The sequence below is a fragment of the Bradyrhizobium sp. USDA 3262 genome (assembly GCF_054060035.1).
Genome location: NZ_JBSSCT010000001.1, coordinates 8656733 through 8714403, shown reverse-complemented (window position 1 = coordinate 8714403; position 57671 = coordinate 8656733). Strand labels below are relative to the sequence as shown.

Below are 57671 nucleotides of genomic sequence, written 5' to 3'. Positions count from 1 at the left end.
TTCCTCTGCCAGTGCGTCCACCGTAGTCGCCGTTTCATCCATGACACGCATCATGACAACTGGCGTGCGCGACGATAACGCGGCACGTGGCCCATGCTGCAGCTCGGCGGCGCTCAGTCCGATGGAGGGCAGGCGCATGATTTCCGAAAGCTTGAGCGCGATCTCCCTCGCCGAGCCCAGGCCCAGGCCCCGAGCCGCCACAAACACAGCTGACGCCTTGACGAGATCATCGGCAATTTCCGACCAGTCGAGCGCCAGCGCGCGGTGCAGGCGCTCGGGTAGCCGGTCGAGGGCTGACCGTAGCGCACGATCTTGCGCCAGCTCGGCAACCAGTCCGGCGCTGGCGGCCATCGAGCCGATTACGGTCTTCGTCGCCGCTACGGAGTGCTCTTGGCCGGCTTCGATCGGAACGACGAACTCCGCTTCGTCAGCCACCGGCGACGACGTCGCATTGACGATGGCAATCGTGCGTGCGCCCGTGGCTCGTGCCGACCTGGTCGCTGCGACAAGATCCGGGCTGCGCCCGGATTGCGAGATCACGATGAACAGCGCATCGCGCAGCATCAAGGGTGTGCGAAATGCGGTGATCACCGAGGGAGCACTTGCTGAAACGGGAAGGCGAAGCCGCGTCTCGACAAGATATCTCAAGAAAACCCCGGCATGCCCGGAGCTTCCCCGACCACACACGACGCACAAAGGGGCGGAGTCAATCCCAATCCGCTGTGCGATGTCGCGCGTGGCGGGTCGGCTGCGAACAATGTTGGCGACAACATCCGCGCTTTCCCCGATTTCGCTCGCCATCGCGGATGTCGTCACGGCTCAACCACTCCGCCTCGGCCGCGTCCCGCCGCTCCCTTTGGGAGTCGGTCACGATGCGAGTCACGATTCTTGGCAAGCTCGACAAACACTTGCCGAAGGTTGCCGTCACAGTTCTCCAGAACGGTCTCCGCATCAACCCTGTCGACACCGAGCGCCAGAAGGACTGCAATCTTGATGTCTCCCTCGGCCTGCTCGAGCGAGCGTGCCGCGTGCGACGGATTACAGCGCGCGATTTGCGCCACCATGGCCTCGGCGCGCCGCTTTAGCTTGGCATTGGTCGGCGGCATGTTCACCATCATGCCGCGATATACCCGGCCAAGGCGCAGCATGATCCCTGAGGAGATCAGGTTGAGCACGACCTTCTGCGCGGTGCCCGCCTTCATCCGCGTGGAGCCGGCGATCAGCTCTCGGCCGGTCTCGACCAGGATCGGAAACGTTGCCAATGCCAGCAGTGCGGTGCCGGGATTGTTGGCGACACCAATCGTTACTGCATCGAAAGACCCTGCCTGCTGCAGCGCCGCGACCGTGAACGGCGTGGTGCCGCTGGCGGCTACCGCAATCACCACGTCGTGCGGCGTGAGCCGTGCGGCGCTGATCTGCGTGACTGCATCATCGACATCGTCCTCCGCGCCCTCGATGCTTGTGACGAACGCGCTGTCACCGCCGGCAACGACGAAGCGGACGCGCTCGCGGGGCCAGGCGAAGGTCGGCGTCAGCTCGGCGCCGTCCTGGACCGCCACGCGGCCTGACGTGCCAGCGCCGACATATACAATGCGACCGCGGTCGCCCAGCACCGTCTTGGCCGCTTCGGCTGCCGCAGTGATCGCGGGAAGGGCATGGCCGATCGCGGCGACCGCCGCAAGCTGGCCCTCCCACATCGCTTCCATCGCTGACGTCAGCGACCATGCATCAAGGTCGGCAAATCTGGGATCGACTTCTTCGGTGGCCATATCCGTGATCCAAGCACCATCAAACGCGGAACTTCGAAGTCTGTTCATGGTCAGTTTCTCTCTTGGGCGGGTCCAGCTTGCGCAGGTCGAGCCGCCCTCGCGCCACAAGCAGCGCGCCGGCCGCTGCGTCGGCGTCAGGACGCCTCAGGCGGGCGCGCAGGTCAGGCGTTAGCCAGGGCGTAATCGCATCCGCGAGCCCGCCCACCAGCGCGAGCCGGTCAATTCCTTTAGCCAGGAACAGATCAAGCAGATCGCCAATGGCATCGGCCGCGCGTTCGACAATGCGGCGGCCGACCGGATCGCCCTGATTGGCGTGCCGCATCACGGTCGGCGCGAACGCAGCGTAGTCGGTGGCCCTGGCTTCTTCGGACCACGCCACGGCCTGATAAGGATCTTGATCGAATGCGCCCAGCACCTCTGCGAGCAATGGTGTCAGCTCGCCGCGGCGATCCGCGGCCCGCAGCGCCAGTCGAACGACCTGCAGGCCAATGTCGGCGCCGCTGCCTTCGTCCGAGACGGGGAAGCCGTAACCGGCGATACGGATCTCGCGGCCACCGATCAGGCCGACACCCACGGAGCCCGTGCCGGTGACCACAATGGCCCCGTCGGCGCCGCTATGGGCGCCGAGACAGGCAGCCAGGCCATCGCTGATGAAGATAACGGAGGCAAAGGGATGCGGGATCTCTTTGAGCGCCGCTTCCGCACCCCGGCGACCAATGCCGGCGAGGCCAATTCCGGCGTGCATCCGCGTGAAATCCTCGTGCGTCAGTTCGGACTGTGCGGCCGCCGCTTCGGTGGCCTCCATGATGGACCGCCAGGCCCGGTCGAAGCCAATCCGGGTCGTGGCAGGCCCCGAGCTCGCTTCACCGAGTACCCTGCCATTTTCGTCCTCGATCCGGGCGCGGCAGCGGGTTCCGCCCCCATCGATGCCGAGATAGGTGGTACCTTTTGTTCCCATGAGAAGTTAACGCAAGGGTTTAGCTCCGGGTCCCCGAATCCCGTTGTGTACATATAAGGACCTTTACAGCACGGGACTCGCCTCACGAGCCCGTGATTGGCATTCTCGGATTAGCACTTATGGGCCAAGCTGGGTCTTCCGTGGTTCTCTCGATTGCTGCGCAGCACATCTTTGATGGTGCCGACATGCGCGGGCCGGGGTTGGTCAGGATCTCGCAGGGGCGGATCGAAGGCATTACCGAGGAGGCGCGCGCCTCGATCCACCTTCCCCGAGATGCGATCCTTGCACCCGGATTTGTCGATGTTCAGGTGAACGGAGGCGGCGGCGTTCTTCTCAACGAGCAGCCATCGGAGGCCGGCGTTCGCCGCATCGTCGAGGCGCACCGCAAGGCCGGCACGACGGGCTGTTTGCCAACCCTCATCACCGATCGAAGCGAGGTCATCGAACGATTGGCTGTAGCAGCTCAGGCGTGCCTCGAAATTCCTGGCGTGCTCGGCTTTCATCTGGAAGGTCCGGCCCTCAACAGGTCTCGCAAGGGCATTCATCCGGAAGCCGAGATACGCGTGCCCGATCGGCGCGATCTCGCCACCATCAAAAGCTTCGGGGACCGCGGTCGCTCCATGGTGACCTTGGCCCCGGAATGCGTGCCCGCGTCCATGATCGATGAATTGATCGGCGCTGGATTGCGTATCGCGGCCGGCCACAGCGACGCCACCGCAGCCGAAATCGGGCAGGCAGTCGATCGCGGTGTCTCGGGGGTGACCCATCTGTTCAATGCCATGTCGCAGTTAACCGCCCGAGAGCCGGGCTTGGTGGGCGCCGCGCTGGGAGATGACCGGTTGTTTGCAGGGATCATCTGCGACGGCATCCACGTTGACCGCGCCTGCTTGCGTGTTGCCTTGCGCTGCAAGGGACGCGATCGATTGATGCTGGTTACCGATGCCATGCCATTGGCGGGCACGAGCGACCGGCAATTCCTGCTACAGGGAAGGGAGATCACGTTGCACGACAATCGCCTGACTGACCGGGATGGCACGCTCGCGGGCGCTCACCTCACCATGATCGAGGCGGTGCGCAACGCTGTTTGCGCTCATCGGAATCTCCCTTGTCGATGCTCTTATCATGGCTTCCCGGACGCCCGCGGCATTTCTGGGCCTTGGGTCCGAGCTTGGACGGATCGCGCCCGGATACCGCGCGGATCTTGTCGCCTTTAATTCGAACTTTGAGGTCGTCGGCACATGGATAGGCGGGGTCGGTTCGATGGGCGAGGCGAACAGGCCTTCCGAGCGAGGTTAGATGCGCAACCAGCCCAAGCGGGGGGGAGTGTAAGCGCCAATCCTGACAGGGGCCTGGCGAGGCATCTGCGCCGGTAGACTGCGTGGTGCACGTCGCCCGGCAATTACGCCGTAGTCAGTGCCCGAAGAACAACCACAGCAGGATGATCACGGGAATTGGCACGCCCAAAGCCAAAGCAAGACGCCTCGTCCCATCGCGCTTCACTCCCTTGTTTATTTGCGCCAATGGCAACTCCGGAAGACGCGTCCACGTTCCTAGCCCGCCGATCGCGTCGTCATTGCCGCCGCGCGAAGGTGAAGGGCGGATAACGGTAGTCATCCCTTAATGATGAGGCGACCCAGGAACGCATTGCAGGCCCGCTCGGCTTCAGCGAACGAACTGAAGGGAGACCCGGATACGTGAGCCGCTGGCATATTCAGAAAGTCGGGGCGATATGATGCAACAAAGCCCGGCTCTCCATGCAATCCAGGTCCACTCCGGCTCTCGTTGCTGATGACGAATGAATAGTCGTCGCTGCTTGCGATCCATATCTCCAGTTCAGTATCGACTCGACGGAAGTGCAGGGCCATTTCACCCTCCACAAACTTTGGTCCTCCGTGATCATCCACATGGGACGCTTAGCCCGCTCTGGTGCGGTTGGCCGCTTCGGCCTCCCGCACCAGCCGTTCGGCCTTTAGGCGCTCTCGATTATCGTGGATCGCTTTTTGCGCTTTGGCGTAATCCGTCATAGCATCCTTCGGCCTGACCGTTTTGAATGCCTTGTTTGCTTCGCGTTCCGCGGCCGTCGGCGCCCGTCGGTCTCGGTCGTTAGCCATTGTTGACCTCCCATTTGGGCTAACTAGTCAACGCGCGGAGCTAGCTTTCGATCCTATTAGCTCGGCCGACGGTCGGCTCGAGGATCTTCGACACCAAGCGCTTTGAGCCACATGGCGCCAATCGGCGCGGTCGCTATCCTGCACCGAAACCTCGTGAACAAACAGCGATAAAGGTGGTCAATCAGGATCGAGTTTCATTGCTCTTGTTGATTGTTTCGGTCGCTGATTACGTTCCGGACGTGGGGTCCGGGGCGGCAATGGCAGCTGAAACGCTCCTACAAGGCTGATATGAACCTTTGGCTCTTCATCGTTGGGATGGGCAACTGAAATTGCAGCAGATGCGAACGCCCTCCGAGCGCACCATAATCCTAATGTGATACGTCGTCACTATGGGCTTCACATTGGCTGAGCATCCGGCTCGAGAATTGGTGCGCGAAGCATTTGCTACCATAACGCACGAGATGCGCCCACTTGATACGTCTGAGCGATAGCGAAAAGGGACTTAATGCTAAGCTACATGTCTGCTTGTCGAGCGATAGGCGGCAATCGTCTCTTGGTAGGACACCGTCAGTTTTTGGACCCGAAGCCGACATCAGCGCTTGGTGAGGCGCTGTGACTGCCCCAAACGTGCCAGCGCTATGCGCAGGCGGTTGAAGGATAGTGGCGCTGCCTCTTGCGTAGCGGTCCCACATTTCTTTTCTTCTAGATCCTCGACCAGCTCGAGCCCAGCACGCATCAGATCGTTCGCAATCTCATTGGGATCAAAACCGCTCAGGTCGCCGGTGAGGCGCGCGTTGCGCTGGTTAGTCAATGTTGCTGACGGTAATTCCCCGGAATTGCTGGCGCGCCGAACCCGGTCTGGGATGCCTCATTCAACGCATCCGGTTCTTGTCAAGTCAACGTCCGCCCTGCATTCGCATCGAACATATTTGGAGATGATCATGCGTAGCATAGCCTTGATGATTGCATTCGTGATCTCGTTTACCGCACCGGCTTTGGCTCAAAGAGCCGAGATCGAGGCCATCAATGCGAAATGGATTGAGTTGTTCAACAAGGGCGACTTCTCTGGAGTTGCGTCACTCTACAGCACGGATGCGACCGCATTCCCGCCAGGTTCTGCGATGGTGCACGGCCGATCAGCCATCGAAGCAATGTGGAAAAGCATGGCGGAACAAGTTGGCGATCCGAAGCTCGCAACCCTTGACGTTAAGCCCCTTGGCCCATCCGCGGCGCGCGAGATTGGGACGTTCGCCCTCAAGACCAAGGGACCGACACCGAAGGATGTGACTGGAAAGTATGTCGTGGTTTGGGAGAAGAGCGGCGATGATTGGAAGCTGACCACCGACATCTGGAACGAGGGCAACTAGGCATCTCTGTTCATAGCTGTGCTTCGCGCCAAACGAGGCTTTACGTTGAGTTGGCTATTGCACGGTCGCGAAGGCGCTCGCGATCGGGGCCTCATGGCATCGCTTGGCAGCGCCCACCTTTCGCCGGAGCCAATGTGTTAAACTGGCTGAGAAGTCTCGCGATCGGTGCTTCCATTTGCAGATGTGCCTTCGCAGGTCTCTGCGATGTGCTACTCTTATCCCTATTGGCCATAGGTATACCATGACAGGTATTGCAGAGTGGCTGGCATCGATCGGTTTGGGAGAGTACGCCGATCGTTTCGCAGAGAATGCCATCGACCTCTCGGTCGTCGGCGATCTCACGGAGCAGGACCTCAAGGACCTCGGCGTCCTGCTTGGGCACCGGCGCAAGATGCTGCGCGCAATTGCGGAACTTGAGGATGATGTCGCTGAATCGGACCAAGCGGCCGCCAAACCAGCGCCGCGAGACAGCGCCGAGCGGCGCCAAATCACGGTCATGTTTTGCGATCTGGTGGGCTCGTCCGCACTTTCGGCCCGGCTTGACCCGGAGGACTTGCGCTCGATAATCGGCGACTATCACGCCTGCATCGCTGAGGTTATCGCCCGGAGCGAGGGCGTTATCGCGCGCTACATGGGGGATGGCGTGCTTGCCTATTTCGGCTACCCCCTGGCGCACGAGGACGACGCCGAGCAGGCGACACGGGCGGGGCTGTCACTGGTCGATACCGTGGCCAACCTGCAGACAGATATCGGCACCAAGCTGCAGGTTCGCGTTGGCATCGCTACCGGTATGGTCGTCGTGGGCGATCTGATCGGCGAAGGCGCCGCCAAGGAGCAGGCGGTGATCGGTGAGACACCGAATCTGGCTGCTCGTCTGCAGCAGTTTGCCGAGCCCGGTACGGTGCTGATCTCCGAGAGTACGCGCCAGCTCACCGAAGGATATTTCGAATACTGCGATCTTGGCTCCATCGCGCTGAAAGGATGGGCGGAGCCAATACCTGCCTGGCAGGTGCTCGGGACGACTGGAGTCGAAAGCCGCTTTGAGGCTCAGCACAGGACTCGATTGACACCCTTAATCGGGCGAGACGAGGAGATCGAGCTGCTGTTGCGGCGCTGGCAGCACGCCTCTTCGGGCGAAGGTTGCGTAGTGGTTCTAACTGGAGAGCCAGGTATCGGTAAGTCGCACATCGCGCTGGCGCTTCAAGAGCGGCTCCAAGCCGAACCACACATTACGGTCCGCCATTTCTGCTCGGCGCACCATACCAACAGTGCGTTGTATCCGTTCATCGACAATCTCGAACGTGCTGCCCGGTTCGAAAGAGGCGAAGCGCCGACGGAGAAGTTTGCCAAGCTTGAAGCTCTGCTGTTGCGGTCCGGCGCCGACGCAGATCGTGTGGTGCCGGCCCTAGCAAACCTTCTGTCGCTGCCGGTCAGTGACCGCTACCAGCTGCCCGAGCTCAGTCCGCAGAAACACAAGGAGATGACGTTGGCGGCATTCTCGGCTCAGCTCGAAGCGTTGGCGGCGCGGCAGCCAGTGTTCATCATCTTTGAGGATGCCCATTGGTCGGACCCGACTTCGATGGAGCTGCTCACGATTACACTGGAAAAGGTACCACGACTCCGAGTGCTGCTGCTCATCACCGCGAGACCAGAGTTCACGCCGCCCTGGCCTGGTCATGCACATGTGACGACCGTCTCGCTTACACGGCTGAACCGGCGCAACGGGGCGGCCTTGATCGAGCGCGTCACGGCAGGCAAGACGCTTCCGGAGGAGGTCTTGGACCAAATCCTCGCTCGCACCGACGGCGTGCCCCTGTTCGTCGAGGAACTGACCAAGGCGGTGCTCGAAACCGGCTTGCTGCAGGAGCGAGACGACCATTACGTGGTCAGCGGTCCGCTACCCTCGATGGCGATTCCAACGACATTGAACGCATCGCTGATGGCTAGGCTCGACCGATTGGCCCCCGTGAAGGAAGTTGCTCAGATCGGCGCAGTTGTGGGGCGCGAGTTCTCGTACGAACTGCTGAGCGTGGTCGCCAAGCTGCCAAGGCAACGGCTTGAGGAGGCGCTTGCCCAGTTGGTTCAGGCGGAGTTGATATTCTGCCGAGGCGAGATACCCCGGGCGGTCTACACCTTCAAGCATGCGCTCGTGCGGGACGCTGCCGAAGCGGGACTTCTGAAGAGCCGACGCGCAGCGCTGCATGCCGCCGTCGCCAACGCTTTCGAGCAACGATTCCCGGAAATTGTGGAGTCTCAACCCGAGACTCTCGCACTCCACCTTACCGAGGCGGGATTGTTCGAAAAGGCGGGAGAATATTGGCTCCAGGCAGGCAAGAAAGCGGCCATGCGCTCCGCCAACCTCGAAGCGATCGCACACTTGCGCAAAGGCATTGAGGTCTCGGCCCATTTGGCCGACGGTGCACTTAAGGACCGGCTGGAGCTTGATTTCCAGTACGAGCTCGGGCCCTGCCTCATTGCCACCCAGGGGCCGGCCTCGCCCCAGGCGGTGGCGACCTTTGCGCGAGCGCGCGAGCTGTGCCAGCGGCTCGGAGATCCCCCCGAGCGACTACAAATCATGTTTTGGTTGACCACCGCGAGCGTCATTCGTGGCGAGTTGCCGGTCGCCGAGGAAATGATCTCGGTGTTGCTCGATCTTGCGGAGGGTCGGGGCGATCGACCAACGTTGCTCAACGCGATGCGTGGGCAAGGGATGATACGCCTTTTCATGGGAAATCTCGTAGGTGCCCAGGAGGTGATCGAACGGGCCTTCGAAGCGTTCGAAGCGAGCAGCGAGCATGACAGATTGGCGGCGCGTGCTGCCGGCCAGGATGCGGGTGTGGCCGACCTGGCTCTGATGTCATGGGCGCTCTGGCTGCAGGGCCGTGCTGATACGGCACTCGCGCGTGTAAATGCCGCCCTTCAGCGTGCCGACGTCATCAGTCATCCGCATTCGCAGGCCTATGGATGCTATTATGCATCCATTCTCCACGCTCTTCGGGGTGACTTCCGAAAGGCACACCGCTATGCCGATCGTTGTCTCGCCTTGTCGGAAGAGCTCGGATTCCGGCAGTGGCGAGGATTGGCTCGCGCCATTCGGGGGATAAGCGCCACCTTCCTTGATCCTTCGTCCGCTGCGCTCGAGGAAATCCGCACGGCGATGAACGAATATCGCGGCGCGGGCTATCAGCTTGGCATCACAGCACTGTATGTGCTCCTGAGTGCCGCTTTGTTGTCGAGCCATCAAAGCGAAGCCGCGCTCGAACTGATTGAGCAGGGTCTCGCTACAACCGGCCGCAATAGCGAACGGATATTCGAGGCCGAGCTGTATCGATTGAAAGCGCGCGTATTGCTCGTCCGCGATGCACCGGAGGCCAGCACCGATGCACGATCACTGCTCGATCACGCATTGACAACTGCAAAAAGCCAACGCGCCAAGGCCCTTGAACTTCGAGTAGCAGTAGACCTCGCCAACTTGTGGATCGATCAAGGCAGAACCAGCGAAGCGCTCGACCAGCTCGTGCCCATCTATGGCTGGTTCGTCGAGGGTCTTGAAACGCAGGATCTGAAGCAGGCAAAGGCATTACTCGACCGACTGCAATAATTCCGCCTGGACTGCGGATATTGGAGCTTGGCTCAGCAGGTCGGCCTCAAGGCTGCTTTGCCTTGCCGTTACGCAATCCGCCTTCGACATTCGTGATATGCTTGTTTTACCTCTCGCCATCCCGCCTCATCGCTTTCCGCAGGATTCTCATTTATGAAATGTGGCCCGTCATGCCGCGGACGTTTTCCGTGTTCGTAGTATGCCTCGATTGCTTGTTCAGCAGCGATCCTTCCCAACCTTCTCCCGCTGTCCAGGTTGCTGTGGTTCCATTTGAAACTGATGTGCCCCGGCACATGAATCTCGACTTTTGTGCCCTTCCACGGATGCTCCCCGGATTTTGGCTTGTCGTACCGCACGTGATATTTGAAGAGCTTGACATCATCTTCGCCAACGGTCGCTGCGAACAATTGGCAGAGATTTGCCAGGGCATCGTGAAGGTTTTCCGGTTTGCGGACTTGCTTTGAATCGACGATCAAGCTCACTCATATCTCGTCCAGCTCATCGCCTGGCTTATGACGCTCCTGGAGCAAGCTCTCGAAGTTGACCGTATCGACCAGTGCTCCTTCGCAGTAGGTAACTCCGTCGATCTCTACGGTTTCTTCGACGACGGGAAGGGCTGAACACGCACATAAGCTGGATGCGCTGATAGGCACTTTGTACTCTTTCCCATCGACCTTCTTGTTCTCATCGACCTTCTTGGGGGCATTGGGCGGTTGGAAAACAACGCGAGTTTATGCTCATCGAGATTCCAGGCGTTGTGGAATATGAATGGCTTTTCGGGTCTTCCCAGCGCGTCGAAATTTATGCGCTTCATAAACTGGCTGTGTGGATAGTTGATCCTGGAGAGGCCGGTGACTTGGGACAGATACATCATTGACGTGAGATCAAGAACGAAAGGATTTGGTGCCAGCACCTGATTGAGAACCCATCTGTTTACGTCTCCCTCATCCGGGCTCGTGAACTTCTTCCCGCCGTCCGTGAGGCGGCCTTACGATTGAGCGGCCCCAGCAACTTTGGGGGCATGGGGGCCGTTGCTGGGGCCATCTACCGGGCCCGATGCACCGAGCCAGGCTTGCGAAAGACTACTGTAGGCCAACTAGTCAATCTTTCCGCCGCATCCACGATCTGAGCTTGAGAGTGGATTTGGAGCTTCCTGAGTAAGCGAAGGCGCTGGACCGATATCTGCGCTTCTGTCCCGCCGATCTGCGTGGCGATTTGAGTATCACGCCGCCCGAGAGCCATGCGCCTCAGGAGTTTCTTTTCACGCGGGCTCAGCATCGGCGCCGTCACGGCGCGAACATTGCAACACCGATGATGGCAAGCGGAGTCAGACCAAGGATTACAATTAAAACTCTTTCAAGTAGGTCACTGCCCATGACACAACCCCTGCGGTTGGGGTTGAAAACCTATTCCTGAATGCCTGATGGCCGCTAGTGCAATTTGTGCCACGGCAAACTGAGGCGGTCTTGCCATCGGGTGCACTCATCTAGCACACGTAGGCTTTCCTGCAGTTCAGCCTGTAGCTCGCGGATCTGGTTGGCAGTCGGGCCATCAGCGAATTGTTCTGCTAACTGACGGCAGCGCGCCAGCTTCCGTTCGATTACCATTTTTTCCCGATCCAGCTCCATTCCTAGTAGATGTGGGAAGTGCGGATCAGTTCAACCTCGGAACTACGTTCACCCACGGAGAACGCCTGTAACAGTTCCGCTGTGGAGGGAGAACGGTTGGCGGACCATTAGAATTGCTAAGGGCAGAACTATTAGGCATGCCAACTCAGTAGTCCTACCGAGCGGGGACCCGTCCGTTAAGCATCCGGACGATTTGTTTACCTTTGATTCACGCAAGTTAATTGACTGGCTTACGCTTTGGTTCGATCATCCCCGCACTGGGCAGGGCGGTTTCATTAAGGACAACTTTTTGAGGCCCAGAGGGGCCAGCCCGATTACCGATAGCGGCGGCTCGGCAAGCAATGGGAATGAGGAACGGCCTCAGCACTGCCTCCAAGGGTGCTGGGGCCGTTTCTTTGGGGCACCCTCACTGACATCCATATCTAAATGCGGGAATGACGCTTCCCGGCGATCCTGCGAGCATGTTCAGTTTCGATCACATGAATGGTGTTGAATACGGCTTTCTCAGCTTCGCTGAAATGTCGTTCGTGGCGCTCATCGTCAGCGTAAGTTGGCTGCTGATCGGCTGAGCGTCCTACCTCTCGTGATGACATGATGACTTGGCCTCAGCGCGTAACCCCTCGCTGGGGCCGTTTCTCGTCGAGCGAATAGACTATCGCTGTAGGAACGTGCAGTTGGCAGCAGCGTTGCCGCGGTATGAAATGCCCACAATGCTGCAAGCCAATGACGGTGCGACCCGAAAAGGGCTTTATCTGTGAGCCGTGCCGCGAGTTCATTTCGTCTTTACCGTGACGTCTAGCTTTAGGCCTTCCTCCCTATACGATCGATCCGCATCGTCCGGCTCTGAAGCCGATACCGTGAGAGCGAGTCCGCGCTAAGGTGGGTGGGCTCTGGGCTTGACCGACTTCTTGGGTCGAAGCTGGCACTGAACCGCTAGCTCTCGTGGGATTGAAGGTCGCGCCAACGAGCGCTGTAATCCTGCGCATGAAGAACGATTATCCCACCAAGATCACGTTCGGCGAAATGCGCGAAACCGGCGCAACGCGGATCATCGTCTTCAGCAAGGACTACAGGTGCTCGCACAACGTCCAAATGGATGCCTCGCGGTGGCCTGATCAGGTGCGCATTTCCGATGTCGAGGCGCGGTTCGTCTGCACGGTTTGCGGCAAGCGCGGCTCGAACATTCGGTCGGCTGACGAGCCGCCAAGGATGGGAACAAGGCGCTAGTTTCCCATCGAACGCATAGCGTTATCGGTCATTTGCTTCCGATAGGCTGCGCGTGCGCTGAAACGGGCGCCAATGATCAAAGCGATCGGAATTCCGACCAGTACGAGAAAAGTCACGGTGCCGATCGTTGTCATCGTCTAGCTCCCGGTGATCCCCTTCGGGAACTCTGAATCAACTAGGAGTCGAGCGCAAGGGGCTAATTACCTACCGGTGCTCCCGTTCGGTCCGGGCTTTTTGCGGTGGAGAACACGGACGGGCGTCACCCTTGCCGCCGCAGAAGCCTTTGAGGACGCCATGGATCGGCTGCGAATGATTTTCGCTCGCTTGATCACAATGCGCCCCACGACTATCGAGGGGATGCGGGCGACGGCCTCAGCGGTCCTCCATTTCGAATAGGACGGAAAACGTCGAGTTCACTGAAGGGGCCATCGAAGGCGCAGCCTTCGGCGTGCTTGTCGCCGGCCTGCTCGACAAGCCGCTTCCGGATCGTCTGCCCGACTGGGCCGCGGCCTGGATCTGAATCAACGAAAATTGGCCCGCCGGCCGTGGACCGGCGTCGGGCCCAGTCTCGACATCAAGTGCCCGTGAAATGTGAGGCCGTTCACACTCGATCATCGCGAGTTGGCATAACGCAAGGATGGGTGGCGACTCGGTGTCGGAGAATCGTGATGCCGTTTTTGAGCAGCCAAAGCTTGCCGTCAGCAGCCGCCGCTTCAGTGCTCAGTATTCTCGTCGTGGGAGTGGTCGCCTTTTCGGCTGTTAGTTATGTGGAGTGGTCATCGGGCGCTAATCTGATCCATTTTATGGGCCGGACTGCCCCGGATGCCTCAACGCCGGTTCTACCGCTCAAGGGACGAACAGGTTGCGAGCAGGGCAATAAGCCGCTGCCGGCGCTTTCTCTACCGCTCGAATGACGCCGACCTAAAGCGACAGCGCCATCTCCCAAGCCCTGTAGGGGCTCTTACGGCCTGCTGGCAACGTGCGTCGGCGAAGTTGTGCCTGGCTCGGGCGCCCCCATGGTTGTCCATACGGCAATGCCGATGGCCAGCGCGAATAGCACGGCCTTTGTAGCAATCTTGTCGCCAGTCATATCGAGACGCCTCTCACGCATTAGCCTGGTAAACCTCAAAAATTACGCCGCCGGTCCCGAAATGGTTTGTCCCGGCGGCGCCCCGTCATTCCCAGCGCTAGGGCCCTGAAATTCCCCGCATCATCTGCTTAGCAGGCACGCGGAGTAACGGCTGTTGCCTAACTCACACAAGGTCCAAAAGAGGAGCCGACGCTCAGGGCCGGCGCGCCAGCTCCTCCGAAACGTGACCGTGCTTCCCCCAACGGTCCCGTCCCTCGGATAAGCCCGCGCGGATCTGCTTGCTGATTTGCTAACGACTCACCTGCATCCGCCGAGAATTATTTCGCAGGTCACCGGAGAGATGGCAGGACTCGAACCTGCAACCATGAGCGGCTGAATATCGATCTGCTTCGTTGATTTTGTTTCGTTTTCGTTCGATCTCGATCGCGCGGTTCGCTGATGTCGTTACTGGCGCAGTCAGCGAACCCGGAGCAGGCGCCTTCGTGCGGCGGCCTCCACAAGATGAGGGTTGAGTGTGGCCAATGATGGGCTCCAGCACGTCCCGCATCGCGCTGCAACAGCAATCGCGCTGGCACGAAAAATGCTGAGGCGCCCCCCGCGACGGCGAGCACAAGGTTCGCTGGGCAGACGGAGGAGACCATGAGAGCCCAAGTATTGAAAGCGTATGACGAGAAGCTGTCCAACGACCGTTGGGTCATCGAAGAAAACGTACCTGATCCCAAACTGACGAAATCGACCGACGTCATCGTCCGCATCGGTGGCGCGGGCGTATGCAGGACCGACCTCCACATCATCGAAGGTGTCTGGAAGCCGCACATGGATCCGTCCGGCGACAAGCTCCTCCCCATCATCATGGGTCACGAAAATGCAGGTTGGGTCGAGGAGGTCGGCAAGGAGGTCGAGGGACTGAAAAAGGGAGATCCCGTCATCGTTCATCCGAAGATCACTGGAGGGACGTGTCTCGCCTGTCGGCGCGGCTTCGACATGCATGGTCCCGGCACATTTCCGGGTCTGGATTGCAACGGCGGTTATGCAGAATTCCTATGCACCTCGGAACGGAATATCGTGCCGCTGCCACGGACGCTGGCGCCCAAGGAGGTGGCGCCTTACGCGGATGCTGGCCTCACAGCTTATCGCGCGGTCAAGAAAGCCACGCGTCACCTTTTGCCAGGTGAGTTCTGCGTCGTGATCGGTGCAGGTGGATTGGGTCACATCGCAATCCAGTGCCTCAAAGCAATGTGCGCCGCCGATATTATTGTGGTCGATAAGTCCGAAGCTTCGCTGAAGCTGGCTGAAAAGTCGGGCGCCGATCACCTGGTAGCGGCCGACGGCAACGAGGTGGCTGCCGTTCTGGCTCTGACCGCCGGAAACGGCGCGGAGGCGGTGATCGATTTCGTCGGAGAAAAGGGCACGACATCCAAGGGGCTGGCGATGACCCGTTCGATGGGCAGCTACTACGTTGTTGGCTACGGCGAGGATATCCGCATCCCGACCGTCGACATGGTGATTACAGAGAAGAACATTATCGGCAATCTCGTCGGCACATGGGCCGAGCTGACGGAATTGATGGCGCTCGCAGACCGCGGTCTGGTTGAGTTAGCAACCGCTGAGTATCGTCTCGCGGATGCAAACAAGGCCTTGCATGATCTCAATGCCGGGAAGATTCATGGACGTGCAGTTCTAATTCCGTGAACCCCAACCTGGTCCACCGCGAGCATTTGCTCGTGGTGGATTTCATGCGCCTGTAAGTCTGGCATTGCGAATGAATTCGCTTTCGATTGCGCTCGCCGGAGATGACTTTGAAGAAGCCTTATCGAAGCGCTTTCTTGAGATCAGCGGGAAGCAGCCAGTCGATCCAAATTCACTCCAAGCATCCCGGATATACTGCCCATGTTGCATTGCAAACGCCGGGCCCGGGGAATCCCAACTACAGGTCGCAGAGAGTCTCAATTTGCATCTTTGTCGCAATTTGCGTCCCGGACGCTCTCAAGTCGAGGGACACGGTATCCAGGATCGCCGGTGATCACTTCGCTCAGGAAACGACGGTCGGAAGAATTCGACGGTCTGGCACGGCCGTTGCACGAACCATGCGCAGGCACCAGCGAAGCGCATTGACCGGTTTAGAGAAATGCTGGAGCCGGCTGCAAGACGCTTCGTTGGTTCCTGGTCGGCTGAATTGGGGTGGGCGATTGCCAGTGAGATCGTTTCTTCGCATTGAAAGGCGCCACATGAGGTTCATTCTGGTGAATGGCGTGACGCTGCGCCCGAGGACCCTATGTATGCTTTGTTGTGAACCAATCGGCGCGAGCTATCTCAAGGAATTCAGCACCGGGCTGTCGTTCTGCGGTCATGACTGCTACGCGCTTTACTGCGACCGCTGGGTCTCCGGGGTAGCGCAGACAAAGCGCTCAACCGTTGCGGAGACCTCCCGCTAGTTCGCGCGTGCGCGTGGGGGAAGCGGTCCGGCGCAGTGCTTCGGGCTAAAGACCCGGTAGTCCCGAAAGGTCGCTGTATCCAACCTGCGGTCGCTACCGATTCAGACGAAGCAGTACCATTATCCAAGCGCGCTTCTCTTTTGCGCTGCGAACATTGCTGCGCACACCAATGCCTTTGCGCGGTCGAGATTCTCATTCTGCAATTTCCTCTGCAATTCTCGTCGCAATCTGCATCTCCTTCAACCGCAAGCCGGGCGAATGTGACGCCTCCGTCCACGCCATACCGGCATCGGTACCTCAGAAAGCGGGCTGGCAAGCTCCTCGGACGCGCTGGCACGCCCATTGCAAAGCTGCTGATCACAACAACGCTGACTGCTCCGTCTGGGGTGAGCCGCGACAAGAACGAGGGAAGGGGACGCTTAGCTGAGGGCGCATCATGGGTGGGATGAGGCATTGCGATCGAAGGACCGTGGTTCGGAAGATCGCTCCTGATCATCGTTGCGGTGCACCACAGTCGTTCCCGAGACCCTTGCCGATATCAAACGTCCGGCCGTGCAAATGGCCGCGAGGTGGCCCGTAACGCACGGGTAAGCACTGCTCGGGCCGCGAAGGTCCAGGGCAGGCGGAATATCGATGTGGTTTCTGACCCGATCAGGAGGAAAGACGAGATGTCTGGAACTTTAACACTCAACAAGATCACCGCCCAGCGCGGCATATCCGTCGGTGATGCTGCAAAGAAGATTGCAGATCTCGGATGGAATCCTTCCTACGTCCAGGAAGCAATGACCTTTCCCACGGACTACAAGATCGCGAAAGCGCCGAAGGATCCGATGAAGCAGGTCCTCCGCTCCTACTTCCCGATGCAGGAGGAGAAGGACAACCGCGTCTACGGTGCGCTCGATGCCGCGCTGCGCGGCGACATGTTCCGCAACGTCGAGCCGCGTTGGGTCGAGTGGATGAAGCTGTTCCTGGCGATCATCCCGTTCCCGGAAATCTCCGCCGCCCGGTCCATGGCCATGGTCGGCCGCCTCGCTCCGGGTGAAGATCTTCGCACTGGCTTCACGATGCAGATGGTCGACGAGTTCCGTCACTCGACGATCCAGATGAATCTCAAGAAGTGGTACATGGAGAACTACATCGATCCGGCCGGCTTCGACATCACGGAGGAGGCGTTCGGCAAGTGCTACGCCACCACGATCGGCCGGCAGTTCGGTGAGGGCTTCATCACCGGCGACGCGATCACCTCGGCGAACGTCTACCTGACCGTGGTTGCCGAAACCGCGTTCACCAACACGTTGTTCGTCGCCATGCCGTCGGAGGCTGCCCGCAACGGCGACTATGCGCTACCGACGGTCTTCCTGTCGGTTCAGTCGGATGAGAGCCGCCACATCGGCAACGGCCACTCGATGCTGATGTCGATGCTGAAGGAGCCGGAGAACCATCTGCTGCTCGAGCGCGACATGCGATATGCGTTCTGGCAGAACCACGCCATCGTCGACGCGGCGATCGGCACCTTCATCGAGTACGGCACCACGAACCGCGACAAGACCAAGGAGTCCTACGCGGAGATGTGGCACCGCTGGATCTTCGAGGATTATTATCGCACCTATATGCTGCCGCTCGAGAAGTACGGCATCAAGATCCATCATGACGACGTTCAGACTGCCTGGAAGCGGCTGACCGAGAAGCACTACGTCCACAAGGTCGCGCAGTTCTTCGCGGTCGGCTGGTCCGCGAACTTCTGGCGTATCGAGGCCCAGACCGACAAGGACTTCGAGTGGTTCGAGCACAAGTATCCGGGCTGGTATGCCCAGTTCGGCGACTTCTGGAAGTGGTACGAGAAGCTGTCGCATCGCGGCCAGACCAACATTCTCTTCAACAGCGACGTCGGCTACGTCTATCCGCACCGCTGCTGGTCGTGCCTGGTGCCCTGCCTGATCCGCGAGGACATGGTCACAGGTGAGATCGACGGCAAGCTCTACACGTTCGCCCATGAGCTCGATCGCTGGACGGCCGTCGAAGCCTTCGCCGGCGAATACCAGGGGCGTCCGACCCCGGCGATGGGGCGGTTCAGCGGCCGTCGCGAATGGGAAAGCGTCTACCACAATGTCGATATCGCCGACGCGATCAAGGATCTCGGCTTCGTGCGCACAGACGGCAAGACCCTGGTCGCTCAGCCGCACCTGCGCTTCGACGAGAAGGAAATGTGGACGCTCGACGATGTCCGCGGCCACATCCTGAAGAGCCCGCTTCTCACGCTGCGGGAGATGAGCCCGGCCGACCGGGAGACGCATCTCGCCGAGTATCGCAAGGGATTCACCATCAATCCCTGCAACTAACCGAGACGGAAGGAGCCGGCTCCGGCCGGCTCCTTCCCGATCACTCTCCGGAAGATACGCAAGCCTTGGTTTGAGGAGGCCCTATGGGCACGCCCGCTAATGTCGTTCGCCTGCAACCGGTAGGCATAGAATTCGAGGTCGAGGAGAACGAAACCGTTCTTGACGCCGCGTTCCGCCAGGGCATTGCACTGCCGCATGGTTGCAAGGAGGGGCAGTGCTCGGCGTGCAAATGCGTCCTGACCGGAGGCGAAGTCGAACTCAAGAAATACTCGACGTTCGCCCTCAACGAGATGGAGCGAGGCCAGGATTACATCCTGCTGTGCCGGACCTTGGCCTATTCGGATCTCGAGGTGGAGCTCCTCAACTATGACGAGGAGGTGCTGTCGAAATCGATCCCGGTCAGGGACTTCACGGGCACAGTCACGAGCGTCTCCGCGCTGACCCATGACATCCGGCTCCTCGAGATATCGCTCGAGCAACCTCTGAAGTTCTGGGCGGGTCAATATGTCGACATCACGCTCCCGGGGGCAGAGACGATTACGCGCTCGTTTTCCATGGCAAATTCGCCGGTCGAGGGCGAAAAGCTCGCATTCATCATCAAAAAGTACCCGAACGGACGCTTCTCTTCCCGGCTCGACGGAGACCTCGCCGTCGGAACCGCGGTCGGACTCCGCGGACCCTACGGGACCTGCTTCCGGCGAGAAAACAGAACCGGAGCCATAGTACTGGTCGGCGGCGGATCGGGGATGTCGCCGCTGTGGTCGATCCTGCATGATCACATCGAGTCCGGCGAAGCACGCCCGGTGCACTTCTTCTATGGAGCTCGGACGCGCAACGATCTCTTCTATCTCGATCACTTCGCAGAGCTCGCCGCCAAGCATCCGGAGTTCAACTTCGTCCCGGTGCTCTCCCATGCGGCCGATGATACGGCCTGGGGTGGAGCAAAGGGCTTCGTGCACGAAGCCGTCGGAGCGTACCTTCGCGACGCGGGATATGGCGAAGACGTCGACGTCTATGCCTGTGGACCGTCACCGATGATCGAGGCGCTGGTGCCGGTGCTGCAGATGAACGACGTCGAGTCGGATCGCATCTTCTTCGACAAGTTCACACCAGCCAACAACTGAGGTTTTTCGAACAGCGACCGTGCCTTTTATAGAGCCCACCAAGGGAGGAGGAAGACGACCATGACTGCCGTTCAAAGTGTTCCAGCGAAATCCGGTGCAGCAGGCGCTGCGGTATTTCCGGATTCGGACAGCCGCAAGTACCGGTATTTCGAGCCCCGCAGCAAGCGGGCGACACACTATGAGGACGTGACCGTAGACGTTCAGCCCGATCCGGAACGCTATTTGCTACAGGACTGGATCATCTCCTTCCCCAACGGGAAGGGAGCCTACACCAAGGACAACACCGCCGCGCTGAGCTCGAATTGGCATGCCTTCCGTGCGCCCGACCAGGAGTGGGAGCGCACCCACTACCAACGCCAGTCCAAGATCGAGACGATGGTCCAGTCGGTGATCGCCAACGGCCGCAAGTCCGGCGCGCCGAAGGGCTTCGACAAGGCCTGGGTCAAGATCCTGCAAAACCACCTCGGCGCGTGGAAACATGCCGAATTCGGGCTTGGCACGTCGCTAATGCAGGCGCAGCGCTACGGCTACACCCAGATGATCAACAACGCGACCCTGACGAACTCGTCCTACAAGCTTCGTCTGGCCCAGGACATCACGCTCTATCTCGCCGAGATCGGAATGGACATTCCGGGCTTCGACGACGCCGCGGGCAAGCGGGTGTGGCTGGAGGACAAGGGCTGGCAGGGTACCCGCGAATCGATCGAATCGATCATGGGGTCGGCCGACTATCTTGAGCAGTACTTCGCCACCAACATCGTGTTCGAGCCGCTGGTCGGCGAGCTGTTCCGCAGCGGTTTCCTGATGCAGGTCGGCTCGCCGAACGGCGACTTCATCACGCCGGCGGTTATTTCGGCGGCCGAGGCCGACTATGAGCGCAATCTCGCGAACACAATCGACCTGATGCACCTGCTGGTGACGGACAATCAGCATGCCGCGCACAACAAGAAGCTGTTCCAGGGCTGGGTGAACAAGCACGTGGCGCTCGCCGGCAAGGCGGCCGCCGGACTGCAGCCGATCTGGTCGCAGCCGCATTCGAAGCCGGTGCAGTACGCCGACGTCCGCGCGCAGTCGGTTGAACGCATCAAGAAGATTCTCGGCGAGCTCGGTCTCGTCCTTCCCAAGGAGTAAATTGCGATGTCCGTTGCTTCCAGAAGTGCGACCAACCAGAACATCTTCCAGAAGATGGGAGATCTCCGTTTTGAACAGACGATTTCCCATCAGTGCGGCGTCACCATGAACGACAGCGTCGAGGCGCGCGCCATCGCCGAATTCATGGGCAAGAAGCCGAACGTGACCGTGACTTACCAGCCGGCCCTGATCCGCATCGACGGCGAGGGCAAGCTGATCTTCAAGATGGATGAGATCAGCGACATCCTCGGAAAGGACATGACGGCCGAGATATTCGAAGTGAATACCTCGACCCACTACGGCCGGATGGTGCGCATCGACGACAATACCGTGACGCTGTTCGGAAACATGGATGAGGTCTTCGAATACATCGAGTGAAGCTCCCTCACTGGGGGCCGCACCTTCCTGGTGTGGCCCCACCGTTTCTAGAGTGTTCGCGCCGCGACGGCGCGTGGATCGATCGGACAGAGCTTATCAAGAAATCCTGGAGACCATCATGTTCATAACTCCCACGGGCGAGGAAGTCTTCGTCATCGACGGTCATACCCACTTCTGGGACGGCAGTCCGGCGAACCAGCTCAACATCCACGGCAAGCAGTTTATTGATTGCTTCTATGCCTACCACACCTCGCTCAGTCCAAAGGACAAGGTCTGGCCCAAGGACCAGTTCGAGAAATACACCGCAGAGCAGATGTACCGCGATTTGTTCGTCGACGGTCCGGACGACATGGCCATCGTGCAGTCGACCTACCTCACGGAATTCTACAAGAACGGCTTCAACACCATCGACCGCAACGCCGAGATGGCGAAGAAGTACAAGGACCGCTTCATCGTCAACGGCGCCTTCGATCCGCGCGATGGCGAGCGGGCACTGGACTACATTCACTACATGAAGGAAACGTTCGGCATCAAGGGCGTCAAGCTCTACACCGCCGAATGGAAGGGCGAGTCGCGGGGCTGGAAGCTCACCGATCCGAACGCATATCGTTGCTTCGAGCTCTGCCAGAAGCTCGGCATCACCAACATCCACGTCCACAAGGGGCCGACCATTATCCCACTGGACAAGGATGCGTTCGATGTTCACGACGTCGATCACGCTGCGACCGATTTCCAGGGCCTGAATTTCATCATCGAGCATTGCGGTCTGCCCAGACTTGACGATTTCTGCTGGATCGCCGTGCAGGAGACCAACGTCTATGGCGGTCTTGCAGTAGCGCTTCCGTTCATTCACGGACGTCCCCGGTATTTTGCGGAAGTGATCAGCGAATTGCTGTTCTGGGTCGGCGAGGATAAGATTCTGTTCGGCAGCGACTACGCGATCTGGACGCCCCGCTGGCTGGTCGAGAAGTTCTGGAACTTCGAGCTGCCCGAGGATCTGAAGCAAGAGCACGGTGTCGATCTGACGCCGCAGGCAAAGAAGAAGATTCTCGGTCTCAACGCTGCGCGGCTTTACGGCGTGGATGTCGAGGCGCAGAAGGCAAAGCTTGCGAAGGGTGCCTACGCCACCGCGGCGGCAGGATGACATCACATGAACGCACCGCTCCTGAAGCAAGACCGCAGGACCAGCGAGGTGTGGCAGCGCCTCGCGTTGGTGACAGACCCTGAACTCGACGAGTCGGTGACCGATCTTGGATTCGTCGAGCATGTCACCGTCGATGACGATGGCGATGTCGATATCGTCTTTCGGTTGCCGACTTACTGGTGTTCAGCGAACTTCGCGTTCCTCATGGCCGACGACATGCGCCGGGCAGTGTCGTCGCTGCCGTGGGTTCGCGAGGCGCGGCCGCAGCTTCGGGACCATATGGTCGCGGAGGAGATCAACCGTGGCGTCCGCGAAGGCAGGTCATTTGCTGACGCACTCAAGGAGTTTGCGCCGGGAGGCTCGCTTAACGAATTGCGGGATAAATTCCGTCGCAAGGCGTTCGAGCGGCGCCAGGAGATCATGATCCTGGCGCTGCGGGGGCTAGGTTATGAAGATCCGGAGATCTGCCGGATGAGTTTGCGTGCCTTTGACGAGGTCGAGTTCACTTCGCCGGACGTCGCGCGTCAGAAGCCCCGCTACCGCGAGCTTCTGATTGAAACAGGCGTTGCTTGCCTTCCTGAGGATCGCGCGTTTGTCACCTACGAGGGGGCCCCGATCAAGCGGCACGAACTGACGTCCTATCTGCAGCGGTTGCGCGGAGTGCGCATCAATATGGAGTTCAATAGCTCATTTTGCAGAGGCCTGCTTGCTGTCCGCTATCGCGACGACGGCAACACTGTACGAACGCCGTCACCGTGCGGAGGCTGCGGCAGTTGTGCCGTTCCATCCGGCGGCCTGTGACCGGAGACGCCAGAATTGCGCCGGCGTGGGGCCGCGTTTAGCGGTGCCTGCGAGCGCCAAGAACCGGAGCGGTCAGCAAGTCCGCCCAACCAGACGACACGATGCGACCGCTAGGGAGTGGAACCGATGCCGAAAGTATTACTACATCATATCGAAGCCCGCCGTGCTCTTGCGCGCGGAGTCCAGAAGCTTGCGGCGGCGGTCGAATCGACCCTCGGTCCCAAGGGCATGAACGCGATGGTCGACAGGCCGATCGGCACACCCATCGTCTCTCGCGATGGCGTCACCATTGCGTCTGAAATCGAGCTGCCCGATCGCTTCGAGAACATGGGTGCGCAGGTGGTGCGCGAGGTCTCGATGCAGACCAACGAAGTCGCCGGCGACGGGACGACTACCGCCATGGTGCTTGCAAATGGTCTCATCCAGGGAGGCGTTGCGGCACTGGAGCGGGGCGCCAAGGCCGTCGATCTCTGCAAAGGGATCGATCGGGCCGTCGAGGTTGTCGTCGAGGCCCTGAAGAGCTCGGCAATTGCCGTATCGGATCGCAAGACGCTCGAGGCGGTGGCAACGATCGCATCGACCGACGCTCATCTGGGCAGTTTGATTGCGGAGGCGGTCCAGCGCGTCGGCAAGGACGGCATCATCAGTTCCGATTACGGGCTGACGACCAGCACGACGCTCGAAGTCGTCGAAGGCATGTCGTTCGATCGCGGCTATATCTCCCACCACATGGTGACGGATGTCGAAAAGATGGAGGTGGTGCTCGATCAGCCCTACATTCTCCTGACCGACCTGAAAATCAAGACGCCGGCCGAGCTGGCGGCGGTGCGTGCGACGGTCGCCACGACCGGGCGGCCGCTTGTCATCGTCGCCGAGGAGATTGCGCCGGAAGTGGTCGTGACGCTGCTCGGCGATGACAACCGTGGCAGGATCCTGGTGGTCAATCCGCCTGACTATGGTCACTGGCGCAAGGCGATGATGGACGATCTCGCCATCATCACCGGGGGACGGGTTATCGCACGCGAGCTTGGCGGCAAGCTCGAAGAGACAAGTCTTGCAGATCTCGGCACCGCGCGGCATGTGCGAGCCAGCGCCCGAGAAACGGTAATCATCCGCGGCGGCGGTGACGATGCGGCGATCGCCGCGCGGCGCCAGCAGGTGGCCAAGCAGCACGACCTGGCACCGCCGAACATCGAGCAGGACAAGCTGAAGGAGCGGCTGGCGAAGTTGTCGGGCGGGACCGCTGTGATCCTTGCAGGCGGCGTCACTCCCGTGGAGCAGAAGCGGACGATCCAGTTGATCGACGATGCGCTCAGCGCCGCGCGGGCCGCGGCCGAGGAGGGCATCGTGCCCGGTGGCGGCACGGCGCTGGCGCAGTGCGCACCGGTGGTCGCGCGCACGCTCGGCAACATCAATGGCGACCTCGGTGAGGGCATCAAGCTGGTGCGCGAAACCCTGTCGCGTCCCGCCGCCTTCATTGCCAGGAATGCAGGCCATGATGCGGAGAAGGTCGTGGCCGATCTGCAGGGTTCCCGGGCGGGTGTCGGGTTCGATGCCGCCAACGGTGTATTCATCGACATGGTGTCGGCCGGCATCGTCGATCCCGTTCGGGTGACCTATACCGCGCTTCGAAACGCCGCTTCCGTCGCCACGCTGGTGCTGACCACCAACACCCTGATTGCCGATGTTCCGGAATACATCGATCCGACACAGGGGCCGGCACTGGGCGGCGGGGCGGAGAAGCTTGGACGCGCATGAGGCATGTGTACGCGGTCCGCGTTCCGCCGCGCCGTCTCAGGAGACGACGTGCGCCGCGACCAGCGCGACTAAGGCCTCGATATCGAATTCTTCACCAGGAAGGGGGAGTTATGCATAAGTATGTTGCGGAATTTATCGGCACGTTCGCGCTGGTATTCTTTGGCTGCGCGACCGTGATCTTCATGCGGGCCGAGGTCGGCTTGCTGGGCGTGGCGTTCGCATTCGGCCTCTCCGTGGTCGCAATGGCCTATTCGATCGGACATATCTCCGGCGCTCATCTCAATCCGGCCGTCAGCCTCGGGATGCTCGTCGCCGGCCGGATGTCGCCGCGGGATTTCTCCGGCTATATCGTCGCGCAGTTCATCGGGGGGATCGCGGCTGCAGCCGTGCTGTTCCTCATCGCGGAAGGTAAAGTCGGCGGCTACGACGTCGCGGCGAACGGCTTTGGCCAGAATGGCTGGGGACAATACGGCGTTCTCTCCGCGTTCGTGTTCGAAGCGTCGGCAACCTTCTTGTTTCTGACGGTGATCCTTGGTGCAACGCAAAACGGAGCGGCATCCGCCTATGCCGGGTTGGTGATCGGCCTCACGTTGGTTGCGATCCACCTCGCCGGCATCGCCGTATCGGGCTCATCGGTCAATCCGGCGCGTTCGCTGGGGCCGGCATTGTTTGCGGGTTCCGATGCGCTGTCACAGGTGTGGCTCTATTTTGTGGCGCCTTGCCTGGGGGCCGCGCTGTCCGGTTACGTCTTCAAGGCGGGGGTTACGCGCCAGGTGGTGGCGACGGCGTGACGTTCGCGATCGAATGATTGATAGCACCGTGACAACGATTTGGAACGGGTTACAATCTTGAATGCTCCGGCATGAACGGAAGGAGGCGGTGTAACAAGCCTCCACGATCATCCCATCAGCCGGGCGGGAGGAAAAAGGGACATGGTCTACATCATCTCCAAGCGTGACGGTCCGCACCGGGAAGAGGTGGCGGCCAAGGACTTCCTTCAGAAGAACCGCACGACGATCAACGCGCTCGCCAATCATCTGACACTCGGGCGTTGGCAGCAGTTGCGCAATCCGACGCCCCCTTCGCAGCCCCAACCATCGGGCAAGCTCTGGTCCACGCCTCCGGCTCGCCCGAAAGAGGTCGAGCCCTATGTGCGGATCAGCCATAATGGTCGCGTCGTCATCGCCGATCTCGCGTCAGGACGGCAGCTCGATTTTGTCGGTGAACTGCGCGGCAAAGGCCAATCGCGATACTTCGCTTTGGCGATACGCGAGAATGGGATCTTCGAGCCGCTGGATGACGAATTGTACAAGGTCCTGGCCGACCTCGAGGGAGTGAGTGTGCCCGACGAGGCGTCGGAAGCCAACCTGGAACAGATCATCTCGGGCCGCCTCGGCCTGGACGCGATCTCCAGAAGCGTCGAATGATCTCCGTGAGCGAGGCCTGCGGGGATCCTGATGGGATCCGGCTCAGTTCGTGTTTGCCGATCGGGTTGCTGTTTGCCAACGTACGTATGGTGCTCCAATGCTGACGGAAACGCTCATGGCCAAGCCGCCGTTTTCCCTGCAAGGCTACAAGGCTCCGGATGCGGAGCAGGGGCGGCCATACGATGAGCGGGAAACCAACAAGGCATGGGAAAACTTCCTGACCTTCGGGGACCTGAGGCGCGAGAACGCTCCGGTACGAAGCATTATCGAGCAATCGTGGCAGCGCAGCGCTACATCCGGGGTCGATGCTCGTGGCAAGGGCAGCAATATCCTCGCCTCGCCGGACGATCTCTATGAGCTGCGTCTGAAGAACGATGACCTGCTTGGTTCGAGCGCCGAGACTTTCCGCCGCATTGCCGAGGTGCTTGGTGACGCGGCCACGATGGTGGTCATCACCGACAGGAACGGCGTCGTACTTGAGGTCGGGGGCGATCGGCGGACAATCGATGCTGGACATGATATTCGCCTCGAAGCAGGCGCGGCATGGGGCGAAGCGGTCACCGGGACCAATGGCATCGGCACGGCGCTTGTCACAGGAAAGCCGGTTCATGTCCATGCGGCTGAGCATTTCTCGGAGGGCATCAAGGCATGGACCTGTGTCGGTAGTCCCATTCGTAGCCCGATAGACGGTAGCATCATCGGCATCGTCGATTTTTCCGGACCCCAGGCAATCTTTCACCGGCACAACGTGGCCTTGGCGGTGGTCGCGGCCCATCACATCGAACTGGCGCTCTCGGAAAAGATCCGCATCGAGCGAATGCGGCTGCTTGAGGCGAGCATTTCCCGGATGCCGGGGATGAGCAGTGCTGACGGAGTCGTTATTCTCGACCGGTTCGGCAGGGTCGTTCACCACAACGACATGGCGTCCGTTCGCTTCCGACGGATTGCGCAGTCGCAAGACCTGAGCATCGGCAGCCAGCTTCTCCCAAGCGACGAGGGCTTTCTGGCGAGAGACCTTGCCAATGGACTGCCCGAAGAACTGCGCGAGCAGCGGATCGAGCCGTTGGTGGTCGACGGCGTGGTGAAGGGCGCGATGCTCGTGCTTGCGGCGAAGCCGCGCGTGAGTATTGCCCGATCCCAAATGTCGCCAGCAGCCCGCGCCGCCCTTGTATCGGCCAAGGAAGCGATTGTTGGATGCAGTGACGCATTGTTGCAAACGATCGAGAAGATTGAGCGGGCGGCACTTGGACGGACGGCAGTCCTGCTCGAGGGCGAGACCGGCGTCGGCAAGGAACTGTTCGCCCGTCTGGTTCATGCCGCCAGCCAGAATACGGGCAAGGAGCCTTTTGTTGCCTTCAATTGCGGTGCGGTGTCCAAGGAGCTTCTCGGCGGCGAATTATTCGGGCATGCGCCGGGCGCGTACACCGGTGCTACGCGTGAGGGAAGGCCTGGACGGTTTGAGTTTGCCAATGGCGGCGTGCTCAGCCTTGACGAGATCGGCGAGATGCCGATGGACCTGCAGCCTTACCTGCTCCGTGTGCTAGAAGAGCGCGCGGTGTACAGGCTTGGTGACAGCAAGGCGAGACCTGTGGACGTCCGGCTCGTAGCGTCGACCAATCGGAATCTGAAGCAGGAGGTGGCTGAGGGACGTTTTCGCAAGGACCTGTACTTCCGGATCGGCGTCGTCAAGTTCACCATCCCGCCACTTCGCGAGCGCTTGGGCGACGTCGAGATTCTGGTCGATCATTTCAACAGGCAATTCGCGGAGACCTATAGCACCCAACCGCTACGTTTCGAGGCAGCGACCATGGAGTTGCTGCGGCGCTATAACTGGCCGGGGAACGTTCGCGAGCTGCGCAATCTGGTCGAGAACCTCGTGCTGATGACGATTACCGGCATCGTCGCTCCGAGGGACTTGCCCGAGGATTTCGTGGAAGTGGTGCCGGCCCAGTCCTCCTCGGCGCCCTCGCAGGTGGACCATAGCTCGACGGGATCGGAAGGCGACGAAATCGCGCGTTTCGACGAAGTGGAACGCCGCGCCATCGAGCGGGCCGTCGCGAATGCTGGCGGTAACATTGCCGCCGCTGCCGAGAAGCTGGGGCTTTCGCGCGCGACGCTGTATCGCAAATTGCACCAATACCGTTCCCGGACCTGAGGGCGAGGCATGGCGGCAGTCTGGGATGAACAGAACGGCGGAGAGGGGCCTGCCAGCGCGGCGGCGCTGGCGTCGCAGATCCTTGCGCGCGCGGACCGCGACGTCACCTTCGTGGTGCAGCTGCTCGGCGAAAGCCAGGATCTGCTGGTTCGACATTTCATCGTGTTCATCGAGGTCGAACTCGCAAAGCGCGGCATCAGGTACGGCGCGCATCCGTTATTGCGTCCCTTCATCGAAGCCCATGCACGCGAGCTTTCGGAATTCGTTTTGAAGGGAATCGGCTTGCGGCATCGGTTCGGCCTTCAGGCCGTCGAGACGATGGCGGGCGATCCAGCGCGGTTGCTGAGGGTCGATCTGTGGGATTCGCTGCAATCTCACATCAATGACGCGCAGCAACACTTTGTATCTGGTGTCGGAGGCCTGCAGCGGATCCTGTCTCAGATCGAGGCGGACGCATGAGTAACGCTCCTTCGACCCTGATCGAAGTGCTGAAGGAGCGATTGGTCGTCGTTCAGGAGATATCGGCCGCTCAATCGCGCAACCTTCTCAACCTTCAACTTGGCGGTGGGGCCGAGTTTGAGATTCAGGAGATTGAGCGCGAGATTGCCGCGGCAGGCGTCTCGGATACGCTCGCCAAGGCGCTCGAGGAGGCGCGAACACGCCTGGAAAACGTGACTGCCGGAATGGCAGCAAGCGACGCTCAATGCGCCGCACTGGAGCGACGCCTTGAAGATATTGACAAGCGGATTGCCGCCGGCAGGTGAGACGTTCGATGGACACGATGGAAGCAGAGACTGCCACGCTTTATGATTTGCTCGGGCGGCACTGGATGGTCGGGACGCCGGTCACCAGCACGGCCTTCGCGGGCGACGGAGTCGCCTTTGCGCTTGCCGATGGCGCTCTGGCGATCGCTCCCTTGACCGATATCGAGCCGCCGCAGGATCGCTGTCGCATCGCGCTGGACGGGGGCCGGGCCACAATCTCGCCACGGCGGAAGCCTGTGCCTCCGTTGATGAAGGTCATTGCAAGTGATGCTCCGCTTCATCTCGCCTTGATCGGGACGTCAGGTTTTGTTGCTAGTGATCACAGCCGGTTGCTTAGCGTGTCGACATCCGGCGTCACGCGCCTGATTGCGGACCATGGGTCCCCAATCGATCTGGTCGCTCCGGTGCAGGCCGGGGGCATTTTGGCCGCTTCCGGCGGATCGGTCATATTTTACAATTCCAGTGACGATGTCGGCTGGCTCCAGGAGCGCGCTGGCGGGAATGCATCGGCATTGGCGGTGTCAGGGGATCGTCGGCGCTTTGCGATCGGAGTCGACAATTGTCTGCTCGTTCGCGCCTTCGGGGCACGACCAGAGCCGGCGGCTTCATTCGAGCTCGGACCAATCTCCAATCTGGCATGGAGCCCGGACGGATGCTGGTTGGCCGTGTCCGTCGTGGGGACAGGCGTCGTTCTGGTCCGCCTTGCCGATGCTCGGATCGTTCGGGTTTCCAGTTATCCCGGGAGCACATCATCTCTGTCGTGGAGCGCGGATTCGCGCATTCTTGTTACGAGCGGGGCCTATCGGATCATCGCATGGGACATTTCCAGCCTCAGCGACGACAGCGAACGGCCGGCCAGCCTTACGACAGGCCGTGCCAGACCCGTACTCGTGGAGACGGTGGATATGCACCCGGAGGGTCGGCTGATCGCAGCAGGTTACGGCGACGGCATGGTGGTTGTCGCCAGGATCGGGGAAGCCGACGAACTGGTCGTCAAGCCACCTGGGCGGGGTGCGATCCACGCACTGCGGTGGTCGCCCGATGGCCAGCATCTTGCATTTGGCACAGACAACGGGGAGGCGGCGATCGTCACGTTTCCCTCTCACATCTTCAAATAGCTGGCCCGGTGGTCACCAGGAGGGAAACCATGACATCTACTCGATCGCTCAATGAAGCCGATAGCAAGGATCAGTACTTCAAGGAGCTGGCGGAACTTTCCGAACGGATGATCGCCGCGCACGGAAAGGAGTTCTCGATGGGCGCTCTGGTGCTGGCCGCAAGGTTCATCGCCGAAAACAAGCCTTTCGAGCGAAGTGCGGCAACGACAAGCTGAGCGTGCGATGTCTGTATTACGGGCGTCCCGTTAGGGCTGGACAAGAACCTCAGCTTTGTGTCTGGAGCGCGTGCATAGCTCATTTGGCGCACCCTACACGATCCGAACTAGCCACCTTTGCCTTCGGGAGCAACGCTAAGCCGTTGCCTCGCATAGCAATTTGAGATGGTTGCAGGCCCCCGCAACCAAAATCCGGACCGATCGGTTCCGATAAAATGGCCCGCATTTCGCGGGCCATTTTTGTTTTGGAGGACAATCGGGCCTCGTGTCGTCGACTGATTGGGCGCAGATCGCGGCGTTTCCACAACGCGGGGCCGCTCCCTAGACGATGAAATGGAATTCGTGCCACGCACTCCAGCTGATGCCATCGCTGGCGCGAACCCAGAGGTCGTCAGGTACGGTGCCGCCCTGGAATGTCGTGCTGGCAATTTGAGCCGCGCTGACGTTGATGGCGGTGCCGGTGGGCTGCGCAGTCCCGCCAATGCTCCAGTGGCCGCTGCTTGCCGACGGCGTCGAATCCCAGAATTGGTACTGTGCCATACTGTCGCCGTCGGCATCCGTGACTGAAAACAGGCTCAATGCGGCCACGCTCTGATTGGCCGTCGCGTGGAAGTCGGACGCCGTCACGACGGGAGCGCTGTCAACCGGTGCGGTGACGTGAAATTCCTTCCACGCCCCCCAGGCAAAGCCGTCGTAAGCCCTCACCCAGAGATCGTCCGAACCCGAGCCGCTTTGAAAGCTTGTGCTCGAGAGCTGAGCTGCCGTGACATTGATGGCAGCATTGGTGCCTTGGGCGACTCCCCCGACCACCCAGTGCCCGCTGCTCGCATCCACCGTCGAATCCCACACCTGATAATTCGTGATGGTGTCGGCATCCGCGTCGGAGACCGAGAACAGCGTGGAGGCCGCGATATCCTGGCCGTGGCTCGCCGAATAGTCGGCGGCCGAGACAATCGGAAGGTTGTCGGCCGGGGCATTGACGTGAAACTCCTTCCAGTTGCTCCATGTCATGCCATCAAAGGCTCGCACCCAGAGGTCGTCAGAACCCGATCCGCTCTGGAACGATGTACTGGCCAGTTGCGCCGCGCTCACATCGATGTTCTGGCCGGTGGGCTGTATGACGCCGCCCACGACAAAATGCCCGCTGGCAGGATCGGCGGTCGAGTCCCAGAACTGATAGTTGGTCATCGCATCGCTGTCGCCGTCGCTGACCGTGAACAGGCTTGCCGCCGCGATATCCCGGCCATGGGTGGCGGTCATATCCGACGCGCTGGCCACAGGAGCATGGTCGATCGGCGCGTTGACGTGAAACTCCTTCCAATTGCTCCATGTGATGCCATCAAAGGCCCGCACCCAGAGGTCGTCAGAACCCGAGCCGCTCTGGAATGATGTACTGGCCAGTTGTGCCGCGCTCACATCGATGTTCTGCCCGGTGGGCTGTATGACGCCGCCCACGACAAAATGCCCGCTGGCAGGATCGGCGGTCGAGTCCCAGAACTGATAGTTGGTGATGGTATCGCTGTCGGCGTCGCTGACCGTGAACAGGCTTGTCGCCGCGATAGTCTGGCCATGGGTGGCGGTCACGTCCGACGCGCTCGCCACAGGTGCATGGTCGATCGGCGCGTTGACGTGGAACTCTTTCCAGGCTCCCCATGTCGTACCGTCATTGGCTCGCACCCAGAGATCATCCGAGCCGGAGCCGGTCTGGAACGAGGTGTTGGTGAATTGAGCGGGCGTCACATTGATGGCTATGTTGGAAGCCTGCGCTACTCCGCCGATCACCCAATGGCCGCTGGCGGGATCGGTCGTTGAATCCCAAACCTGATAGCCGACGATCGCATCTGAATCGGCGTCGGTTACACTGAAGAGATTCGATGCGGCGATGTTCTGGTTGTGTGTGGCCGACACGTCGGTTGCGATGACCACCGGCGGATGGTTCGGGTACGGAACTGCCATGAACGGGACCCATGCCCCCCACTGAATCCCATCGTAAGCCCTGACCCAGAGCTGGTCGGAGGCGGAGCCGAATTGGTAGCTCGTCTGGGCAAACTGCGCGGGAGTGAGGTCGATCTCCGTATTGGTGGCCTGTACGACACCGTTCACGACCCATGCGCCGTTGCCGTTGCTGTCCCAAAGCGCGTATCGGGTGATCGTATCGAGATCGGGGTCGGTGGCTGTAATCAGACTCGAGGCCGCGACCGACGTTTGTCCGTGTACTGCTGCGACGTTTAATGCGTGAACAACCGGAGCGAGATCCGGACCTGGCGTGGCGTTGAAACGAACCCACGCGCCCCAAAGATATCCATCATATGCCCGGACCCAGAGCGTGTCTGAGGCTGTGCCGAACATATAACTCACTTGCGAGATGCTGGCGGCCGAGACGTCGATTTCGGCATTGGTGGCTTGCGCGACACCATTGATGGCCCAATGCCCGTGGCCCTCGGTGTCCCACAACGCATACTGGGTGATCCCGTCGCCATCCGCGTCGCTGGCCGAGAACAGTCCCGATCCAGCCACCGAGAGCTGCCCGTGCGTGCCGGTCACGTTGGTGGCCGTGACCGTTGGGGCGCGATCGGCCGGAGAAATCACGAAGGATTTCCAGTCGCTCCACAAATAGCCGTCGAAAGCTCTGATCCACAGCGTGTCCGAGCCGGGTCCGGCCTGGTAATTCGTTTGAGCCAGCTGCGAAGCACTGATGTCGATCTCGGTGTTGGTGCCCTGGACTGTTCCGTTCACCGTCCAGTGACCGTAGCCGTTGCTGTCCCACAGGGCATATTGGGTGATGCTATCGCCCGCGGCCATGTTCACCGAGAACAGTGACGAGGCCGTAAAAACCTGATTTCGAGCCGCGGTCTGATCGGCAGCCGTTACGATGGGTGTCGTCCGGATGCTGTATCCGAGGTCCTTCAGAACTCCGATGTCCAGGTTGGAGATCGCGTACTGGTAATTGCCGTAGAAAACGATCCCGTTCATCAGGTCCAGCGTGAGAGGATCCTGAACGGTCGAGGGGCTGGCGTAGAGATCGGATTGCTGGTTGCCGAAGTGGTAGTAGTTCTGGGTGGTGCTGTTCGTGGTCAAGGGCACCGGGCCGCCGTAAGCGGCCTCGGCATTGGCACCGACAAAGTAAGCGCCGTATGCGGTCTTTTGAATCAGGGTGTCGAACGTCGATTCGTAGGCGCCGGCCAGCTGGCCGCTCTGATTGTACCAGCCCACCATGCCGAAGCCATGCATGAGCTCGTGGAGAAAAACGTCGATCGGATTGATCACGTTTCCAGGGACCTGACTGGAGTAGGTCAGGCCGTAATCCAGGTCGATGTACTGGAAGTAGCCCGGGTCGATGTTGATGGTGATGTCGCTGGTCGTACCGGGGACATGCTGTCCGGTGGTCAGCTCGTACTGGCTGGATGGCTCATACACGGCGAGCCCGCTGCTTGTGCCGATGTAGTAGCTGGAGGTAGGCCCGCCATCGGCACGGCCGACGGCGGTCGGCAGGATGTTGAGTGACACAACCAGAGTGCCAATGCCCAGGATATATTGCTGCCAAATGTTGAGGGCCTGCTCAAGATCGTAAACGAGAGAGGCGTCAGCGGATCCGCCGACGTTCGACGGATCGTTCAATGTTACTGAATAATTCCAGGGCATCTCGGTCGGACTCGCAATCTATGGTAGCACGGGCATAATAGGTAGACATTCAACTGACTGCCGCGGTGTAGTCAACAGACGTCAAGGGGGCCGGCGCCGACGCGGCATCCGTGCCGCTCTCCGTAAGACTACGGACCTCGGTCCGATTTCGAATGACTCCGCGAAGGGTTCCTCGATCGGCATGATCGAGTTCGCGAATCCGGCGCCGCCGTTCATAACGCCAATTGCATCTCGCCGGAGAGCCATAGTACTCTGGCTGTCATATTCATCTGCTGCTCTTTGGTTCGCTGCGAACAGTCAGTTTGCACTGACGGCGAGGTTGTAGGGGCAGGGGCAGGGCGCGCTTACGGCAATCTCGGCTCATTCGACTGCAGTCAATTTCAGCTACTCAACAGATTAATCGCGAAATGATTGAAACGCGGAGCGGCAGCACAGCAGACAGCGGGATAGTTGCACTCGTGATGTTGCTGCGTTTTCACGGTATCCCGGCCGATGTCGACCAGATTCGTCATCAATTCGGGAATGGCTCGTTCGGAACGCCGGAGATGCTGCGCTACGCGCGCTCGACCGGCGTCAAGGCCCGCGAGGTGAGCAGCAACTGGTTGAGGCTGGAGAAGGTCCCGCTTCCTGCCATTGCCCTGTTGCGCGACGGCGGCCATCTGATCCTTGCCAAGGTGGGCGCAGACAAGATCCTCGTTCAGTCACCCCTGTCAGAGCGCCCGGAGTTGATCACGAGGGCCGACCTGGAGGCGGTGTGGGCCGGCCGGCTGATCCTGGTGAGCCGCCGGGCGGGATTGGTCAACCTTGCCCGTCGCTTTGATTTGTCGTGGTTTCTGGGAGCCATTCATAAATATCGCTACCATTTCCTGGAGGTGTTGATCGCCTCCTTTTTCTTGCAGCTGTTTGCGCTCGTGTCGCCGCTGTTCTTCCAGGTGGTGATCGACAAGGTCCTCGTTAATCACACGCTCAGTACGCTCGATGTGCTCGCGGTGGGTTTGATAGGCATTGCGGTTTTTGAGACGGCCCTCGGCATATTGCGGACATACCTGTTCTCTCACGTGACGAACAGGATCGACGTTGAGCTGGGAGCCCGCCTGTTCCGGCACCTCATCGGGCTTCCGATCGCCTACTTTCAGGCGCGCCGGGTTGGCGACTCGGTTGCGCGGGTCCGCGAGCTCGAGAACATTCGCAACTTCCTGACCGGATCCGCCCTGACGGTGGTGATCGATCTGTTCTTCACTGCAGTTTTCATCGCGGTGATGTTCGTCTACTCGCCGATCCTGACCTGGATCGTCCTTGGATCCTTCCCGCTCTATGTCGGTATCTCGGCCGGCGCGACGCCGCTGTTCCGTCAGCGGCTGGACACCAAATTCGAGCGCGGCGCCGAAAACCAGGCCTTTCTTGTCGAGAGCGTGACGGGTGTCGAGACGATCAAGGCTATGGCGCTCGAACCGCAGATGCAGCGCCGTTGGGAGGAGCAGCTTGCCGAGTACGTTGCCGCGAGCTTCCGCGTGCTCAGCCTGGCGAATGTTGCGAGCCAATCGGTTCAGTTCGTGAGCAAGCTCGTCACCGCGGTGATCCTTTACGCCGGGGCCAAGCTGGTGATCGACGGTAGCCTCACGGTGGGCGAGCTGATCGCCTTCAACATGTTCTCCTCGCGCGTCAGCGCTCCGGTTCTGAGGCTGGCTCAGCTCTGGCAGGACTTCCATCAGGCCAGGCTCTCGGTCGCGCGGCTGGGCGATATCCTGAACACGCCGGCGGAGCAGACGTTCAATCCCGGTCGCGCGGTGCCGCCTCCCATCAAGGGCCAGGTCACACTCGAGCACGTGTCCTTCCGATATCGTGTGGATGGGCCGGAAGTGCTGCACGACATCAACATCAACATTCCCGCCGGCCAGGTCGTCGGCATCGTCGGTCCGTCCGGTTCAGGCAAGAGCACCTTTACGAAGCTGGTGCAGCGCCTTTACGTCCCGGAAAAGGGCAGGGTTCTTGTCGATGGGGTCGATCTTGCGATGGTCGATCCGGCGTGGTTGCGTCGCCAGGTCGGCGTCGTGCTGCAAGAGAACGTGCTGTTCAATCGCAGCGTACGGGAAAACATTGCGCTCGCCGACCCGGCCGCGCCGATGCAGCAGGTGATCGCGGCGGCCCAGCTTGCGGGAGCTCATGAGTTCATTCTGGAGCTGCCGGAAGGCTACGACACCGTCGTAGGCGAGCGCGGCAACAGCCTGTCGGGGGGGCAGCGGCAGCGTATCGCGATCGCGCGGGCCCTTATCACTGACCCGCGCATCCTGATCTTCGACGAAGCGACCAGCTCGCTGGACTATGAAAGCGAAAGGGTCATTCAGGACAATATGAACCGGATCGTGAAGGGGCGAACGGTCTTTGTCATTGCGCACCGTCTGTCCGCGGTCAGGCGCACCGATCGAATCATCACCATCGATCGCGGGCGGCTCGTCGAACAGGGATCCCACGAGGAGCTGCTCAGCACAGGCGGAAGATACGCGTCACTGTACCGGTTGCAGGCGGGGATCCATGAAGTCGGCTCGTGAAGCGCTCCCGGCCGGGGGTAAATCGAGGGACGAACTGGCTTTCCTGCCGGCAGCCCTCGAAATCGTCGAGACGCCGCCATCTCCGACGGCCAGACTTACCGGCGTCTTGATTGCGGCATTGTTCTGTTGCGCGGTCGCGTGGGCCGGTCTCGGCAAGATCGACATCGTTGCCTCTGCGTCGGGAAAGATCGTGCCGGGCGATCGTGTCAAGCTGGTTCAGCCGCTCGAAATCGGCGTGGTCCGGGCCATTCACGTTCGCGACGGCCAGACCGTCAAAGCGGGCGAGGTTCTGATCGAGCTGGATCCGACGAGCAATCAGGCGGAGCTTCAGCACCTGAAAAACGATCTTCTCTCGTCATTGCTGGACATTTCGCGCACGCGCTCCGCACTCGACGGAAACACCACTGCGCTTGACGGGGCGCCGGACGACACGCCGCCCGCCTTGATTAAAATGCACCTGGAGTTCTTGCGGAGCCAGGATTCGGAGCAGCGCGCCAAGCTGTCGGAACTGGATCGGCAACGGGTCCAGAAGGTCGCGGAGACCAGGACAATCGAGGCTGGCATCGCGAAGATTGATGCTTTGCTTCCGGTGCTGCAGGAGCGGGTCGGGGTTCGCAAGTACTTGGCCGACAGGGAGTACGGTTCAAAGCTGCAATATTTGTCGGAGCTCCAGGAGCTCGTTGGGCTGCAGCAGGACATCCTGGTGCAGCGGAGCAAGCTCGAGGAGGCCAATGCAGCCGTGGCGGCTCTCGATGAGACGCGCGCCAAGCTTGTCTCGGAATACCGCCACCGCTTGTACGATGATCTGGCCAAGGCGACGCAGAAGGCCGGCAGCCTCAAGGATGAGGTGGCCAAGGCCGAGCACCGGACAAACCTTCAGAAGCTTGCGGCGCCCATCGATGGCGTGGTGCAGCAATTGGCTGTGCATACGGTCGGCGGGGTCGTAACTCCCGCCCAGACGCTCGCGGTGGTGGTGCCGAGCGATAGCCAGATTGAAATCGAAGCGATGGTTTCGAACCGCGACATCGGCTTTGTGCACCCGGGGCAGGACGCCGAGATCAAGGTCGATACTTTCAACTTCACGCGTTACGGCCTGCTGCACGGCAGGATCGTCAGCGTCTCGCGCGATTCTGTCTCCCGGGACAGGTCGCGGGACTCTGCCCGCGAGACGAATGGCGGAGGGACGGAAGAAGGCAGCGAGCCAAAGGGCCAGGCGCCGGCGTATATCGCGCATGTCTCGATTGACCGGACCAAGATGATCATCGACGACAAGGAGATCAGTCTTTCGCCAGGGATGGCCGTCACCGTCCAAATCCGGACGGGCGCCCGCAGCGTCATGAGCTATTTGCTGTCGCCGATCATGCGCTACCGGCAGGATGCTCTCCGAGAGCGGTGAAAGCCGGCAGGTCGCCCCGTCATGACGGGGTCCGGGATTCCACGTGGCTCAAGCTTGGATCGGATTCGTGTATCGCAAGGCAGTTTTGCCCGGCGTCGTACGTCCGATATCCAAGGCCGTTCAGCCTGCGAACGAGCTCAGCCTTGTCGGTCTTGATGAATTCGGCGTGGATGACGGGGCGATGCTGTTGGATCGTTGCGCCGGCCCCTTCCAGCACCTTCAACTCCATCCCTTCGACGTCGATCTTGATCAGATCGCAGCGGCTCAGCTTCAGGGAGTCCAGGGTGACCATCGCCGTTTCGGTGCCGGTGGTCTCGGAGTAATCGATCGTCTGGCCGATTTGCTCCGTACCCGGGCGTCGCGTCACCTCCAGGCTCCCGAAGCTGGCAGGCTCCTGGTGGCTTAAGGTCGGCACCCGGGTTTTCCCGGTTTCCGACGAAATAACTGCGTGTATGGCTCTCGCATTAAAGCAGTTGTTGATCGCGATGTTGCCGGCAAGCGCATAATAGACCCGCTCCTGCGCTTCGATGGCGAGGACCGAGCCCCAGCCGTCCATATGCTTGGACCATTCGATGGTGTGAACGCCGATGTTTGCCCCGCAGTCGATCGCGACGACGCCATCGCCCCGATAGGTTCTTCGCAGTGCAAGAAGGCCCTTCGTCAACTCGATTTCGGTGGCGTCGAACGCACCGTGCTCGAGGATTTGGATCCCGACTCCAAAGGTGTGCTCGCCCGCCGTGTGGTAGTCCAGCCGGTTTACGATCAGCGGGCCGTGCGCTGACGCTGCGATGACGAATGGGACCTTACTGGGGTTGCGGCTCATCGTTTGTGTTTCTTTGTGTCTGCGTTGTGGAAGCGGCCGGGAGAGGTGCTCGCTAAGGTTTTCGTCCGTTGACGCGGTTGTCAATCTCGCTTACCTTCCGTCTACTTTTTAAGCTTATTTATATTTCAGGGCAGGGGATATTCGTGAATGCTATTGCCGTCGCGCCGGCGATCGGGCTGAAGCGCTCGATTGACCATGTGACTGACCAACCCAAAGTAATCGTTGATCGTTCGACCAGCGCCGTACCTGCCAAGTCGGAAGCCGTTGCGCCGGATGCCGAGGCGCCCAAGCGTGCCTATCCGGCAGCGGCCGAACTGCCGACTCAGGTGGGCCCAAAGGGACTGCGCTTCGACTTCAATGATGGCGCCCGGGTATTTTGTCCCGAAGCCGAAACTCCCTGGCGCGTGCGGATTTGCGACGCCGAGTGCGGCAATCTTCTTTTCGAGACGCAGTTTGCGGGTGGCCGCGTCAACAGCTCAAAGCGATACTACGTTCGTTTCCGGATCGAGGTTCTGCAGGGCGATGATGTCGTCTTCTCGCACGAGTACAATGCGAGGGACCGTCACGTCCTGATCCAGCTTCCGATCGGCACCCTGGGCGACACGATCGGCTGGTTTCCCTATGTGGCGAAGTTCGGGGAAGCGCATGGGTGCAGGCTGACCTGTGCGATGGCGGAGAAGTTGATTCCGCTGTTCCGGGATGCGTATCCCGAGATCAACTTCGTCACCCACGAGGAAATTCAGACCGACCGCTACTACGCCACGTACAGCGTCGGATTGTTCTTCGACGACAAGAACTTCGTGTTTCAGCCGTGCGACTTCCGCCATGTCGGGCTGCACCGGACCGCGGGATACATCCTCGGCGTCGATCCGGTCGAGACGGCGCCCCGCATCTCGCTTGCGGATGATCGCAGACCGTTTCCCGAGCCTTACGTCTGCATCGCGGTGCAGAGCACCACGCAATGCAAATACTGGAATAACCCCGCCGGCTGGCGGGAGCTGACCGGCTTTCTCACGCAAGCCGGCTATCGCGTGATCTGCATCGATCAGAAGCCGACGCACGGCCACGAGCTGGTATGGAATCACATTCCCAACGGCGCGGAGGACTGGACCGGTGATCGGCCGATCCAGGAGCGGGCGAACCTGCTCAAGCACGCGGCGTTTTTCGTCGGCCTTTCCAGCGGGCTTTCATGGCTGGCCTGGGCGGCCGGCACTCCGGTCGTGATGATCTCGGGATTCACGCATCCGACAAATGAATTTGCTACGCCCTATCGGGTCATCAACTATCACGCGTGCAACAGCTGCTGGAACGATCCGGCGGTTCGATTCGACCACAAGGATTTCTTTTGGTGTCCCCGCCACAAGGGGACGCCGCGTCAGTTCGAATGCACAAGGCTGATCACCGTGGATCACGTCAAATCGGTGATCAGAACGATTCCTGGATTTAAGCTTTAGCCATTTTCAAGCACTCATTTTTTTGGGGGGAGCGCTGCCATGAGCACAACGTTTGTAAGCTCGGGTGTTACCAGCTCAGGACTGATCGAAACGGGGTCCAATATTCTCGAGGTCCTCAACGGGGGCCATGCGGTCACGACGACGCTGAGTAGCGGTGGCCAGCTTCTGGTCGACGCCGGCGGCTACGCGGTGGGGACCACGATTTCCAGTGGCGGCACCGCCACGATCAGTGCGGGCGGCGGGGCCGATCGTCTCGCCGTTTCGAGCGGCGGCACTCTAAACGTGGCCGGCACGGTCAACAGCTTCACCGCTGTGTTCACCGGCGGTGTCGAGAACATCGAGGCCGGCGGGTTCATCTCTGGTGCAGTCGGATCCGGAACGGGAATTTCGGGCGGCACCGTCAACGTGCTGGCGGGCGGCTCAGCCAGCTATCTCAGCGTGTCCAGTGGCGGCATCTTCAACGTAGCCGGCACGACACTCAGCATGATTGGGGTGCGTGACGGCGGCGTCGAAAACGTGCTGTCGGGTGGTTTCATTTCGGGCGCGACCAGCTCGGGTACCGGCGTTTCCGCCGGCGGCATATTGAACCTTCAGGCCGGCGGGTCCGCCGTCCATGTTGGCGTTTCCAGCGGCGGCACGTTCAACGTTGCCGGCCGTGTGCTGAGTAACGTTGCCATCTATGCCGGCGGCGTCGAGAACGTGCTGTCGGGTGGCTCGATCTCCGGAGCGAGCGGATCCGGGACCGGCGTTTCGGGCGGTACGCTGAACCTTTCGGCTGGCGGCACGGCGGCCTATGTCGGCGTCTCGGCCGGCGGTGTCTTCAACGTCGCCGGTACGGTGCTGAGTTCTGTCGGCGTGTATAGCGGCGGCGTCGAGAACGTGCTGTCGGGCGGCGTGGTCCAGGGTGTGTCCGGAGGCTTCGGCACTGCGATCTCCGGCGGCACGGTGAACGTGCAGGCGGGCGGGTCCGCGACCGCAATGTTCGTCTATGCCGGCGGTGCGCTGAACGACAGCGGCGTCGTCACCAACCAGTTCGTGCTCAGCGGCGGCGTGGAAACCGTTTCGTCCGGTGGTCTCGCGTCGGGTGCACAGATTTCGGCCGGCGGTCTGCTCGACGTTCTCGCCGGGGGCTCGGCGACGGGTATCGGCGATGCCGGAAGGGTCGTCATCGAAGCCGGCGCCACCGCCGACCACATCCTGGTTTCGTCCGGCGGCGTGCTCAGCGTCGGCGGCACCATTACCAGCAATACCGGCGTGTTGGCCGGCGGCGTCGAGACTGTCTTGTCCGGCGGGCTCATCTCTGGTGCGGCCGGGTCCGGAACGGGAATTTCGGGCGGCACGATCAACCTGCAGGCCGGCGGATCGGCCTTCTACGTCGGCGTTTCGAGCGGCGGCACGTTCAACGTGTCCGGTTATGTGGGCGCAGGGTCCGTCTACAACGGAGGCGTGGAAACCGTTTATTCGGGTGGGCTGATCTCGGGTGGCGCTGGAATCGGAACAGGGGTCTCGGCCGGCGGCACACTGACCGTACTCGCGGGCGGCTCGGCCGCATGGGTGGGCGTTTCGAGTGGCGGCGTTTTCAACGTGTCCGGCACCTTCCTCAACAATGGCGGCGTCTATGCCGGCGGCGTGGAGAACGTCTATTCGGGTGGGGTTGTCACCGGCGTCACCAGCTCGGGGACGGGTATATCCGGCGGCACCGTCAACGTATTTGGCGGCGGCGCGCTGGATCACGCGACGGTTTCCAGCGGCGGCGTTCTGAACGTCTCTGCCGGTGGCACGGCGCACCACCTGACGGTGTCGGGCGGCGGCACCATGAATGTCAGAGGCACGACCACCAGCAACGTGCTGGTCACGGACGGTGGTGTCGAGAACGTGTTTTCCGGCGGGTTGATCTCCGGAACTTCCGGCTCCGGCACCGTCATCTCCTCCGGTGGCATCGTGAACCTGCAGGCCGGTGGTGCTGCGGCTTATCTGACCGTTTCGAGCGGCGGCACGTTCAATGTGTCGGGCACCGTGCTCAGCAATGTGACCGTTTCTGCCGGCGGCGTTGAGAACGTCTTCTCGGGTGGCGTTGTCGGCGGCGCGTCAGGCTCCGGGACGTCCATTTCCGGCGGCACACTCAACGTCCTCGCGGGCGGCTCGCTCGCTCACGTGACGGCCTGGAGCGGCGGCAATCTGAACGTCTCCGCCGGCGGTACCGCGCACAACATCACGGTGTCGAGTGGCGGCATCATGAACGTTGCAGGCACCATCACCAGCAACACGTTGATCATGGACAGCGGCGTGGAGAACGTGCTGTCCGGCGGACTGATCACCGGCTCGACGAGTGGCGGCGCGACCACCGTTTCCGCTGGAGGCGTATTGAACGTTCTGGCCGGCGGCTCGGCGGCGTTCGTCGGCGTGTCCAGCGGCGGTACCTTCAATGTCGCGGGCAATGTGCTGAGCAATACAGCAATCTTTAGCGGTGGCATCGAAAACGTCTTGTCCGGAGGATCGATCTCGGGAGCGAGCGGATCCGGGACCGGGGTTTCGGGCGGCACCTTGAACTTGTCGGCTGGCGCCACGGCTTCCTTTGTCGGCGTGTATAACGGCGGCATCTTCAATGTTGCGGGCACCGTGCTGAGAAATAACGGCGTCAATGCCGGCGGTGTCGAGAACGTGCTGTCCGGTGGGCTGATCACCGGAGCCATCAGCTCCGGGACCGGCGTTAACTCGGGCGGCGTACTGAACGTCCAGGCCGGCGGCTCGGCGGCGTTCGTCGCCGTTTCGAGCGGCGGCACGCTCAACGTGTCGGGCACCGTGCTCAGCACGGTCGGCGTCTATGCCGGCGGCGTTGAGAACGTATTCTCGGGTGGCGTCGTCACCGGCGCATCGGGCTCCGGCACGGGTATAGCCGGCGGCACGGTCAACGTATTCTCGGGCGGTGCGCTGGCCTACGCGGGGGTATCCAGCGGCGGCGTCTTGAATGTTTCCGCCGGCGCTACGGTGCACGACGTCGGGGTGTCGAGCGGCGGCACGTTCAACGTTGCCGGCGCGGTGACCAGCCACGTCGCGGTATTTGCCGGCGGCACCGAGATCGTATCGTCGGGCGGCTCCACGGGACCGGTCATCATTTCCGGCGGCTTGCTTGAATTGCAGGCCGGCAGCGTCGCGAGCGGCGGCATCACCTTCAGCGGCTCGGGCGGGCAGCTCAAGATCGATGGCACGTCGATATCCACCACCATCAGCGGGCTGGTGCTGGGCGACAGCATCGATCTGGCAGGCCTCAATTTCGTATCCGGCGGGTCGGCGACCTTGCTCCCGGGCAATATCCTGCATGTCACGGAGGGGGCTTCCACCTTCGACCTGCAGCTCGATCAGACGCCCGGCGTGCGGTTCGGCGTCAGCGCGGATTCCGGCACCGGCACGCTGATCACGGCGCGCGCCGATAGCGCGCCGGTCACGTCCGCGTCCAACATACAGGCGAGCCTGGGCCAGAGTTTTGCAGCGGCTTCCAGCCTCTTCAGCGTGTCGGACGCCGACGGCGATACGATCACCCAATACGCGTTCTGGGACACCGAGGGTAACGGACATTGGGCCATCAACGGTGCCACCCAGGCAACCAACGCCGAGATCGATGTGTCCGCGGCGAACCTGTCGCAGGTCAGCTACGTATTTGGTCCAACTGGATCGACGGATTCCCTCTACGTCCGGGCAAATGACGGTACGGTCTGGGGCGGCTGGACCAAATTTACGGCAACGGCATTTGCGGACACCGCACCGACCGTGAACGCAAGCAACGTCACTGCGGCGCACGGTCAGACATCGGTTGCCGCATCGAGCCTGTTCACGGTGTCCGATCCGGATCCGGATACGATGACCCAGTTCGCCTTCTGGGACACCGGCGGAAACGGCCACTGGGTGGTGAATGGTGTCGCCCAGGCCGCCGGCGTCGAGATCGATGTTCCGGCGTCGCAGCTGTCGCAGGTGAGCTACGTCTTCGGGCCGACAGGGTCAGCCCCTGACACGCTGTATATCAGGGCGAATGACGGAACGTTGTGGGGAGGTTGGAAGGCGTTCACGGCAACGCCGGGACCCGATCGCGCTCCGGTTGTCACAGCGCCGAACCTGACGGGAATCCACCTGCAGCAGTCGGTTTCCGCGACCAGCATCTTTACGGCCACGGATCCCGACGGCGATACGATCACCCAGTACGCCCTCTGGGACACCGGTGGCAACGGCCACTGGGTGGTGAACGGTGTTGCCCAGGCTGCCAACACCGAGATCGATGTCTCTGCAGCGCAGCTGTCGCAGGTGAGCTATGTGTTCGGCCCAGGCGGCTCAGCGCCCGATACGCTCTACGTGCGGGCCAGCGACGGAATGTTGTGGGGAGCGTGGACGGCATTCACGGCGATGCCCGGGATCGATGATCCACCGACCGTTACGGCGTCGAATGTGAAAGCGGCCCATGGGCAGACATCGGCGCTCGCCTCGAACCTGTTCTCGGTGTCGGATAGCGAGAATGATACGATCACCCAGTATGCCTTCTGGGATACTGGAGGAAACGGCCACTGGGTGGTGAATGGTGTCGCCCAATCCGCCGGCGTCGAGATCGACGTTGCGGCGGCGAACCTGTCGCAGGTGAGTTACGTGTTCGGTCCTGGCGGCTCGACGCCTGATACGCTCTACGTGCGGGCGAAGGACGCCGGATCTGCGTGGAGCACCTGGACAGCGTTCACAGCCACACCGGGGGACGACATTGCTCCGGTCGTCACGGCATCGAACGTGACCGCGCTTCATGGGCAGACGTCGGCTCTCGCCTCGAACCTGTTCTCGGTCTCGGACAACGAGCACGATACGATCACCCAGTACGCCTTCTGGGACACCGGCGGAAACGGCCACTGGGTGGTGAACGGTGTCGCGCAGTCCGCCGGCGTCGAGATCGACGTTGCGGCGGCGAACCTGTCGCAGGTGAGTTACGTGTTCGGCCCCGGCGGCTCGACGCCCGATACGCTCTACGTGCGCGCCAATGACGGCTCGAAGTGGAGCGCCTGGACCGCGTTCACAGCTACACCGGGGGACGACATTGCTCCGGTCGTTACTGCATCGAACGTGACCGCGCTCCATGGGCAGACGTCGGCTCTCGCCTCGAACCTGTTCTCGGTCTCGGACAACGAGAACGATACGATCACCCAGTACGCCTTCTGGGATACCGGCGGAAACGGCCACTGGGTGGTGAACGGTGTCGCGCAGTCCGCCGGCGTCGAGATCGACGTTGCGGCGGCGAACCTGTCGCAGGTGAGCTATGTGTTCGGACCGGGCGGCTCGACGCCCGACACACTCTACGTGCGCGCCAATGACGGCTCGAAGTGGAGCACCTGGACCGCGTTCACGGCAACGCCGGGACCCGACGTTGCGCCGGTGGTCACGGCATCGAACGTGACCGCGCTCCATGGGCAGACGTCGGCGCTCGCCTCGAACCTGTTCTCGGTCTCGGACAACGAGCACGATACCATCACCCAGTACGCCTTCTGGGATACCGGAGGAAACGGCCACTGGGTGGTGAACGGTGTCGCCCAGTCCGCCGGCGTCGAGATCGACGTTGCGGCGGCGAACCTGTCGCAGGTGAACTACGTGTTCGGACCGGGCGGCTCGACGCCCGATACGCTCTATGTGCGCGCCAATGACGGCTCGAAGTGGAGCACCTGGACCGCGTTCACGGCAACGCCGGGACCGGACGTTGCTCCGGTCGTCACCGCGTCGAACGTGACCGCGCTCCATGGGCAGACGTCGGCGCTCGCCTCGAACCTGTTCTCGGTCTCGGACAACGAGAACGATACGATCACCCAGTACGCCTTCTGGGATACCGGCGGAAACGGCCACTGGGTGGTGAATGGCGTTGCCCAGGCCGCCAACACCGAGATCGACGTAAGCGCGGCGAACCTGTCGCAGGTGAGCTACGTGTTCGGCCCCGGCGGTTCGACGCCCGATACGCTCTGGGTGCGAGCCAATGACGGCAGCATGTGGGGAGCCTGGAAGAGCTTCACCGCAACGCCGGGACCCGACACTGCCCCGGTCGTTACCGCATCGAATGCAAACGTAACCGGAATTCACGACCATTCGAACGCGGCCTCGAGCCTGTTCTCGGTGTCGGATAGCGAGAACGATACGATCACCCAATACGCCTTCTGGGATACCGGAGGAAACGGCCATTGGGTTGTGAATGGCGTCGCCCAGGCCGCCAACACCGAGATCGATGTGAGCGCGGCGAACCTGTCACAGGTGAGCTACGTGTTCGGCCCCGGAGGCTCGCCATCGGATACGCTCTGGGTGCGGGCCAATGACGGCAGCATGTGGAGTTCCTGGAAGAGCTTCACGGCCACCGCAACGAACCAGGCGCCAACAGTCGCGGTCTCGAACGTAACGACGGTCTCGGGGCAGGTCTTCGCGGCTTCGAGCCTGGTCAGCGCAACGGACGCGGATGGCGATACCATAACGAAATATGCGTTGTGGGATTCCAACACGAACGGGCGCTGGAACGTCAACGGCGTGAACCAGTCTGCGAATACGGAGATCGACGTCACTTCAGCACAACTTGCCCAGACGACCTATCAGGCCGGCTCCGGCACCGACCAACTCTGGATCCGGGCGTATGATGGCAGTGCGTGGGGTGTCTGGCAGCCTTTCAACGTAACGGGAGAGAGCCCCAGCAGCGCCACCATTGCAGCGGGAACGACCCTGGAATTGACGGGGGCTTCGAACGCCGCCGTTACGTTCCTGGGCAGCACGGGGACGCTGAAGCTCGACAATTCCGCGAGCTTCACCGGAACCGTCGCCGGGATGACCGGTTCGGACGCGATCGATTTCGCGAATATCAATTTCGCGACCGTTCAGACGCCGACCTTCAGCGGTGACAGCACGCACGGAACGCTCACGGTGACGGACGGTACTGTCACCGCCAGTATTGCGCTGCTGGGCAACTACATGGCTTCCACATTCACGGCCTCGAGCGACGGCCATGGCGGTACCTCGGTTGTCGATCCACCGGCGATGCAAGTCAGTCAGCTTGCGCAGCCGCAGCATGCGTAAGGGCTTGAGATAGGGCGGCTGTGGAGGGCCTGTTGCGGGCCCTCCGCAACCAAAATCGCTCAGCCGGCAAAGATGAAAAGGCCCGCCTCCTGGCGGGCCTTTTTTTACCTTGCAGCGCTTCCGGGATGCCGCGCAGCACCAAACGCCTGGTTGCCCAGCGCCTGATCACGGCGACGAGCTGTTGCAGGCCGCTTCCGCTGCCTGGTCGTCCACATTCGGGTCGGCCGCGGCCGTGGCCCAGGCGAGCTCGACGAGGGTCACGATCCGCCGGCCGGCACCGTCGAGCTGGCAGACGATCAGGCCTTGTTCCTCGATATAGGTCAGAAGATGCCGGGCGCGGCGTAGCGAGTGCGTGCCGTAGGCGCGAGCGATCGCGGCATCGCTCGGGCACGGCCAACCCTCCTTCGCGGCGCGCGCGATCATCATGAAGACGCCCTGCATGTCCTCGGGCAGGAGCGCAGCACGCAGCGAGACATCCTGCCAGACGTCGTCCTCCGCCATCTCGGTGCCGAGCCCGGCGCGGGCGCGCGTCAGCATCCGGCGGAAATCGGTCAGCTCCGGCACAACGGCACCGAGACCCTCGATCCGGCAGCGGACCACGAACTCCTGATAGAGCACGCCGATGGCGCGGAAGCCGGCGTCGGGCTCGGCGAGGATGGCGCGCAGGATACGGTCCAGCCGCTCACGCCGCTCGGCCAATTGCTCGGCGCTCGGCGGTGGCTCGGCAGCTTCGGGATCTGGCTCCGGTGCCGGCTGTTTGGCGGCCATCAACTGGCTGAGCAGGTCCGGCGACGGCGCACGGCGCTGTGGCCTGGCCGTTATTTCGGGCGGCGGAGCGGCCAGGATGATCGCGCGTGCGTCCTCCAGTGCCGCTTCAGGCAGCGGCATCAACCGCGGCGCCGCGTTGCGCGGCTGGGTGTCGGTCGGACCGATGCGCAAGCCCAGCGGACGGCGGGACAGCGCAGGTCCGAGCGCCATGAACTGCCCGCGCTCGAGGTCGCGAAAGGCTTCCGCCTGCCGTCGTTCCATGCCGAGCAGGTCGGCGGCGCGCGCCATGTCGATATCGAGGAAGGTGCGGCCCATCAGGAAGTTTGACGCTTCGGCCGCGACATTCTTGGCGAGCTTCGCCAGCCGCTGGGTTGCGATGATCCCGGCAAGCCCGCGCTTGCGGCCGCGGCACATCAAATTGGTCATCGCGCCGAGCGAAAGCTTGCGCGCCTCGTCGGACACCTCGCCCGCGACCGCCGGCGCGAACAGTTGCGCCTCGTCCACCACCACCAGCATCGGATACCAGTGGTCGCGGGCGATGTCGAACAGCCCGCCGAGGAAGGCTGCGGCGCGCCGCATCTGGTTCTCGGCGTCGAGCCCTTCGAGATTGAGCACCGTGGAGACGCGATGGATGCGCACGCGCTCGCCGGCGACCTGCAGGCTGCGCTCGGTATGGTCCTCGGCGTCGATGACGAGGTGGCCGAATCGCTCCGCCAGGGTGACGAAATCACCTTCGGGATCGATGATGGTCTGCTGCACCCAGGGGGCGCTCTGTTCCAATAGCCGGCGCAGCAGATGGGATTTGCCGGAACCCGAATTGCCCTGCACCAGGAGACGTGTCGCCAATAGCTCCTCGAGGTCGATGGCCGCCGAAGCGCCGGCCGTCGTTTGTCCCATCTCGATCGCTACGGTCATGTCCCGACTCAAATTGTCCTTGCGGAGAGGCGGCTTAACAAGCTGATCGCGCCGCGTCGAGCGAACCGCACCATCATCCCCAGGCACGGCCGGGAGGCGGACAATGCTGATGCTCGCCACGCGAGATGAAGATTGATTGAGCTACTACAACGTGTTTAGCTTGCGCGTCTGACGTAGATTTTTCGAACCAGTTCCCGTTCAGCTGCGCGATCCCGCCCGGTTCGGACCGCTCTTATTCAATCAGCCCGCCGAACTCTCAGCCCGTCGAACTCTATGTCTGAGTTCAACTACGACGCATTCATTTCCTACATTCTTCAGGAGCCAAACGGGAGTGATCCCTGCTTGCAAGGCTCGCGTTGTCGAAGGCATCCGCCAAAAATCGAAGGTTTCACGGATTTTATCCCCGCACACGCGCGCATGCTGCGGAGCGATCCTGATGCCGGCAGCGCGACGTTCGATCGCGCAAATCTTCCTGGCGCCGGTATTGATCTTCGCCGTTATCGCGTTCGGGCTGGTCTCGGCGCTGCTCGGCGACGGGATCTGGGACCAGGCCTCCTGGCTCGCACTTGCCGTGCCGCTCGTCGTCATCGCCTTCTACATATTCCGGCGTTCCGCGCGTCCTTCGTAGAAGGAGCGAGCGTTCGCGGTGACGCCGAAGTGATCGGCGTCGCTATTCTTGTGCCGGATACCTCCGTCCCGTTTGCCGGAGATGTCCCGTCGCGCAAACCTCGGCATAGTCCGCCGCACAAAGAAACGTGCGAGGAAACATGACTGAGAGCACCGTCGATACACTTGCGCCGTCGGTCGCGGCGCCTGGCGCAGTGTCGCCGCGAAAAGTGTTTTGGGCGACCTGGTTCGGCTGGATGCTCGATGGCTTCGATTCCTCGATGTACGCCTACATCCTGGTCGGCGCGTTGAGCGAATTGCTGCCGGCCAGCGGCATCGAGCCGAGCAAGGCCAATATCGGCATCTATGGCGGGCTGCTGTTCTCGATCTTCATGCTGGGCTGGGCCTGCTCGATGGTCTGGGGCTGGGCCGCGGACCGTTACGGACGGGTCCGGATCATGTGCTGGACGGTGCTGGTCTACTCGCTGTTCACGGCGCTGTGCGGGCTTGCGACCGGTATCGTGATGTTCGCATTGTTTCGCTTTGTTGCCGGCTTCGGCATCGGCGGCGAATGGGCCGCGGGCACGCCGCTGCTGCAGGAATCCGTGCCGGAGAATACGCGGGTGCGGCTCGCGGGATGGCTGCACACGGCGACGCCGACCGGGCTGTTCCTCGCCGCCGCCGTGACGCTTGCGATCGGCAGCACGCTCGGCTGGCGCGGCATGTTCCTGCTCGGCATTCTGCCCGCGCTCCTGATCGCGTATCTGCGCAGCAACATTCCCGAACCCGAGCGAAGCGCCGCGCGCGAGCAGCCGTCGGTCGCGGCCTTGTTTGCCGGCGACCAGGCGCGCACCACCTGGGCCGCGGCGCTGATGATGGCCTGCATCATCTTCGGCCTGTGGTCGTCGAACTTCTGGGCCCCGACCGTGATCTCGACCAAGCTGGTCGCCGCGGGCGCGACGCCCGCGCACGCGCAGGAGATGGGCGCGGTGGCCGGGCTGATCACCAATGTCGGCACGCTGATCGGCTGTCTCCTTGTGCCATGGCTCACTACCTGGCTCGGCAGCCGGCGCCGCACCGCGGTGCTGTTCTTCATCGGCGGGTTGATCTCCGTCGTGGTCTCCTATGAGGTCGCGATCGAATGGCTCGACAGCCTGACCCTGTTCATGGTGCTGCTGCCGGTGCTCGGCTTCTTCACCAATGGCGTGTTCGGCCTGTTCACGATCTGGCTGCCGGAGATGTTTCCGTCGGCGCTGCGCGGCTCCGGCTCCGGCTTCGCCTTCAGCATGGGCCGTGTGCTCGGCGCCGCCGGCCCGACCCTGATCGGCGCGCTCGCCGCCCGCACCGGCAGCTTCCCGCTGGCGATTTCGATGCTGTCGCTGATCTATGTGGTCGGCCTGCCGTTGATCGCCCTGGCGCCGGAGACGGCCGGCAAGCCGCTGGCGAAATAGCAGGCTACTTTGCGCATTACGCGGCTTCGGCCGCGCGCCGTCGCGTCAAGCGGTGGCTTACTCCGCCGGCTTCGCGGTCACTGGCGCCTGCGCAGCTACGGGGGCCTTCGCGGGCGCCTTGTCGACCTTCTTCGACCAGGAGCGGTAGTAGGCGAGTGCGGTCATCAGCACGATGCCGACAATGCTGACCGCGATCTGCATCCAGATGCTGCCGGAGACCTCGACCAGCAGCACATGCGCGATGACCGCGAGGAAAACGCCGGTGCAGAACACTTCGAGCGACTGCTGGCCGCATTTGAGCATCGGCTGGAAGATCGGCCATTCATATCCGGGCCATTCGCGCGGCAGGAAGCGGGTGACGAAGAAGGCGAGGACGATGAAGTGCAGGACGCGATAGGGCGCGAGGTTGGTCTTGTCGTTCGGATTGAACGCGTCATAGAGCCAGGCCGGCATCGCCTGTCCGAGCTCCGGGAAGCGGCCCGCCAAGGTCATCACCAGCGCGAACAGCAGATAGGCGCCGCCGAGCCATAGGAAGGCGCGCGAGCGGATGAATGTGATCGATTCGCTGGCGCCGCCGAGCGCGAACCAGCCGCCGAACACGAACAGGAACTGCCAGCAGAACGGATTGAAATACCATGAGCCGGACGGATAGGCCGGCAGGTTCCAGCCGAATTGCCGCGCCGCGAGATAGAGCAGGAACGAGGCCAGCAGCGTCAGATTGAGCTTGCGCAGCATCGCCCACAGCACCAGCGGATAGCAAAGCATCAGCGCGATGTAGAGCGGCAGCACGTCCATGTTGACCGGCTTGAACGCCAGGATCAGGCCCTGATAGAGCGTCTCGGCCGGATTGTGCATGAAGCCCGCGACGTTGAATTCATTCTGCAGGTTGGGGTCGTGATAGCGCTGGGAGAGATAGCCGATCTCGGCGATGTAGATCACGAACAGCAGGACATGCGCGACATAGATCTGCCAGGCGCGCTTGATCAGGCGGGTGGCGCCGATCACGGTGCCGCGCTCGAGCATCATGCGCGCATAGACGAAGGATGCGGTGTAGCCGGAGATGAACACGAACAGATCGGCCGCGTCGCTGAAGCCGAAATTCTTCTGCGTGATCCAGTTCACCGCGTTGTTCGGAATGTGATCGAGATAGATCGCCCAGTTGGCGAAACCGCGCAGCAGATCCAGGCGATAGTCGCGGCCACGGGGCGGCAGAACAGCCTTGACGTCCATCGGTTCGCTCCCATCCCAGTGCCCGCATGTCTGGTCGCGGGTCGCCCACGACGTCATACTAGAACAGGATTTCGACGGTTGTGTATTGGTTTCCGGAAAGGGTTTACCTCGACAGCCGGCCAAACAGCGATGAATTTGGATCAAATCGCTCGCGCCGCGAACCGCTCGCCGGCGGACTGTGCGTAGGATGGGTAGAGCGAAGCGAAACCCATCACTGTGTGCCAGCCTGACGAATGATGGGTTTCGCTTGCGCTCTACCCATCCTACGTGAACCGGCGCGGCTAACGCTGCACGAACCCGTTATGCAGCGTGGTGAACAGCGCCTTGCCCTTCTTCACCAGATCGTATTTGCGGCCGTAAAGCAGCCAGACCGCGGTGAGATGGCACATCCCGCCCATCATCAGCGACATCGCGGTGTAGGGATCGAGATTGCGGCGATAGGTGCCGGCGCGGCTCGCCTGCCTGATCAGCTGTACATAGCGCAGCGCGTATCTGTCGACCGCCTTCTTGATCCGCGGCTCGGCGGCAAGCACGCTCGGCCAGATCTCGAGGAAGAACACCCGGCCCCAGCTCGGGTTGTCCTTGATGTACTGGAAGTTGGTCAGGAAGATGATGCGGAGCTGCTCGACGGGATCGCCACCCTTAACCAGCAGCGGCTCGGTCTTCTGATACAGCGCCTCGAAATTGCCCTCGGGCACATCGAGCACCAGCGCGCGCTTGTCCTCGAAATAATCATAGATGCTGGAGAGCGGTACTTTCGCCGCGGCGGCGACCTCGGTGAGCGAGGTGCCGTCGATGCCTTTTTGGCCGAACAGCTTGGTGGCCGCCGTGAGGATCTGCTCGCGCCGGTCGCGGCTGCGTTGCTGCTTGAGCTTGAGTGTCGTCCCCGAAGCCACTTTCGTCTCCACGCGTCCGGGAAAAAACAGTAAGGCAGCGGGACCGGAACACAAGCGCTATTGCAACGGGATACAGCGTAGGATTGCCATCACACCGGCGTGTTCCGCCGTTCATGGCGACGGAATGCATCGCGGGCAATGATCTGACGCATGATCTCGGAGGTGCCGTCCAGAATGCGGACCACCCGTGTTTCCCGCCAGATGCGCTCGATCGGCAGGTCCCTGGAATAGCCGGCACCACCGAACAGCTGCATGGTCGTGTCAGCGACGCGCTGCACCATGTCGGCGCCGGTATATTTGGAGAGCGCGGCCGCGGCGGTGCGGGCGGCGGCATCGCCCTGGTCGTAGCGCCACGCTGCCTCATAGGCGACAAGGCGCGCGGCATGCAGCGAACTCGCCATGTCGGCGATCTGCCACTCGAGGCCCTGATGGTCGCGCAGCTTGCGCCCGAATGCCTCGCGCTCCGAGACATGGTCGAGGGCGTAGTCCAGCAGCTGGCTCGCCGCGCCGACGCAATAGGCGCCCCAATGGGTGCGCCCGGCATCCAGGCACCGCATCGCGATGGCGAATCCTTCGCCCTCCTGTCCCAGCAGATTCTCGCGCGGAACACGGCATTCCTCGAAGATCACTTCGGCGTGCTCCGAGCCGCGCCCGGCGGCCATCTCGACCAGGCGGCCGATGGCAAGACCCGGCGTCTTTGCGTCGACGACAAAGGCCGCGATGCCCTTGGCGCCGGCGGACGGATCGAGCGTGGCGAACACCGTGAAAACGCCGGCCGCGGGCGCATTGGTGATGTAGGTCTTGCGGCCGTCGAGCACGTAATGATCGCCGTCCCGCCGCGCCCGGGTCTGGATCCGGACGGCATCGGATCCGGCATTCGGCTCGGTCAGCGCGAACGCGCCGATCACCCGTCCGCTGGCGAGCTCCGGCAGCCATCGGTCGCGAACCGCCGGCAGCGCGAAGAACTCGATCGCCTTCGAGCCGATGTGAACGTTGACCCCGCTCAGATAGTAGAAGGCGGTGTGGGCCTTCGCGAGCTCCTCGATCGCGATGCAGCTGCCCAGCATCGAGAGGCCGAGGCCGCCGAATTGCTTCGGCGTGTTGGTGCCGAACAATCCCATCCTGCGCAGGCCGGCCATGGCGCTGTCCGGCACCTCGCCGGTCGCCTCGATCGCGGCATCGTGCGGCTGCAGCTCGCTACGCACGAATTCGCGCACCCGGCCCTGCAGAACGCGGAGATCGTCGGGAAGCTCAAAATGCATGGCGCACCAAAAGTCGAATAATCTTCGAAAATGTTGCGCCGCCTCCCGGCAGATGTCAAGATTTTGCGGAAGTTCCGGAGAATACGGCATGCTCGCAGGCTTGATGCAGCAGGTCCCGCTCACCCTCAATCTGGTGATGGAACGGGTCGCGGATCTCTATCCGAACAAGACGGTGACGACGCGGTATTGCGACCGCATCCACGTCATTGGCTATGCGGAGATGCTCGGACGCGCGAGCCAGCTCGCCAACTTCCTCGCCGGGATCGGCGTCGAGCGCGGCATGCGCGTCGCCACGCTGGCCTGGAACTCGCACCGTCACCTCGAGCTTTATCTCGCCGTGCCCTGCATGGGCGCGGTGCTGCACACCATCAATGCGCGCCTGCACGCGCTGGATATTGCAAGACTGCTCGCCCATGCCGAGGATCGGGTGCTGTTCGTCGATCGTTCGATCTGGCGAGCCGTCGGAACGGAGATCGATCTGCGCAACGCGTTTGGAGCTCACTAAACGCTTCAACCCGGCTTCCGACCATCGCATCTTCCGCCGCAACTTTGTCCACTTGTTACGGGACAAAACCACGAGTTGTGGACTGGCGACCTGTCGCTTTGGGGAGAAGATCATGCCACGTTCGTTTCAATCCAATTATTCCGTTCGGCTCTTCCTCGGCCTCGCAGCAGCCCTCACGATCGGGCTTGCCTCGCCGGTATCGGCACAACAGGCGACCGGCACCACGCTGGCCCGCGTGCTCGTGCTCGGTACCGGCGGCACCATCGCGGGGCAGGCCAATGCCCGCGCCGGCAACGCCTATGACTCAGGCAAGGTCAGTGCGGCCAACCTGATCGCGGCGATCCCGGGCATCGACAAGCTCTCCCAGATCTCGGCCGAGCAGATCTCGTCGATCGGCTCGCAGGACATGAACGACAAGGTGTGGTTCGATCTCGTCAAGCGCATCCGCACCGCGATCGACAACAAGGAGGTCGACGGCGTCGTCATCACGCACGGCACCGACACCATGGAGGAGACCGCGTTCTTCCTGCAAAACGTGCTGGATACCGACATCCCTGTGGTGCTGGTTGGATCGATGCGGCCCTCGACCGCGATCGGCGCCGATGGCCCGGCCAATCTTTACGAGGCGATGCGGGTCGCCTCCGCGCTGGAATCCCGCGGCCGCGGCGTGCTCGTGGTGCTCAATGACACCGTCCATGCCGCGCGCTGGGTCCAGAAGACCAATACCACCAGCGTCGAGACCTTCCGCTCGCCCGACGCCGGGCCGGTCGGCTATGTCGACACCGGCGCGCTGCGCTTCCTGCAGCCGGCTGTTCCGGCCAAGGGTGCGAAGCTGAAATTGCCGGATGCGCCGCCATTGCCGCGTGTCGACATCATCTATTCGCACGCCAACATGGACGCCGCTGAGGTCGAGGATGCGGTCAAGCGCGGCGCCAAGGGCATCGTGCTGGCCGGCGTCGGCGACGGCAATTCATCGAAGGGCGCGATCGATGCGCTGGCGGCCGCGGCGAAGCAGGGCGTCGTGGTGGTGCGTTCGAGCCGGGTCGGTTCAGGTTTCGTGAACCGCAACGTCGAGGTCGAGGATGACAAGCTCGGCTTTGCGGTCTCGCTCGATCTCAACCCGCAGAAGGCGCGCGTGTTGCTTGAGCTTCTGATCGCGAACGGCATCACCGAGCCGTCGGCGGTTCAACAGGCGTTCGCGCCGTAGACCGTCAGTTTTGAGGCGCCTGCCGGCTTCACCTGCGCGGCATTGTTCGCCGCGCGCCGCGCCGCGAGCAGCAGGGCGCGCGCCTCCGCGATGCGCGACATCACGGTGGTGACGGGGACGCCGGTGACCTCGGCGATCTCCTTGTAGGACAGATCGATCATTTCGCGCAGGGCGATGACTTCGCGGAGCGGCGCGGGCAGGTCGGCGACCAGTTGCCGGATTGTTGCGCTGTCGCGCCGTTCTGGCGCTACATTCTCGCCGGCTAGTTCTTGGCCGAGTTTCTCCAGGCAGACGGCTTTGAGGATCGCGAGAAGCCACGGCCTGATGGCCGGGCCGCGTAGGCCGTCGAACCGACGCAGTGCGCGCCGATAGCATTCCTGCACGGCCAGTTCGGCGTCCGCCTCGGTTCGCATCAGGACCTGGGCGAACGCGTAGGCATCGTCGAGACACGGCAATGCCGCGTCGCGAAACTGCTGCGCCGTTTTATTCCCGGCTTTCGCACTTCGCATCATAGGGTTGCATCTCGTGAATAGCTTTACCGGCAATCGGCGCAGTGGTATCAGGCTCCGCGCCGGAGTCGTGGACCGTCGCGCCAAGCGTAGGGACAGGAACGACGTGCGCACACGACATGCGCATATCGGGCAGCAAGCGATCGATTATGCCGCCTCTTGATCGATCGGGCGTTCGGAGCACGGATCATGTCCGAGACACAGGTGACCAACCGGTTCTCGATCTTTCATCACGGGCTGGCGAAAGGGCCGGCCTATGAGGCATGGCGCGAAGGGATTTGCCGCGGCTTCTGCCGGCTCGACGTCGGACCGACCGACGACAACCGCATCGACTGCCACAACGAGTTCACGCTGTTGCATTCGGTCGCCATCGCGACGCCACGCGGCGGCTCGGCCCGCTTTGCCCGCACCCGCGCGCTTCTGAATGACGGCTGCGACGACCTCGTCCTGATCTTTGCGACGCGGGGCACGGTGCAAGTCACGCAAGCAGCCAAGGCGATCGAGCTTCAGCGCGGCCAGATGTGCCTCACCGAGATGAATATCGTCGGCACGGCCGATCTCACCCGGTCGGGCAGCTTTACGACGACGCGGTTTCCGCGGCGCTTGCTGCTCCAGATCTCACCCTCGGCGGAGACGCAACTGGCGCGCCCGCTCGGGCGTGATCCGGCCCTGAGCGCGATGATCGAGCGCTATTCCGCGCTCTGCACCGAGCTTGCCGGCGATCTCGACGTGCCGGGCCAGCAGGCGGCGGCGCATCATCTCGCCGATCTGGTCGGTCTCGTGCTCGGCAGCAACGCCGAGACGAAGGAACTGGCGTCGCGGGATGGCGTGGCGAAGGCGCGGCTCG

General features: G+C 61.7%; 45 protein-coding genes and 1 pseudogene (2 of these 46 running past the window's edge). 30 read left to right on the top strand and 16 right to left on the bottom strand.

Going from position 1 to position 57671, the window contains the following annotated elements:
- The 3 genes in view from ACVWYP_RS41235 to ACVWYP_RS41225 are tightly spaced (at most 19 nt apart) and all read right to left on the bottom strand, a layout consistent with a single transcriptional unit that may run on beyond the window.
- A protein-coding gene (locus ACVWYP_RS41235) for an SIS domain-containing protein (protein WP_304497265.1) crosses the window boundary here: on the bottom strand, positions 1–801 show its 5' portion. It extends 198 nt beyond the left edge of the window; the window shows 801 of its 999 coding nt (coding positions 1–801); it begins with the start codon at positions 799–801; its stop codon lies beyond the left edge, outside the window.
- Positions 802–812: 11 nt separating this feature from the next.
- A complete protein-coding gene (locus tag ACVWYP_RS41230; RefSeq protein WP_028344258.1) occupies positions 813–1769 on the bottom strand; it encodes an N-acetylmuramic acid 6-phosphate etherase in 957 nt (318 codons plus the stop codon).
- Between the two features lie 19 nt (positions 1770–1788).
- Positions 1789–2727 (bottom strand): BadF/BadG/BcrA/BcrD ATPase family protein, encoded by a 939-nt coding sequence (locus ACVWYP_RS41225; RefSeq protein WP_304497264.1) that lies wholly within the window; start codon positions 2725–2727, stop codon positions 1789–1791.
- A 119-nt stretch (positions 2728–2846) separates the two neighbouring features.
- On the opposite strand from ACVWYP_RS41225, the pseudogene nagA reads away from it, so the two are divergent.
- A pseudogene (gene nagA / locus ACVWYP_RS41220) lies at positions 2847–4023 on the top strand (N-acetylglucosamine-6-phosphate deacetylase).
- Between the two features lie 314 nt (positions 4024–4337).
- Here nagA and ACVWYP_RS41215 read toward each other — a convergent pair.
- The 3 genes from ACVWYP_RS41215 to ACVWYP_RS41205 form a co-directional block, all read right to left on the bottom strand.
- The gene (locus ACVWYP_RS41215) at positions 4338–4592 is read right to left on the bottom strand and encodes a hypothetical protein (RefSeq protein ID WP_018272925.1); all 255 of its coding nucleotides are present in this window, start codon (positions 4590–4592) and stop codon (positions 4338–4340) included.
- A 48-nt stretch (positions 4593–4640) separates the two neighbouring features.
- Positions 4641–4838, bottom strand: a complete 198-nt coding sequence (locus tag ACVWYP_RS41210) for a hypothetical protein (protein ID WP_304497262.1) — start codon at positions 4836–4838, stop codon at positions 4641–4643.
- Between the two features lie 592 nt (positions 4839–5430).
- Positions 5431–5649: a hypothetical protein gene (locus ACVWYP_RS41205; protein ID WP_028344262.1), complete on the bottom strand. Its 219-nt coding sequence runs from the start codon at positions 5647–5649 to the stop codon at positions 5431–5433.
- 130 nt (positions 5650–5779) lie between these two features.
- On the opposite strand from ACVWYP_RS41205, the gene ACVWYP_RS41200 reads away from it, so the two are divergent.
- Both ACVWYP_RS41200 and ACVWYP_RS41195 read left to right on the top strand, forming a co-directional pair.
- On the top strand, positions 5780–6205 hold the full coding sequence (locus ACVWYP_RS41200; RefSeq protein WP_028344263.1) for a YybH family protein: 426 nt from the start codon (positions 5780–5782) through the stop codon (positions 6203–6205).
- A 241-nt stretch (positions 6206–6446) separates the two neighbouring features.
- Positions 6447–9806: an adenylate/guanylate cyclase domain-containing protein gene (locus tag ACVWYP_RS41195; protein WP_304497261.1), complete on the top strand. Its 3360-nt coding sequence runs from the start codon at positions 6447–6449 to the stop codon at positions 9804–9806.
- A 68-nt stretch (positions 9807–9874) separates the two neighbouring features.
- Here the strand turns inward: ACVWYP_RS41195 and ACVWYP_RS41190 are convergent, their stop codons facing one another.
- Both ACVWYP_RS41190 and ACVWYP_RS41185 read right to left on the bottom strand, forming a co-directional pair.
- Entirely contained in the window at positions 9875–10288 is a 414-nt protein-coding gene (locus ACVWYP_RS41190; protein WP_304497260.1) for a hypothetical protein, read from the bottom strand.
- A gap of 562 nt (positions 10289–10850) precedes the next feature.
- Complete coding sequence (locus tag ACVWYP_RS41185) at positions 10851–11084, bottom strand: LuxR C-terminal-related transcriptional regulator (RefSeq protein WP_080687064.1); 234 nt, start codon at positions 11082–11084, stop codon at positions 10851–10853.
- 784 nt (positions 11085–11868) lie between these two features.
- Here ACVWYP_RS41185 and ACVWYP_RS41180 point away from each other — a divergent pair.
- On the top strand, positions 11869–12003 hold the full coding sequence (locus ACVWYP_RS41180; protein WP_259244931.1) for a hypothetical protein: 135 nt from the start codon (positions 11869–11871) through the stop codon (positions 12001–12003).
- 415 nt (positions 12004–12418) lie between these two features.
- Complete coding sequence (locus tag ACVWYP_RS41175) at positions 12419–12661, top strand: hypothetical protein (RefSeq protein WP_304497259.1); 243 nt, start codon at positions 12419–12421, stop codon at positions 12659–12661.
- Here the strand turns inward: ACVWYP_RS41175 and ACVWYP_RS41170 are convergent.
- Positions 12658–12795, bottom strand: a complete 138-nt coding sequence (locus ACVWYP_RS41170) for a hypothetical protein (protein ID WP_304497258.1) — start codon at positions 12793–12795, stop codon at positions 12658–12660. The genes ACVWYP_RS41175 and ACVWYP_RS41170 overlap by 4 nt on opposite strands.
- A 534-nt stretch (positions 12796–13329) precedes the next feature.
- Between ACVWYP_RS41170 and ACVWYP_RS41165 the strand changes: the two genes are divergently transcribed.
- The 16 genes from ACVWYP_RS41165 (at position 13330) to ACVWYP_RS41090 (ending at position 30540) form a co-directional block, all read left to right on the top strand.
- Positions 13330–13575 carry a hypothetical protein gene (locus tag ACVWYP_RS41165; protein WP_155258917.1) on the top strand — a complete coding sequence of 82 codons (246 nt, stop codon included), beginning with the start codon at positions 13330–13332 and terminating at the stop codon, positions 13573–13575.
- An 815-nt stretch (positions 13576–14390) separates the two neighbouring features.
- Positions 14391–15443, top strand: a complete 1053-nt coding sequence (locus ACVWYP_RS41160; protein ID WP_028345445.1) for an NAD(P)-dependent alcohol dehydrogenase — start codon at positions 14391–14393, stop codon at positions 15441–15443.
- Between the two features lie 1411 nt (positions 15444–16854).
- Positions 16855–18525, top strand: coding sequence for an aromatic/alkene/methane monooxygenase hydroxylase/oxygenase subunit alpha (locus tag ACVWYP_RS41155; RefSeq protein ID WP_304497257.1), 1671 nt, complete (start codon positions 16855–16857; stop codon positions 18523–18525).
- 83 nt (positions 18526–18608) lie between these two features.
- On the top strand, positions 18609–19649 hold the full coding sequence (locus tag ACVWYP_RS41150; RefSeq protein ID WP_304497256.1) for a 2Fe-2S iron-sulfur cluster-binding protein: 1041 nt from the start codon (positions 18609–18611) through the stop codon (positions 19647–19649).
- A gap of 60 nt (positions 19650–19709) precedes the next feature.
- A complete protein-coding gene (locus tag ACVWYP_RS41145) occupies positions 19710–20780 on the top strand; it encodes an aromatic/alkene monooxygenase hydroxylase subunit beta (protein ID WP_304497255.1) in 1071 nt (356 codons plus the stop codon).
- A 6-nt stretch (positions 20781–20786) separates the two neighbouring features.
- Positions 20787–21158 (top strand): MmoB/DmpM family protein, encoded by a 372-nt coding sequence (locus ACVWYP_RS41140; protein WP_028345441.1) that lies wholly within the window; start codon positions 20787–20789, stop codon positions 21156–21158.
- A 118-nt stretch (positions 21159–21276) separates the two neighbouring features.
- Positions 21277–22302, top strand: coding sequence for an amidohydrolase family protein (locus tag ACVWYP_RS41135; protein WP_304497254.1), 1026 nt, complete (start codon positions 21277–21279; stop codon positions 22300–22302).
- 6 nt (positions 22303–22308) lie between these two features.
- Entirely contained in the window at positions 22309–23103 is a 795-nt protein-coding gene (locus ACVWYP_RS41130) for an iron-sulfur cluster assembly protein (RefSeq protein ID WP_304497253.1), read from the top strand.
- A 126-nt stretch (positions 23104–23229) separates the two neighbouring features.
- Positions 23230–24861 carry a molecular chaperone GroEL gene (groEL, locus tag ACVWYP_RS41125; RefSeq protein ID WP_304500405.1) on the top strand — a complete coding sequence of 544 codons (1632 nt, stop codon included), beginning with the start codon at positions 23230–23232 and terminating at the stop codon, positions 24859–24861.
- A 110-nt stretch (positions 24862–24971) separates the two neighbouring features.
- Positions 24972–25652 carry an MIP family channel protein gene (locus ACVWYP_RS41120; protein WP_028345437.1) on the top strand — a complete coding sequence of 227 codons (681 nt, stop codon included), beginning with the start codon at positions 24972–24974 and terminating at the stop codon, positions 25650–25652.
- A 141-nt stretch (positions 25653–25793) separates the two neighbouring features.
- Complete coding sequence (locus ACVWYP_RS41115; protein WP_304497252.1) at positions 25794–26288, top strand: hypothetical protein; 495 nt, start codon at positions 25794–25796, stop codon at positions 26286–26288.
- A gap of 115 nt (positions 26289–26403) precedes the next feature.
- Positions 26404–28443, top strand: coding sequence for a sigma-54-dependent Fis family transcriptional regulator (locus ACVWYP_RS41110; RefSeq protein ID WP_304497251.1), 2040 nt, complete (start codon positions 26404–26406; stop codon positions 28441–28443).
- Between the two features lie 111 nt (positions 28444–28554).
- Positions 28555–28902, top strand: coding sequence for a hypothetical protein (locus ACVWYP_RS41105; protein WP_304497250.1), 348 nt, complete (start codon positions 28555–28557; stop codon positions 28900–28902).
- Positions 28899–29207, top strand: a complete 309-nt coding sequence (locus tag ACVWYP_RS41100) for a hypothetical protein (RefSeq protein WP_304497249.1) — start codon at positions 28899–28901, stop codon at positions 29205–29207. The genes ACVWYP_RS41105 and ACVWYP_RS41100 overlap by 4 nt, the downstream gene beginning before the upstream one ends.
- A gap of 8 nt (positions 29208–29215) precedes the next feature.
- Positions 29216–30325 (top strand): WD40 repeat domain-containing protein, encoded by a 1110-nt coding sequence (locus ACVWYP_RS41095; RefSeq protein WP_304497248.1) that lies wholly within the window; start codon positions 29216–29218, stop codon positions 30323–30325.
- Between the two features lie 29 nt (positions 30326–30354).
- On the top strand, positions 30355–30540 hold the full coding sequence (locus ACVWYP_RS41090) for a hypothetical protein (protein WP_028345431.1): 186 nt from the start codon (positions 30355–30357) through the stop codon (positions 30538–30540).
- Positions 30541–30861: 321 nt separating this feature from the next.
- Here the strand turns inward: ACVWYP_RS41090 and ACVWYP_RS41085 are convergent, their stop codons facing one another.
- On the bottom strand, positions 30862–34182 hold the full coding sequence (locus tag ACVWYP_RS41085; RefSeq protein ID WP_456684292.1) for a hypothetical protein: 3321 nt from the start codon (positions 34180–34182) through the stop codon (positions 30862–30864).
- 407 nt (positions 34183–34589) lie between these two features.
- Here ACVWYP_RS41085 and ACVWYP_RS41080 point away from each other — a divergent pair, with 407 nt between their 5' ends.
- Both ACVWYP_RS41080 and ACVWYP_RS41075 read left to right on the top strand, forming a co-directional pair.
- Positions 34590–36731, top strand: coding sequence for a type I secretion system permease/ATPase (locus tag ACVWYP_RS41080; protein WP_304497246.1), 2142 nt, complete (start codon positions 34590–34592; stop codon positions 36729–36731).
- Positions 36715–38127 carry an HlyD family type I secretion periplasmic adaptor subunit gene (locus tag ACVWYP_RS41075; protein ID WP_304497245.1) on the top strand — a complete coding sequence of 471 codons (1413 nt, stop codon included), beginning with the start codon at positions 36715–36717 and terminating at the stop codon, positions 38125–38127. The genes ACVWYP_RS41080 and ACVWYP_RS41075 overlap by 17 nt, the downstream gene beginning before the upstream one ends.
- Positions 38128–38146: 19 nt before the next feature.
- Here the strand turns inward: ACVWYP_RS41075 and ACVWYP_RS41070 are convergent, their stop codons facing one another.
- Positions 38147–38950 carry an FkbM family methyltransferase gene (locus ACVWYP_RS41070; RefSeq protein ID WP_028345427.1) on the bottom strand — a complete coding sequence of 268 codons (804 nt, stop codon included), beginning with the start codon at positions 38948–38950 and terminating at the stop codon, positions 38147–38149.
- Between the two features lie 68 nt (positions 38951–39018).
- Here ACVWYP_RS41070 and ACVWYP_RS41065 point away from each other — a divergent pair, with 68 nt between their 5' ends.
- Positions 39019–40404 (top strand): autotransporter strand-loop-strand O-heptosyltransferase, encoded by a 1386-nt coding sequence (locus ACVWYP_RS41065; RefSeq protein WP_304497244.1) that lies wholly within the window; start codon positions 39019–39021, stop codon positions 40402–40404.
- Between the two features lie 39 nt (positions 40405–40443).
- On the top strand, positions 40444–47475 hold the full coding sequence (locus tag ACVWYP_RS41060; RefSeq protein WP_453945827.1) for a beta strand repeat-containing protein: 7032 nt from the start codon (positions 40444–40446) through the stop codon (positions 47473–47475).
- A gap of 165 nt (positions 47476–47640) precedes the next feature.
- On the opposite strand, the gene ACVWYP_RS41055 is transcribed toward ACVWYP_RS41060, so the two are convergent.
- On the bottom strand, positions 47641–49158 hold the full coding sequence (locus ACVWYP_RS41055; RefSeq protein ID WP_304497242.1) for an ATP-binding protein: 1518 nt from the start codon (positions 49156–49158) through the stop codon (positions 47641–47643).
- A gap of 436 nt (positions 49159–49594) precedes the next feature.
- Between ACVWYP_RS41055 and ACVWYP_RS41050 the strand changes: the two genes are divergently transcribed.
- Positions 49595–49786 (top strand): hypothetical protein, encoded by a 192-nt coding sequence (locus ACVWYP_RS41050; RefSeq protein ID WP_304497241.1) that lies wholly within the window; start codon positions 49595–49597, stop codon positions 49784–49786.
- Positions 49787–49925: 139 nt separating this feature from the next.
- A complete protein-coding gene (locus tag ACVWYP_RS41045) occupies positions 49926–51215 on the top strand; it encodes an MFS transporter (RefSeq protein ID WP_038385226.1) in 1290 nt (429 codons plus the stop codon).
- Between the two features lie 57 nt (positions 51216–51272).
- On the opposite strand, the gene ACVWYP_RS41040 is transcribed toward ACVWYP_RS41045, so the two are convergent.
- The 3 genes from ACVWYP_RS41040 to ACVWYP_RS41030 form a co-directional block, all read right to left on the bottom strand.
- Positions 51273–52445, bottom strand: coding sequence for an OpgC domain-containing protein (locus ACVWYP_RS41040; RefSeq protein ID WP_304497240.1), 1173 nt, complete (start codon positions 52443–52445; stop codon positions 51273–51275).
- A 281-nt stretch (positions 52446–52726) separates the two neighbouring features.
- Positions 52727–53341 carry a TetR/AcrR family transcriptional regulator gene (locus ACVWYP_RS41035; protein WP_304497239.1) on the bottom strand — a complete coding sequence of 205 codons (615 nt, stop codon included), beginning with the start codon at positions 53339–53341 and terminating at the stop codon, positions 52727–52729.
- 89 nt (positions 53342–53430) lie between these two features.
- Positions 53431–54603: an acyl-CoA dehydrogenase family protein gene (locus tag ACVWYP_RS41030; protein ID WP_304497238.1), complete on the bottom strand. Its 1173-nt coding sequence runs from the start codon at positions 54601–54603 to the stop codon at positions 53431–53433.
- Positions 54604–54691: 88 nt separating this feature from the next.
- Here ACVWYP_RS41030 and ACVWYP_RS41025 point away from each other — a divergent pair, with 88 nt between their 5' ends.
- Both ACVWYP_RS41025 and ACVWYP_RS41020 read left to right on the top strand, forming a co-directional pair.
- Positions 54692–55108: an AMP-binding protein gene (locus tag ACVWYP_RS41025; RefSeq protein ID WP_304497237.1), complete on the top strand. Its 417-nt coding sequence runs from the start codon at positions 54692–54694 to the stop codon at positions 55106–55108.
- Positions 55109–55220: 112 nt separating this feature from the next.
- A complete protein-coding gene (locus tag ACVWYP_RS41020) occupies positions 55221–56315 on the top strand; it encodes an asparaginase (RefSeq protein WP_304497236.1) in 1095 nt (364 codons plus the stop codon).
- Here ACVWYP_RS41020 and ACVWYP_RS41015 read toward each other — a convergent pair.
- Positions 56294–56827, bottom strand: a complete 534-nt coding sequence (locus ACVWYP_RS41015; RefSeq protein WP_304497235.1) for a sigma factor-like helix-turn-helix DNA-binding protein — start codon at positions 56825–56827, stop codon at positions 56294–56296. The two genes, ACVWYP_RS41020 and ACVWYP_RS41015, sit on opposite strands and share 22 nt — an antisense overlap.
- 186 nt (positions 56828–57013) lie before the next feature.
- Between ACVWYP_RS41015 and ACVWYP_RS41010 the strand changes: the two genes are divergently transcribed.
- A protein-coding gene (locus ACVWYP_RS41010; protein WP_304497234.1) for an AraC family transcriptional regulator crosses the window boundary here: on the top strand, positions 57014–57671 show its 5' portion. 323 nt of this gene lie beyond the right edge of the window; the window shows 658 of its 981 coding nt (coding positions 1–658); the start codon lies at positions 57014–57016; its stop codon lies beyond the right edge, outside the window.

Bases quoted from the DNA above. Each gene is read 5' to 3' on its own strand.
- ACVWYP_RS41085 (WP_456684292.1), bottom strand. From the start codon at position 34,182: ATGCCCTGGAATTATTCAGTAACATTGAACGATCCGTCGAACGTCGGC.
- ACVWYP_RS41015 (WP_304497235.1), bottom strand. From the start codon at position 56,827: ATGATGCGAAGTGCGAAAGCCGGGAATAAAACGGCGCAGCAGTTTCGC.
- ACVWYP_RS41095 (WP_304497248.1), top strand. From the start codon at position 29,216: ATGGACACGATGGAAGCAGAGACTGCCACGCTTTATGATTTGCTCGGG.
- ACVWYP_RS41145 (WP_304497255.1), top strand. From the start codon at position 19,710: ATGACTGCCGTTCAAAGTGTTCCAGCGAAATCCGGTGCAGCAGGCGCT.
- ACVWYP_RS41040 (WP_304497240.1), bottom strand. From the start codon at position 52,445: ATGGACGTCAAGGCTGTTCTGCCGCCCCGTGGCCGCGACTATCGCCTG.
- ACVWYP_RS41215 (WP_018272925.1), bottom strand. From the start codon at position 4,592: ATGGCCCTGCACTTCCGTCGAGTCGATACTGAACTGGAGATATGGATC.
- ACVWYP_RS41130 (WP_304497253.1), top strand. From the start codon at position 22,309: ATGAACGCACCGCTCCTGAAGCAAGACCGCAGGACCAGCGAGGTGTGG.
- ACVWYP_RS41200 (WP_028344263.1), top strand. From the start codon at position 5,780: ATGCGTAGCATAGCCTTGATGATTGCATTCGTGATCTCGTTTACCGCA.
- ACVWYP_RS41195 (WP_304497261.1), top strand. From the start codon at position 6,447: ATGACAGGTATTGCAGAGTGGCTGGCATCGATCGGTTTGGGAGAGTAC.
- ACVWYP_RS41175 (WP_304497259.1), top strand. From the start codon at position 12,419: ATGAAGAACGATTATCCCACCAAGATCACGTTCGGCGAAATGCGCGAA.
- ACVWYP_RS41115 (WP_304497252.1), top strand. From the start codon at position 25,794: ATGGTCTACATCATCTCCAAGCGTGACGGTCCGCACCGGGAAGAGGTG.
- ACVWYP_RS41185 (WP_080687064.1), bottom strand. From the start codon at position 11,084: ATGCTGAGCCCGCGTGAAAAGAAACTCCTGAGGCGCATGGCTCTCGGG.
- ACVWYP_RS41230 (WP_028344258.1), bottom strand. From the start codon at position 1,769: ATGGCCACCGAAGAAGTCGATCCCAGATTTGCCGACCTTGATGCATGG.
- ACVWYP_RS41225 (WP_304497264.1), bottom strand. From the start codon at position 2,727: ATGGGAACAAAAGGTACCACCTATCTCGGCATCGATGGGGGCGGAACC.
- ACVWYP_RS41165 (WP_155258917.1), top strand. From the start codon at position 13,330: ATGCCGTTTTTGAGCAGCCAAAGCTTGCCGTCAGCAGCCGCCGCTTCA.
- ACVWYP_RS41100 (WP_304497249.1), top strand. From the start codon at position 28,899: ATGAGTAACGCTCCTTCGACCCTGATCGAAGTGCTGAAGGAGCGATTG.
- ACVWYP_RS41020 (WP_304497236.1), top strand. From the start codon at position 55,221: ATGCCACGTTCGTTTCAATCCAATTATTCCGTTCGGCTCTTCCTCGGC.
- ACVWYP_RS41210 (WP_304497262.1), bottom strand. From the start codon at position 4,838: ATGGCTAACGACCGAGACCGACGGGCGCCGACGGCCGCGGAACGCGAA.
- ACVWYP_RS41155 (WP_304497257.1), top strand. From the start codon at position 16,855: ATGTCTGGAACTTTAACACTCAACAAGATCACCGCCCAGCGCGGCATA.
- ACVWYP_RS41135 (WP_304497254.1), top strand. From the start codon at position 21,277: ATGTTCATAACTCCCACGGGCGAGGAAGTCTTCGTCATCGACGGTCAT.
- ACVWYP_RS41075 (WP_304497245.1), top strand. From the start codon at position 36,715: ATGAAGTCGGCTCGTGAAGCGCTCCCGGCCGGGGGTAAATCGAGGGAC.
- ACVWYP_RS41170 (WP_304497258.1), bottom strand. From the start codon at position 12,795: ATGACAACGATCGGCACCGTGACTTTTCTCGTACTGGTCGGAATTCCG.
- ACVWYP_RS41060 (WP_453945827.1), top strand. From the start codon at position 40,444: ATGAGCACAACGTTTGTAAGCTCGGGTGTTACCAGCTCAGGACTGATC.
- ACVWYP_RS41070 (WP_028345427.1), bottom strand. From the start codon at position 38,950: ATGAGCCGCAACCCCAGTAAGGTCCCATTCGTCATCGCAGCGTCAGCG.
- ACVWYP_RS41140 (WP_028345441.1), top strand. From the start codon at position 20,787: ATGTCCGTTGCTTCCAGAAGTGCGACCAACCAGAACATCTTCCAGAAG.
- ACVWYP_RS41180 (WP_259244931.1), top strand. From the start codon at position 11,869: ATGACGCTTCCCGGCGATCCTGCGAGCATGTTCAGTTTCGATCACATG.
- ACVWYP_RS41025 (WP_304497237.1), top strand. From the start codon at position 54,692: ATGCTCGCAGGCTTGATGCAGCAGGTCCCGCTCACCCTCAATCTGGTG.
- ACVWYP_RS41090 (WP_028345431.1), top strand. From the start codon at position 30,355: ATGACATCTACTCGATCGCTCAATGAAGCCGATAGCAAGGATCAGTAC.
- ACVWYP_RS41120 (WP_028345437.1), top strand. From the start codon at position 24,972: ATGCATAAGTATGTTGCGGAATTTATCGGCACGTTCGCGCTGGTATTC.
- ACVWYP_RS41050 (WP_304497241.1), top strand. From the start codon at position 49,595: ATGCCGGCAGCGCGACGTTCGATCGCGCAAATCTTCCTGGCGCCGGTA.
- ACVWYP_RS41045 (WP_038385226.1), top strand. From the start codon at position 49,926: ATGACTGAGAGCACCGTCGATACACTTGCGCCGTCGGTCGCGGCGCCT.
- groEL (WP_304500405.1), top strand. From the start codon at position 23,230: ATGCCGAAAGTATTACTACATCATATCGAAGCCCGCCGTGCTCTTGCG.
- ACVWYP_RS41110 (WP_304497251.1), top strand. From the start codon at position 26,404: ATGGCCAAGCCGCCGTTTTCCCTGCAAGGCTACAAGGCTCCGGATGCG.
- ACVWYP_RS41030 (WP_304497238.1), bottom strand. From the start codon at position 54,603: ATGCATTTTGAGCTTCCCGACGATCTCCGCGTTCTGCAGGGCCGGGTG.
- ACVWYP_RS41080 (WP_304497246.1), top strand. From the start codon at position 34,590: ATGATTGAAACGCGGAGCGGCAGCACAGCAGACAGCGGGATAGTTGCA.
- ACVWYP_RS41055 (WP_304497242.1), bottom strand. From the start codon at position 49,158: ATGACCGTAGCGATCGAGATGGGACAAACGACGGCCGGCGCTTCGGCG.
- ACVWYP_RS41160 (WP_028345445.1), top strand. From the start codon at position 14,391: ATGAGAGCCCAAGTATTGAAAGCGTATGACGAGAAGCTGTCCAACGAC.
- ACVWYP_RS41150 (WP_304497256.1), top strand. From the start codon at position 18,609: ATGGGCACGCCCGCTAATGTCGTTCGCCTGCAACCGGTAGGCATAGAA.